We start from the raw sequence: 48,348 nt of genomic DNA on the forward strand, positions 1-48,348 counted from the left end.
TTAGTCATTAGTCATTAGTCATTAGTCATTAGTCATTAGTCATTAGTCATTAGTCATTAGTCATTAGTCATTAGTCAACAATTCCCCAGTCAACAGTCAACAGTCAACAGTCAACAGTCGTTAGTCCTTGGTAATGTGGAATTAATCTGACTCCTATCCTAACTTCTGATTTTTGACTTCAACATCAATCCGTTAAATCTGTTAAATCCCTTAATATAATCTGCTTCCGAACAGACAGCAGTTGCATCCGTTACACTCATCCGTTGCCGAACTTCCTATGCTAATTCCCTTAACCCGCGAAACCTTTCAAGAACTAATTCCCGCCGTCGCCACGGGAGCGCAATACAAATATATCTGGGGAAAACCGCCCGATTTTTTGAGGCGAATGTTAATCTCGGCAGTCAGCGTAGTTTTCCTCCTGGTAGTTTACAACTTCGTCGGTTCCGATGTCGGGCCGCTAGTTTTAATCACCGGATTGATAGCTGGTTTGTACTGGCTGTGGGGGCCGATTTTGTGGGCTAGTTTGCGAAATGCAGAATGCCGCAAATATCAATACTGCGGTTTTTGGCAAGGACGAGTTTTGGATATATATATTACAGATGAAGTCACAAGTCAAGAAGAAACAGTCAATCAAAAAGGACAACTCGTAATAGTTGACAACCTAGAACCGCGCATCAACTTAGAAGTGGGTGACAAAACCGGATTTACTACTACACTTCGAGCTCCCTTGCGGAAAGATCACCAAGGAATTGTCCCCGGCCAAGCTGCTTTAATGTTAATTATGTCAAATCAAGAAGATTTAGGCAGAATTGCCAAAGTTTCAGATATTTATATTCCCAGCCGTGACGTGTGGGTGAGCGACTATCCTTATTTACGCAGAGATTTGTTTGTCGAGATGAGCCAACAGATTAAAAAAGGTAGGAAAAAAGACCGCGATCGCACTAATCAAAGCAGAGATGTAAAAAGGCGATCGCCCGCTGATTATTAATATGGATAGTAGCGACAAATTTAAGAGCGATCGCAAGTTAAACTTATGACAAAATTCACAAGATAGCGGCTAATGCCTACGGTTTTTCAGGTTAGCCCCTACAGTTTCATCTTTTTTACTTCCGATCGAGGCGAACCCGCCCACATTCATGTTAAGCGCGATCGGCAACTTGCCAAATTTTGGATGAATCCTGTATCTCTAGAAAAAAATCGAGGCTTCAAAGAGCATGAATTATCCCAAATCCGGCTTTAATACCCCCTTTATTTTTTAGTCTCTTAGAGAGAGAGGCAAGGCAAGCCTAGGATCGGTTTCAACCACCGAGTCTTACACAGGGGGTTTTTAAACCGAATTTAGTATTAGTTCGATCTCTCAGATTCATCTGTGGAGTCACTCTAAAATCGACTGACTTATCGATCAACTGTTCCCCTCTTGGCCGTAAGCTTGCCAAGCCAAATCCACCAGCCCGTTAACAATAGCCACAGCCACCACCGCAGATCCCTTGCGGCCCTCAATCCGAATGTGAGGAATCATCGAATCATGCAGCCGCGACTTCGCCACGTCAACCCCCACAAACCCAGAAGGAGTCCCAATCACCAAAGCCGGCCGAATTTCCTCAGATTCAATCAAATCCACGATCGCCGACAAAGCAGTTTGAGCCTGGCCCACCACAAAAATCCCTTCAGGATAGCGTCTTGCCAAAGTTTCAATCCCCCAAGCCGCCCGCGTCCTTTCCCTTTGGGGGCGTGTCAAAGCCTCCATCGAACAGTAAACCGGATTCGCAAAGGTACTTTGGATCAAGGGGGTAATGCCCACCTGCACCATCGGCACATCTACCACGATCGTAGTCCGAGCAGCCAAAGCTGCCGCCCCAGCCTGCAAAGCCTGATCGGAAAAACTAATTAAAGACTTGTACTCAAAATCAGCAGTCGCATAAATCACGCGGCGGACTATTTCGTACTCCGCCGCTGAAAAACCGTGGTCGCCAATTTCGTTATCGATTAATCCCAGACTCTGGGCATCGCTTACGTGCCATTCCATTTGTTGGATAGCTGTCGCCTGTGAGTTGTCAGGTATCAGCTTACCAGCTTTTAGTCATTTGTTGACTGTTGACTGTTGACTGTTGACTGTTGACTGTTGACTGTTGGCTGTTGGCTGTTGTCACTTGGCTGACAACTGCCAACTAAGTTTCCGACGACGAAGAAGATTTGCCCAACACCGGAGTCAGGAATGCCACCAAAGCTCCGATCGCAAAACCGGACACATTCCGAACCACAGGCAACCAGTCAGAAGTCCGAGTCACCACCGGCCCCAGTCCGAAAGCAAAAAACAGAATGCCCCACAGCGGCGAAAAAATCAGCGCCCACTGCCAAGCCACAACCTGTCCCGGCTTCCGAGGCTGAGCCGCAAACCCGCAGATGACGCCGCCAACCACCGACGTAATTAACGTCAGAATCCACTGTTCCCTCGGCAAACCCGGAACCACGCGACAGCCGCCCTGACGCAAACAGCCTTCTATCGATTCCAAAGATTCAATAATCGCTCGATCTTCGCCATTGTCCCGCACAAAAAATTGATTACCGTAGCGGGTTTGCAGTTCCACCCAAAAAGTGCGCGGCAGCAGCGGATACAGCGAGTCGCCCACATTAAAATTAAGCAAATTGCCCCCTCGCGGGTCAGCAACTAATAACACACTCTTGTCATCTAGCCCCCAATAGCTTTTGACAGCCAAACCGGGCGTGCGATCGTACTGAGTCAGCACTCGCAGTTTCCAGCCGGTTTCGGCTTCAAATGCCTTTAAATTTTTTGCCAAAGTTTGTTCTTCAATATCCGTAAGGGCTTTAGCTAAGTCAATGATCGGCGTCTGAGTTGACGGCAACAAATCGGGATTATTGAAAGCGTGGGCCGCAGGTGCGATCGTCCACACCGACAAAGCCAGAAAAAATGCGGCAACAGAGGCTAGAAATTTTCGCGGGAAAAGCTGTGACATAGGAACTTATAATCCGGGTCTTAATTGTGAATGCTAGCTGGCGGTCTTAACCAGAGGATAAGAGAAAACTCATATTTCTTTACAATTATTTACTTTACAGGAAGCGGAAGGTTTCGGGCAAGGAAAGTTTTGAACAGTCAACCGTCAACCGTCAACAATCAAATGACTAAAACTGAGATTTAGACGCTACCCCGTCGCATAAACGCCGATCGCGATCGCTCACATTAGGATTAGTTCTCAGATAATCTCCCACCCAATCGCAGCCCCTCACGAGCAAATCGTCAAGATCCAAATTCCACAAAATCACCCGATTATCCCGGCCCGCAGAAGCCAGAACCTTCCCATCCGGGCTAAAACTCACACTCATCACACTATCCTTGTGACCCGTCAAAGTTTTCAGCAAAGTCCCGCTGCGACTCCAAAGCTTCACCTTATGATCGTAACTGCCCGAAGCAACCAACAAACCATCCGGGCTAAAACCCACGCTAGTCACGCTGTCGCTAGAACCCTTCAGCAGCGTCGCCACCAAAGTCCCGTCTACCTTCCACAGCTTCACCGAATTGTCGTAACCAGCCGAAGCCAGCATTTTGCCATCAGGGCTAAAAGCAACCCCCAACACAAAACTGTTGTGAGCTGCTTCAAAAGTTCTTAGCAAACGACCGTCCCGATTCCAGAGTTTGAGAGTACCATCATCGCTTGCAGAAGCCAGCATCGAGCCGTCGGGACTGAAAGTCACCCCAGTCACCCAGCCTGTGTGTCCCGTCAAAGTCTTAATCAACCTGCCGTTTCTAGTCCAGAGTTTCACAGTCTTATCCTTGCTCGCGGAAGCCAGAACCTCGCCGTCGGGGCTAAAACTCACGCTCATCACGCTGTCAGCGTGGCCGTCGAGAGTGAACAGCACAGAAGGCGAACACGGGAATAGCGGAGCCGAAGGACAAGGGAGAATATTATTCATGCCATCTTCTGTCAAACTCCACACCTTCACCGTTTTGTCGTAACTCCCAGAAGCAAGTAGCTGGCCGTCGGGGCTGAAACTGACGCTGGCGACTCTCTGAGTGTGTCCTTCCAAGGTTTCCAGCAAAACTCCCGTGCGGCTCCAGAGTTTGATAGTGTTGTCCGTAGAAGCAGAAGCCAGCCTTTGGCCGTCGGGGCTAAAAGTAACGCCTTGCACCCGGTTTTGGTGTCCGTCGAGGGTTTTGAGCGGCACGTCATCGAGTCGCCACAGCCTGATAGTTTTGTCAAAACTTGCCGAAGCCAAGGTTTTGCCTTCCGGGCTAAAACTCACCTGAGTAACTCGATCGGCGTGTCCCTCAAAAGTTCTCAGTAAGCGACTCTCTGGTTTAATGTTGCTAGCATCCGTTGGGCGTTTGTCGCCAACACCAGCAAGATTCCAGAGTTTGACAGTCCCGTCTGCACTTCCAGAAGCAAGGGTTTGACCGTCGGGGGAGAAACTGACACCAAATACCCACTTGCTGTGTCCCCGCAAAGTTGTTAGCAGTTCACCTTTTTTTGCTTGTGTTGAATTTTCTGTTGCTGGGTGTTTTAGTGCAGCGAGGCTCCAGATTTTCACCGTTTTATCTTCACCCGCACTGGCGATCGTTTCACCATCGGGGGAGAAACTGACGGTGTAAATTTTCGAGGGTTGTCTGTTTTCGCTGTGCCATAAATTAGCGATTAACCTGCCGTCCGAACTCCACAGTTTCACACTACCGTCATCGCTCGCCACAGCGATTATTTTGCCGTCGCGGCTGAAGCTTAGCCAATTTACGGGAGCAAATTGTTCGATCGTTCGCAGCAGCGTGCCGTCGGTTTTCCAAAGTTTGATAGTTTTATCAGTAGAGCCAGTGGCGATCGTTTGACCGTCAGAACTAAAAGCAACGCTGGTAACGCTATTAGTATGCCCTTTGAAAGTTGCCAGCAAATTGCCGTCAGTTTGCCAAATTTTGACAGTTTTATCTAAACTTGCCGAGGCTATGGTTTTGTTGTCGGGACTGAACGCCACACAGGAGACACTGTTAGTGTGGTCTTTTAAAGTTGCCAGCAAACTGCCGTCGCGCCGCCAAAGTTTGACGGTTTTATCTACACTGGAAGAAGCTATTGTTTCGCCGTCTGGACTGAAGCTAAGACCCCAAACTACATCGCCGTGTCCTTCCAAGCGGTTGCGTTCTTTGACTCCATAAACTGCCTGCTGGAGGGCGGCAGAAATCAGAATTTCGGTGTCTTTAAGAGTATACATTTTTTGGGAGTGTTCGATCTGTTTCCACTTTTTACCAGCTCTCAAACTTTCCATCATGGCGTCAAATTTGTTGTTTGAGAAATAAAGTGCTTCAGAAGCGGCTGTCAGGGTACTGATTTCGGCTCGCTGAGTTTGAGCGACAGCTAGCTGTTTTTGACCCACAGCCCGCCACCAAAAATTTACGGCGGCGATGGTGGAACTGGTGAGCAGCATGACGCCGATCACTGCTACTCCCAGCAGTTGTTTGAGAAAAGTATTGGCTCGGTAGAGCTGTGCTTGACTCATTTTTTTGTCTGCTTCTGCTTTGTGCAGTCTGGCTTCTAAGCCGAATCTTTGGCGGATCGGTCGCACTAAATAGTCGTGTACCAATTGATAGCGGTCTTCGGGCGCTTCCCGTAGCAGAAATAGCAAACCGTGACCAACTAAAATGTCTAAAATTAAGTCGAGGTTGTCGGTTTTATTTGGTCGGCTTTCAGGGTTTTTGGCGAACTGTCGCTGTAGGGAAATTCTGTTTCTGCCGATCGCCGATAATTCTTTTTCGCCCGCATCTGCTGACTGTTGGCCTGTCACTAACGAGAGTTCGTGTTTGGTTTTTATCAGCCGAACGCCTCTTTCATCTGTCAGGGAAAACAAGATTTTCCAAGCTGCGTCTTCGTTAACCAGGCCACAGTCTGAGATGACTCCTTCGAGCGATCTTTTCACCAATTCCGCTTTGGGATTGTCCCCCAATTGCTGGTATTGTGCTAGACTGGTAATACCTTCTTCTTGCAGTTGCGCTCCTACTACCTGCAATTCGATTGGTCGCACTTCTTGCAGTTCGTCTGCTAAATCTTCTACGAAGGCATCGATCAGTGCCGGCTCTAAATAAAATTCCGCCCGTTCTGTTAAGTGTCCGATAACAGCCCGCGCGTCTTTGATAGAAAAACTCCGCAGTTGGTAGCGGATACTTTTGTCGAGAATATTATTGTTAATAGCGTCAAGATTTGGGAAGCGATCGCAATCTAGTAAGTAGTGCAAATAATCTTCGCGCAAGCACAGAATGATCTTGACATAAGGCAAATTCAAGAACAACCGCAAAAAATTATAAAAAAGTTGTCTTTGTGCCACTGAAGTCGAAACAAAGAAGAACTCTTCAAATTGATCGAAAATCAGCACAGTCAACAAATTATTTGTGGCATTTTCGCGCAACTGATCTATAATAAAAGAAGAGACTTCCGAGCTGCGAGCCGGAATAAGCGAGCAACTTTTTTTGTGGATTTCCTGTAGTCCTTTCGAGATTAATTTACTTTCCTCTTCGGCTTGTTTGTCGTACAGTGCGCTGTTCAAAGCATTTTCTAACTCCACCAGCCAGTCGGTGTAAACTTTGACTAATACGGGCAATGTATCGCGCGCGCCCGGAGTAATATTTTTCAAAGCTGGTACTAAGCCGGCATTGACTAGAGAACTTTTCCCTACTCCGCTGGGCCCATGAATAATAGTTAATTTATGGTCGTCCCTGCTAATTCTTTCTAGCAAGCTATTGATATCTGTTTGGCGCGAGTAAGCTGTCATGGAGGCTGCGATCGCAGCTTGGTTTTGAGCTGAGGGGCCTGAAGGATTGACTGCTTGGCGCTGCTGCTGCAATTGGCTGGCTCCGATAAAAGCTCTAAATCCGTATTGATATTCGATCGAACGCTGGGTTTTTTTAATCCGAAACGCTTTAAGATACTCTCCCTGCTCGAAATAAACCGCTTGCAATTCCGTCAAAATATCGATGTAAAGTCGGGGGTCGTACTTCGGCTCGCTTTGAGATTGAGCCAACTCCAAAGAATGAACCGCCGCTTCCCACTGGCCTAGCTGTCGCAAACTGCGCGCTAAAAGTAAAAGATACGAACTCCTGTCGGATTTAGGATGTTGAATTTTAGATTTGGGTTCGTTACTTAACTCGTTAGGGCCCACAAATTCTGGATAATTTCCCTCAAACCCCAATCTCAAATCTTCAATCAGCAATCTCAAATCATGAGGCGTTTGATCCAAAATCGCCAAAGCCAACTCGGCTAGCTGGCGGGCTTGACTCCACCTCGACTCTTGCAGGGCAACTTCAGCCAAAAAGCCGTAATCTTGAGCTAGTTGGCTGGGAGTACCGTAAGTGAAGTGCAACTGCAAAGAATTTTCAGCTAATGCTTGCAACTCTCCCCACGCTTTCAGGCGCTGCAGCACTTCTCCGAGGTGTGCTGTCACCTCCGCAACCAATTCGGGGCGTGAGGCCAGGGAGAAAGCGTTTCTAGATTGTTCCAGGCTAATCCAAGCTTGTTCCCAGTGCTGGCGGTTGGCTACCGGGTTTCTGGCTGCTTGCAACCGATGACACAGGGCTATGTGAAACAGCACTATGCCTTCTCTCTCTAAAAATAAAATTTTGGGGACAGGATTCGACAAGGAGGAGAAGGTTTCTAGGTTTTCGGAATGTTCCAAGTTTTCCAGTTCCCAGTTGCCCGTTTTCTGCTGCCAAAATACTAAACTTTCTTGGTAGTGAATTAAGGCAGTTTCGGTTTGGTCGCTGACATAGTAATCTCGACCGAGAACGAATTGCAGGCTGGCTTTGAGGGCGGGTTCTAATTCTTCACCGCGATTTTGTAAATCTCTTAAAGCTAATTCTAGTTCTCGGCGTGGCAAAGAGCCGATCGCCAAATCGAAGGTATTGCCCGGACTCAACGGCGAATACGAGTGGACATCTGATTGTCCTCGGTTTTGGGGCCCTGAGTTAAAAGTTAGAAAGCGTTCTCCGGGGCTCATTTCGCGCTCCAGGCCGCGTTTTTCGCAGGGGGCTTCGCAGGTCTCACAATTAGCGATGGTGCTGACGTTGCTGCTGGCGAGTTCTGGATTGAGTTCGCCTATTTTAAATATAGTATCGGCCCGCCTAGCGAGGAAATTAATTAATTCCTCAACGCCCATTTCAAATTTAATTGTGGCAGCGGCCCAACTTTTGAAATCCGGGGCCAGACGAATCATTTTGGTCACGATGTCATCTGTTACCCACAAAATCACTGGGCAGGAAAAATTTTTGCGAAATTCGTCTCGTACTTGATTGGTAGAAGCCATCAGTTCGTCGATCGCTACTACTGTTTCTAAACCGAATACCATCAAAGCCGAGGCGGCACCCACAGGCGAGTACCCATCCTGGAAAGAGCTTGCCTGCAGGGTAGTGTAGAGGGTTTTAACTGAAGGTGGCAGGACGATATCTTGAATTGGAACTGGGGACACTTCTCGCAGCCGCTGCGCTATTTGCTGCCGCAACTGCTCGTAGTTGCAGCGCACCAAAATTAGCGAGAATTGGTGTTGAGACATTGTGATTGACCTGACCAGAGTTTTGAGCGATCGCTCGTTGTAGTTGGCAGTTTCTTGTACCTTAATTAGATCGGTCATGCGTGCACCCCTTTTGCATTAATCAATTACCTAACCCTCGCCAATCGTGACTGAAAGCGTCTCTACTTAGACATCCCCGTCTCTGTCTGACGCTTTATCTCTGTATAAATACGTAGTTTTCCGTACTTGTCCTATCAATACTTACATAGTTATTAGATCCAATGTAAAGATATCATACCTCTCAATCTCAGAGAATGCTAGACTTGCGAATAAAAATTTAATGTCACCTGATAATTTTTGATTCAGCTATATATAAAGGACTACAGATCGTAAATAGCCAACCGCTAAGTTTATCCTCATAGCGACGACTAGCTATTAGTAAACAACTCCGATATATCTGTAGCAGGCATTTAACACAACAGCCAAAACAATTGTCCTCCGGGATGGGATTATGTGAAATTAAGAGCAACCGGTAAAAACAGACCTAGGGGGTCTGACATTGCAGATATGAGAGTTGAAAGTGGGGAAAGTCCTTAGTGGCGGCAAAGTTTTACACGACAATAATATTCACCGCCTATAGCCAGCATTAAACAGAAATCAGCCAGTGGCAAAAACCGCTGACTAATTTCTGTATTGGATTGTAAGATTTCGGAGTTTTGAGAGATAAATTTTCAGTTAAATACTTTCTAAATCCCTCGTGGTTAAGGGTTCTTAGAGTCGCGAAGCCATCTCAAAAATCCCAACTATTTTGGCTCACTGCGCTGCAGCCACTCCTTATATTTTCTGGTTTCTGCTAGGGCTGGATTAATCCCAAACCAACGACCTTCTTGATCGCGGTATTCAAAGACAAACATACTTCGCAACAAGATTTGAGACTCTTCTTCGCCGGTTACACTTTGTCGGTTGACAACTTGAAACAGCAATTCCCATTCCATGTCATTGATGGCTCCCAAAAGGTCATCGCGATATTCTTGAATGACGCTTTCGAGGCATTCGCGAGAGAAGGGAGGGTCTTCGTGCTGCAAACAGCTATACAAAAGCATCAGTAGATTGCGAACGTGACCGCCACTAATCCGACAAAGCCGATCTAAAGTTTCGGGAGAGTCAAACACCTGGGAAATCAAATCAATGCGTTGATCGGGAGCAACTTTCGGGAAAGCTCTAGCTAATACTAGCTGCCGCAGCAGTGCCATTCCTTCGAGGTGGTCTTCGCCCGATCGCACTTGCACTGGTACCATCGGCATCACCTTGGGCTTGACTCCAAATCGACTGGCGAGGCGGCCGAAGTCGTTGGAAAAAATCAAAGTCAGGGGAATCGTGTAGACAACATGGCAATTAAGTTTTTTCAACTGTTCGCCTCGGTCTAAAAACAGATATTCTGGCTGGGTGCGTCCGCTGGGTTTGAGGGAGGCGTCGAGGCGATCGAGGTTGTCAACGATGACTGCGAGCCCTTTTTTCCCTTGCTGCTTGAGTTCGGCGTTAGCTTTGTTGAGGAGTTCTTCGTTGATGGACTGCAAGATGCTGTTGGTGCGGGGTTCGAGATATTGCCTGAGTTGCGATCGCAGTTTGGGAGAGTCTTTAGTTTTAGCAGTCACTCTAGCAATGCCTATAGATAACTCGGCTTCCGCTGACAAATCTATGGGAGTCTGCAAAAATTCTGCCACTTCTGCAAACAGATTTGTAAAATAGCTCGGTCTGAGTTTGATTTTAGCCGATTCCATAGTTTCGCTGACTTGGCGCGCAATGCTCAGCAAAATATCGCTGATATCTACATCACCCATGTCTAAGTCTTGGGAAGACTCAAAGTAAACAACGCAAAAACCCTCTTGCTCTAGCTCAGCTTTCAGTCGAAACAATTCCGTAGATTTGCCACAGCCGATATGTCCTGTAAATAGCTGACAGGTTGGCTCGTTGGGCGAGATGCGGGTAATGGTTCGCTGTAAAGATTCAATGATTTTGCCGCCACGCACGGAACCAAAATCAATGTAGTATTGATAATCCCCTGGGTCTCCCGCAACAAGGGTCTTGCTGGGGTTGCAGGCTTTATAGAATCTGTCTAATTCGAGTGCGATCACAATGGAAGCCGAATAAAAGTTAAAAAGTTAATCGAAAGTCTAAACTTTCTTTACTTGAGTTTAGTTTGATTTGTAACCTTTTGCACTGTGGGGTAATGCCCTAAATACCCAAAGAACCTTGCTCTGGTAAGGAGTTTTCCCGGCGCTGCAATTGGGAATTATTAATTAATAATTTTTTATTACTTAGCGGGATCAGTGATATTACTGATATTGGCCGGAGTCTGGGTAAATTTGCGGGGATCTGGTTAAATGGTAGGGGAAAACAGGGCTCAAGAGACAGAGATTAAACAGTTTGGAATTTGTGCTAATCCTTAATTACTATATTGTCAAGACGTAGATGGCTAGTTTTGGAGCGGTTTCTCAAACAGAGTTAGGGCGCAGGCGCCAAAAGTTGCGGCAGCAGAGGCGCGCTCGATTGACGGCTGTTGTGTGGCAAATGCTGGCAGCAAGCGCAATGGCTGGGGGTTTGCTTTGGTGGATTGGGCAGCCGGCTTGGTTGATTGCCCGATCGGAACAAGTGAAGGTGGAGGGCAATCAGTGGCTATCGGATAAGGCGGTGCGGTCTTTGGTGCCGCTGTCTTACCCGCAGTCGCTGTGGGGGATTCAACCGCAGGCGCTGGCCGAAAAGCTGGAGTCAACCGGGCCCATCGCTAAAGCGAAGGTGACTCGTAACTTGTTTCCGCCGAGTTTGACTATAGAAGTGGCAGAACGCCTGCCAGTGGCGGTGGCGCAGCCGAATACGGTGTTGAGATCGAACAGTGACAAGGAAAAAGTGGGGTGGCTGGACGCTCGCGGAGGTTGGATGCCGTCGGATAGTTATACTGCTGTACGATCGCACAATAGTTCGATCGGGCCCGGCAGCATTCCGGGAACGCAGCCTCAGCGTTCTTTGCCCACTTTAAAAGTCATCGGGCCTTTGGAACAGTATCGCGCCTCTTGGCCGAAGTTTTACCAAGGACTCAGCGGCTTGACGGTGAAAGTGTTTGAGATTAATTGGCAAAACCCGAACAACTTGATCTTGAAAACAGAAATCGGTACCGTACACTTAGGGCCGTACACTTCCAAGACTGCGGAGCAACTTAAGGTTTTAGACCGAATGCGACAATTGCCAAAACAGATAGATTCAAGCAAAATAGCCTACATTGACTTGAAAAATCCTGCTTCGCCGATCGTCCATTTGCCAGAACTACCCGGCAGTTTGGAGAGTTCAACTCCGGCACCCACTCGCGCCCGAAATTGATTCTCTGCCAACAAAAGGTAGAAGGTATCGATCGACAGGCAGAATTTTTGCCGATCGGGATCAATACGCAGGGCTTGCAATCAGCCGAGTTTTTGGATAGCGCCCCGCGTCAGGGGCTAGTATCCATTTTTTTTCCTTCTGCCTTGCTTACAACTGCCTTAATCCGGTCAAGTACCTGGATGGCGTCAAGCGAGGTCTGGGCTAGCAAGGTCGGCAAAATCCGAGATTGCTAACATTAAGCATCGATCAGTGTTAGTTTTTCGCGCAACTTAGCCTATAGTTGATTGTGAATTGGCGTTTAGTTAACAAGCTGTAATCTACTATCCCCGACTCTAATGAAGCTTAATAATAGACAGGGGTCTGACCAAGACAGTCCCCCTTCGGAAGAAGTAAAAAATTTTCCGGTGGCTGCAGATTCCGCCAATCCGTTTAGACGCAAGTCTGGTTATGTAAATGTAGATAGTATTGATATCGATCCTATGGTCAATCCCAAAGACATAATGCCCAGCAGCGCTGCCAAAATCAAAGTAATTGGCGTCGGCGGTGGTGGGGGCAACGCCGTTAACCGGATGATTGCTAGCGAGGTTTCTGGTGTCGAGTTTTGGTGTGTGAATACAGATTCCCAAGCTCTGGTTCTCTCAAATGCTCCGAAACGCTTGCAAGTAGGACAGAAGTTGACGCGCGGTTTGGGCGCGGGGGGCAATCCGGCGATCGGTCAAAAGGCTGCGGAGGAATCTCGCGACGAGGTTGCTAATGCTCTGAATCATGCGGATTTGGTATTTATCACAGCCGGCATGGGCGGCGGTACGGGCACGGGCGCGGCTCCGATAGTGGCTGAGGTGGCTAAGGAAATGGGCGCCTTGACTGTGGGCATAGTGACGCGGCCTTTTACGTTTGAGGGACGGCGGCGCACCAGCCAAGCTGAGGAAGGGATTGCGGCTTTGCAAACTCGGGTGGATACGCTGATCGTAATTCCTAACGACAAGCTGCTGTCTGTGATTTCGGAACAAATGCCGGTACAAGAGGCTTTTCGAGTTGCTGACGATATCCTGCGCCAAGGGGTTCAGGGTATTTCTGACATTATTACTATTCCCGGTTTGGTGAATGTTGACTTTGCTGACGTGCGGGCAGTAATGGCTGATGCGGGTTCGGCTTTGATGGGCATCGGCGTGGGTTCTGGCAAGTCGCGGGCTAGGGAGGCTGCGATGCAGGCTATTTCTTCGCCTCTGCTGGAAGCTTCCTCTATTGAGGGCGCTAGAGGTGTGGTGTTTAACATCACTGGCGGTACTGACATGACGCTGCACGAGGTGAATGCGGCGGCTGAGACGATTTACGAGGTTGTCGATCCGAATGCCAATATTATTTTTGGAGCGGTGATTGACGAGCGGCTTCAGGGCGAAATTAAGATTACTGTGATCGCTACTGGTTTTTCCGGGGAAGTTTCCCCGCCTCCGACTCCGGGGCGGACGCAAAATGTTAATGCTCCTTGGCGGGCTGCAACTGTGCCGGTGACTCCTGCTCAACAGACGCCCGATCCGAAAGCGAAACCGCCACAGGATTTGGGATTGGATATTCCTGAGTTTTTGCGTAACCGTCGCCCGCCAAGATGATTTTAGATTTTAGATTTTAGATTTTAGATTTGGAATTTGGGATTTGGGATTGAATCTCCAATCTCCAATCTAGAAAATCGAAAATCTCCAATCGAAAATCTAAAATCGAAAATCTAAAATTTCCAGGGTTTGGCCTGGTTCGGGTTCGAGGAGTTGGGTGGAGAGGCCGGATTTTGCGAGCAAATCGCGAAATTCGGGGATGCTGCCGATCGATCGCACTAACATTGGTAAAATGCCTGTGGCTCGGATGTCTCCCGCCGCTGTAGGCAGGAAAAACCGAGGTTTGAGTGTTTGGGCGAGGCTGAGGGCTTCCGAAGGGCCGATGATGACTTGTCCGAGAAATGGGAAGATTTGACCGATGACTGGGGCGATCGCTACGTCTACTGTGTCTATTTTCTGTTTGACTTTTTCTAATGGTGGTAAGTGCGGTTCGTAATAAAGTGTCTCACCGCTGCTTAAATCTTTGAGCAAGTAGCCGTTTTCTTCTTGTCCCGGCCCGATTTCGGCTCCGGGTACGGCAGTTATTTGTAACTTTTCTTTAAAATTTAACTCTTGCCAATTTGCTAAAGATGTGATATTAGTGTAGCCTAAACTTCTGAGGACTTTGGCGGCGGTGGGTGAGGCGATCGCGGGAATTGTGCGATCGAGCTGTTCGAGTGTTGGTCTGTGACAGTGGTCGTCTAATCCTTGGGAAATTAGGATCAGGTCGATCGGCGGTAAGGTGCTGGGAGTGAAGGCGACGGGGGTGTTGTGGTAGGCGGTGAACAGCCAGGGTTGACCGTAAAATACGAGCGGATCGACCAGCCAGGGATCGACGAGGATGGTTTGGCCACAGATATGGAAAATCCAAGAGTTGAGGTCGATTCGGGTGACTTTCACAGTTGTTTGCAATAATTCTTTACATTTGGTTTAATCATAGCTAATTTTGTTTGGGGAATTTAACCCCTTCGGAAGCACAGGCGGGACGCCCGTGCCACGGGGAAGCACAGGCGGGACGCCCGTGCCACGATGAACCCAGATATTATTGGAATGTGTCTGTGTTTATCTGCGGTTGAAAAAAGATGATTAAATCGAAGATTCCTGTGGCTTTGACTGTGGCTGGTTCTGATAGCGGTGGCGGGGCCGGAATTCAGGCGGATTTGCGGACTTTTGCGTTTCACTGCGTACACGGTACGAGTGCTTTGACTTGTGTGACGGCTCAAAATACTTTGGGGGTGATGCGAGTTGATGCTTTGTCTGCGGAGGCTGTGGCGGCTCAAATTGAGGCGGTGGTTGGGGATATTGGGGTGCACGCTGTGAAAACTGGGATGCTGCTGAATCGGGAAATTATGGCGGCGGTGGCTTCACAGGTGGAAGCTTTGGGAATAGGGAATTTGGTTGTCGATCCGGTGATGGTTTCACGATCGGGCGATCGATTGATTGATGAGGGGGCGATCGCCTTTTTGCGGGATGTTTTGATTCCAATGGCGGCTGTCGTGACTCCGAATCGGTTTGAGGCTCAGATTTTGAGCGGTTTGCAGATTAATTCTGTTGATGATATGCGGGTGGCGGCGCAGCAGATTTATCGTTTGGGCGCGAAAGCTGTTTTGGTGAAGGGCGGCGGGATGAAGGGGGATTTGCGGGGAATTGATGTTTGGTTTGACGGTACGCGGTTGGATGTGTTGAAGACTGAAAATGTTGATACTGGGAATACTCACGGGACTGGTTGTACTTTGAGTGCTGCGATCGCGGCTAATTTGGCTTTGGGGAAAGATTTGTTTACAGCGGTGACATTGGCTAAGGATTATGTGACTACTGCTCTCAAATATGCTTTGGATATTGGGGAAGGTCAAGGGCCCGTAGGTCATTTTTTCCCGCTTTTACTGAAATAAGAAGTCATTGGTTATTGGTTATTGGTTATTGGTTATTTATTTGTTGCTCGCTTGGGCCTGCTAACAACCAATAACAACTGTCAACTGTCAACTGTCAACTGTCAACTGTCAACAATCAGTTAATTTCTTAATTTTTCAGGCGATAAAGCGATCGCCACCAAGTCTTCGATTTTCTTAATATTCGGATCGCCGGCTAAATAACCAATCCCTCGGTGCAAGTGCAGGCGAAACTGTTTGGCTAGAGTTTCTTTTTCTGTGCCTAAATTGTCTTGGTGACACCGCTGCTTGAGGGCCATTATCAAGATATCCGCCATGTCGCCGCCGAAGACATCCCAGCTTAATTCGACGTTGCTGTCGCTGGGAATTGGTACTGGGGATGGGATGCTGGGCTCGGCGAGCGATCGGCAAAATCCCCACCTGCATAGAATATTCCACCGATCGATTTTGGTCGATCGTTTAAGTTTAGATAGTTGGTCTTTGGCTGTTTGGGAGAGGCAGATGCGATCAACTGGTGGTTCCATGAGTTTGAGATTGTTTGGTATATTGTAAAATGTGTTAATGTTGGGGAAGCAAAGCCTCTAGATAACCCGAAATAATTAACATTTTTTTACACGGCGCGACTTGATTAAATCCGTTTTTTTTGGTATTCTTATTTTAGTAGGATTTATCCTTAATAATTGGATGGTGGCAAAAATAAAATTTTCGCAACCATCCCATTATGCTATATATACTACCGCAACTCCCCAGCAAAGTCAAGGGGGTTGCGGCTATTTTTTAGCCTGAATTTTTATTCCCAGAAGTAACCTTTTTCGACGGTGGTTTGGTGTTTGGCGGAGTCATATTTGAGGAGGTAGCTGTGGGCGATCGCCTCTAATTCTTGGAGTTTTTCGTATTCTACTTTTCTAATTTCCGTGTCGGTAGAAAGCAGGATGACTTGGTGGCTGGCCGAGGGGAAATAGCGTTCGACTAGGTTGTTTCTGTGGGAGGAGTCGAGGCGGCCCAAGGGAGTGTCGATCGCCACTGGCAATTGTCTCCCGGATACTCTAGCCAATCCCCACAAAAAGGCGATCGCCAGCAATTGTTTTTCCCCGGCTGAAAGTCGGTGTTTGGGTACCGGTTTGCCTTCTGGATCGTAAATGGAGAGGCTAAATGTTTGAGTGTCGATCGCAACTCTGTGCACGAGGTCGGTTTTGTGCAACAGGTAGCGGAAACAGTCGGTAATTTCTATTTCGAGTTTGTTGAGTTTTTTGAGGGTGAGTTTTTCTTTAAATAGTTTCAGGGTGGCTTGGGCTTTGGCGATCGAAGCGATGACGTGTTGGCTGTTTCTGATGGTGATGTATTCGCTGCTGTAGTTTTCTAGTTCTTTTTGGTTTTTGGCTAATTCTCTCTCTAATTCATCGACGCGGCGGTTGGCTGATTCCAAGGCTGCGGCTGCGATAGCGACTGCTTTTTGGGCTTTCCTGACTTCTTCTTCTAGTTTTTCGTAGGCTTCGGGGGAAGCTGCGGCTGCGAGTTGTCTGTCTGTGAAGTCGATTTCTGCTTCGATGCTTTTGATTTCTTCTATTTGGTCGCGGGCTAGAATTTGCTGGGCTTTGATTTGGTAGCTAAGGAGGTTTTCTAGTTGCTGGATGCTGTTGTTGTCGGCGTTCATCCAGGGCGGGGCGTCTGTTCCGGCTTGCTGTTCGAGTTCTTGGTTTTCTTGGCGGATGAAGTCTTGAATTTTATCTATTTGTTGGGGATTTAAGGAGATTTCCGCGATATAGTTGAGAAGGCGATCGCTTCTTTGTTTGATAACATTTTGGGCAATCTTTGCTTGCTGCTGTGTGGCTTCTGTTTCTGCTTGAATTTTGGCTTCACTTAGCAAGGGCGAAATTAAGGCTAGTGGGAGCGTATTTGAGGCTACTTCCATCATGGCTTGACGGGTTTTTTCGGCCTGATTTCTGTAGTCGTTTAGCTGTCTGTCTAGTTGACTGCGATCGGCGGCAATTTTTCCCCCTTCATAAATAAACTTTTCTGATGCTTGTTGCTGATTTTTTTGAGCTTTATCTAACTCGTTTTTAAAGCTGGCTTGTTCTTGCTTAGCTAAGTCTATTTCATCAGTAATTTTCTTAAAACTTTCTTCGATTTTCTCTAAAGCAGCCAAGTCTTTTTTGCCAGCAATTTCTTTCCGCTTGCGGCCGGCTAATATTTCTAAATCGACGGCGAGGCGTTCTGCTAATTCTAAACCTAAAAGAGATTTAATTGCCCCGACGACAAACTCTGGCGGTGTTTCGAGTTCGGCGAGTTCTTTTACTTGTTCGCCGTCAAACAGAAATAGGTTGGATATTCCGACTGGCAAAAGGGTTTCGATGTATTCGTCCCAGGTGTTAGTAATTGCTTTGTCCGACCACCAATCGCTGACAATTTCGCTGTATATGAGAATGCTTAGGTTGTCTTTGATATCTAATTTTTTCCAGTATCTAACTATTTTGAATTGAGTTAATTTGTCGTCTTGGACTTGTTCAAATGTTAGTTCGACGCGGGTATCTTCTAATGGGGGTGTGTGGCGGTTGACGCATTGATTGAGAAAGTCGCTGTAGCTTAAATTGCCTCTGGTGGAACATTGGGCGCGGCCACCGTAGAGGGCGAGGCGAATGGCGTCCATGAGGGTGGTTTTGCCGCCGCCATTCATGCCGCCAAATAAAATGACTGGGCAGGGATTTCCGTCTTTTTCGGGGCGGAGATTGATGGTTTGGGTGCCTGCATAGGGGCCGAAGTTTTTGAGGACGAGTTCGAGGAATTGCATTGTAGATGTAGATGTGGTTGGTTGGTGGGGGGGCGGTTCGGCAGCGGATTTTGTAACGGATTTAACGGATGGATGGTTGGTGGGGGCGGCGGTTCGGCAGCGGATTTTGTAACGGATTTAACGGATGGGTGGTTGGTGGGGGGGCGGTTCGGCAGCGGATTTTGTAACGGATTTAACGGATGGGTTGCTGGTTGGTGGGAAAATATTAGGAAGGGATTTGATTTGATAATTAATCAGCCACTAATCATCCGTTACATCCGTTACAAAATCCGTTGCTAATCTTTCCCCCCCTTGGCTACCAATCAATCACATCGGTTGCATCTTCCTCCTGGTTCTGAGGTCTAATGCTGGGAGGTAAGGGGAGTTCCGCATCTGTTTCTTCATAGGTTCCTGAACTTCCTCTTGTCCAACCCCTGCCACTTGTTTTCGGGGTCCACAAGTATGGTTGAATGTGTTTCTGCCAACCTTGTACAGATTTTGGTGGGAGGATGCGGTGATATTCTAATTTGCTGCGTCCAAAGTTTATAAATAAACCTACTTGGGCTCCTGTAGCTGCTACGTAAGCTATTATTTGAGCTTTATCTTTATCGGTCATTGGATAATTTACGGCTTTATCCTCTACTACAATACCTTGATTCACCCAATGGTCTAGATAGAGGATTCCCATCCAAACTTCACCGTCGTAAATTTGTCTGGGATACTCCATTTCTGTTGTTAAACCGGATTCAATCATTTCTGCATCAAAGGCTCTTTGGTAATGTTTTTCTCTTAAACCTTTTTGCGTCCTTCGGTGTACTCTCATTGCACAGCCGATGATGCTGTATGTAATATCCTGATGGGGAATATTAGGATTAATCATGGTCGTAAAAATTTTGTAATTTAAACGATGAGGCTTGGGTAATAATGAGGTTAGTTGACAGCCTATTGTATCCGATCGCTCGGCGGGGTGGCTGTCAACAAGTTTGGGTTTAACCGCAGGCTAGCGCGTGCTAATCGCTAGGTTTTTCCTCTCCTGAATTGGGCGGTGAAAATTTAATATCCGCCCAAGATAGCTGTCTGCTTTGATTGCTGTTGCTTTCGAGTTCTTCTTTAAGTTTGGCAATATCAACGGTATCGTTTTTGGCGGAACTGTTGGTTTGGGCGATCGCATCTTTGAATTGCTGAATGTTTTCGGTCGGATTTGCTTTAATATCTTCCACCGCTTTTTTTAAATTGCGTTGATAGTGGGCGTTGCCAATCGCTTCTTCCTTCGATCGCGAACTGGTTTCAAAGCATTTGTCCAAATCGGCGTAAATGCCTGTACGGCGGGGTTTAGTGTAGTATTGGCGTTCTGTATCAAGGAGTTTTGCCATCAATTCGAGGTGCATTTTGTCCTCGCTGCAAATCTCTTCGATTACAGCCCATTCATCGCTACCGAGGAGTTTTCTTTCGGCGGCGGGACGGGAATCTTCAAAAGGTTCGCCTGTGACTTCTTCGTAAATCCGGGGCAAAGAGTCGTCAAATTCATGCTTTTCTTCCAGCCAAATTCGGCGGATTTCGCTAAGTTCTTCTGGGGTAATTAAGGTGATATCGCGCATTTCTAGGGGTGCGGTTTTGCGGATGTGGGTTTGTGCTTCCAAGACTCGTCTCAGCCAGTGTTCTCGCCAGAATTTGGTGTAGGGCCCTGGGATGGGTTCGACGGAGGTTGTGTCGTCGCCCATGTTGCGTTCAAACAGTTCTACTCTACCGTAGATGCGGCGGAAGTCTCTTTTATCGCGATCGTTTTTAATGTCTAATTCGTTGCGGATATCGAGGAGAGGTTGCATCCATTCTTTTTCTTCATCGTTTTGAATCATTGCCTCCATAGATTTATCTTGGCTTACCATTGTGCAAACCCAGCAGCCAAAGCGAGAACTGCCGCAGCTAGGGGTAGAAGTATCGACAACTAAAGGACATTCATTGTCGGCGGTTGCACCTCGATACATGGTAAATAAATCTTTGTTGCTATTTTGCCAAGGATTAGCCCACTGGTTTAGATAAATCCAGACTTCATCAGTTCGCCAATCTTCTATCGGACTATAAATTAGGGAATTAGGCAGACTAGGACTCTGATAAAGCAGAGATTTAATGGAACTAGAATTATTATTTAGACGGTCACTCATGCGACCTATTTCATGTTTTTCCATTGAAACCGCGCGTTTAATGCTTTCAGCTTTGCGAGTACCCAATATCAGAATCACTTCTCCATTGATTCTCACCATATCACGAACAAACCGATTAGAAGGAAGGATTTTCAGGCGTTCAGTACACCAGCGAAATCCATGTCTCGGTGCTGGGTAGCCTTTTCCCATCAAGTTTACCCAGAAAGTATCTTTGACGTCTGGATAAAGCATATAAGGTTCTATTGGTAGCTGTTGCTCTATAGCAGCAGACTTCATCTGTTTTAATGACTGACGTACCCAAGTAGAAACTATCGGGTTCTCTACAAGTGTATCTGTTGTGATTACATAGATTTTTTTCGTTCTTTTTTCAGGTGGTAATTCTGCTATCGCATACCAGATAAGCTGCACTACCGTAGTGCTGTCTTTTCCGCCGGAATATCCTAAAACCCAAGGTATGTCATCTAAGCAATATAACTCTTTAATTTCTTTACTTAATTTTTCGATTTCTGCCACTAACTCACTAACACTACGGGGTGGAAAGAGTGGTATTTTCATTGTTTCTGTCATGTCTTTAACCTCAGTTAGTTAATTAAGCTCTAAATACATTCAGCCGATGCCATTCTAGCGATTCAAGTCTTGGTAAATCTTGGTCTGAAGCCGGCAGGAGAATAGTTTCACTATGAAAATCTTTCATACATCTGGCATTGGGGGATTCCTCTTCTAAGTCATCAGCGACGATAATTCTGTAATTACCATCTATAGCAAACCAACCCTGGTCAAAAGCCCAATGATGATTTTTACACAATGATATCCCATTATTAATTTGATTATCATAAAACTTTGAAAACGGCTTAATGTGTGAGCCATCTACAATATTTTGAGTTATATTCCTCACGACTTTCAATCGACAAAATGCACACTTGTAATCATAGGTATGTACTACTGCTTTCCTGAAAAAAGCATTTCTAACAGCAGATTTGGTTAAATAAAATCTCGGTTGTCCGTCCAAAACTCCTGCTGAGTCTGATAGTTCTCTTTCTGTCTCAGCAACTTTTTCAAAGTCTTGATTAACTTGCAAAATATCTCCAAGATCGTCCCTATTTAATGAAAACCATGTCGCAATCAGTGTATCTATTAATTCCGCTCTAGAATTTTGGTCTTGAAGCAAATCGAATAATTCACTATCCCAACTAGCGTATTCTACAGCTTCTCTTAGCTTGTTAGTTGTTTTAGGCTTTGAACCATTAAATCCAGATTTTAATGTTTTATGCCAGAAACCATCGCCTTCCAAATGCCAAAATGGATAGTACAAACCACGATTGTGAGATTCTGAACCTAAGATATCCCAATATTTGTTAAATGTTTTAATCAAGTCGTCGGAAACATAAATTTTATTATCTCTAATTATTCCTTGAGCAATTAGATCGATGATTGACAATAGTAATATTGGCTTATGATTAGCTTTACCACGTTGGCGTGTATTACTTACATTAAGAGCGGCAAAACGTTGTCGATAGTACGCTAGGTTCTTATTTTCGGACTCTTCTCCTGTAGTCATTTCCTCCTCCCGCTATGATTAAATACAATCCCATCTAAAATTTTACACTCTTTTCCACAAAAAGTTAAGCACCGCAAGGCACAACCATAACGCAGAAACTAGACAATTTAAGCAGTGTCAGCAGACTAAAAAGTAATTTTATAGCCTAAACAGGAGATAATTATATCACTGTCCGCGTGCATCTGCGGTTTCCAAACCCAACCGCTTTTTCAAATAATCAGTCATCCAACTAACACTCGCCCTCGACTTAGAAATCCCCCCTTTCAACAAAATCCCTCCCTCCCAATCAGGATTAGAAATCGACCAATCAACCTGCTGCAAAAGGCTCAAACGTTCCTCCCAACTCTCAGGAAAAACCGATCGCAAAGCCGCCCCAACTTCCCCCAAACTCTCAAGCACAACACTGTGACAGTGCACGCAATCCCGGCGCATTTCCCCCGCCGCCACTTGCTTGTGCAGAACTAATTGCCAATCTGGAATAAAATTGCAAACCGCATTCCAATAACTAACCGCCAGTTGTATTTTTTGAGCGAGTTCTTCCTCTTTCTGTTCTTTTTTGGCGCGAGAACCAGAGGGTTTTGCCTGTTCGCTGCCGTGAATATTAGACAGCAAAGCCACGATCGCACGATCGATCGCACTCAGCGCAAACAACTTGTGCGATCGCCCGTTCAAACTCCCCCTCTCCATCTCAGTCAAACAGCGGAAAACCTCAACCTGCTTAACAACAGCCTTCACCACAAAAGCGCGATCGTCCCGGTGGTTGTAAAGTACACTTAGCGACGCCTCCAAAGGAACTTGAAAATTATTCAAATCAGCAAACATCTGCTGCGATTTTTCCAACCCAATATCGAGAAACAAAATCAGCGCCACCGTCTCATATCCCAACTGCGGATTTTCCCTCAAAGCCATCTCAAAAGCTGCCCGGCGATGCTGTCCGTCATTAATAGTAAACTTAGCATCCATCGGCACCCGCAAGCGACCGATTTTCCGTTCTTCGGCCTCATTTCCCACTGCTTCAAAAGTAATATCCGCATCAATCGAAGCAGCAATAGCCCCACAAGTATAATTTGTAGGATTCTTAACAAAATAATCAGCAATTTCGGGAATCCTAGCTTTGTTAAGCGCGCGTTTCGCCCGCATAGACGGCGGCAAATCTTCAGATTCAAAGGGAAACAATTTCGGCAAAAAACGCACCGGACACATCGACACGTAATATTCGCGGCCCGCTTGAATTCCCCGGATCACCGGCAAAATGTATTCAAAGGAAGGAGTAGACATATTTTAGAATGGGGCATTGGGAATGGGGAATGGGGCATGGGGCATGGGGCATGGGGCATGGGGCATGGGGCATGGGGCATGAAAATCAAGTATTAATACTTATTGACTTTTTGCTAACTTATGGCTAAAAGGTGGGCTATTAGGGGATAATTTAAGTATTTCACAATGTTTTTTTAAAAACAAGTGTTGACATAAACTTTAATGTATGATATTTTTTGAAAAAATAGCATACTTATATAAAAACCGCCGATGACAACCAACCCAGCGGATGACCTCGCTAGCAAAATTTTAGAAAAAGAAAATAGCGACAGACAGGAAATCGCACTTTTATTAGATAATTATTTAGGAAAGGACGATCGCATTTTCGTACAAAAAACCCAGATGGGAAACAGCGAAGCATACATCGGTTCAGTCACCCTAGAATGGTTAGACTCTCGCGTCCGTTTCGCCTCGCAAATGCCGCTTTTTCGCCAAAAATTCGACCTCCAAACCAACAATATCGTCCGCGACGACGAAACCATTGACGAAATTATCCAGCGTCCCTTAGATTGGTCGCGCCAAGCCGCCTTAACTCAATATTTAGCAGCCAGAAAATCGCACAAATTCCCCGCAGTCTTAGTAGTCGTCAGTCCCCCGTGGGTAGACAATCCTCTAGCCGAGGAATGGGATAAAAATGGCGTAGCAACCAAATCCGCCACTGAATTTACATCCTTTGATAAAAACGAGAATTTAGGGCTTTTGAATGTTTCTAAAGAACTCTCGATTTTTGCCTTAGACGGCCAGCATCGGCTGATGGGAGTTCAAGGTTTAATGAGTTTAATTAAAACCGGAATCCTGCAAAGATACAACAAAAATAAAAAACCTGTCGGCGCTGCCATTACTCTGGAAGATTTAGCAGAAGAGTATCAAATCGACCCCGAAACAGTGTATAAATTAGCTCACGAAAAAATCGGGATTGAGTTTATCCCGGCGGCGGTAGCGGGGGAAACGCGACAGCAAGCACAACGGCGCGTGCGATCGATCTTTGTGCACGTTAACCTAATGGCCGTAACGCTGAGTCAGGGACAGCTAGCATTATTGAACGAGGACAACGGATTTGCGATCGCGGCCCGAAAAATTGCCGTCACCCATCCCTTATTAAAAGAACAAGATGACAGAAACCCCCGCGTCAATTGGGACAGCGCCACAGTCGCAGCAAAATCAACTGTCTTAACCACATTGCAAGCGCTGCAAGATATGTCGGAACGGTATTTAGAATACAAATTCCCCCATTGGAAGCCGGAACGAAAAGGTTTAATTCCCATGCGTCCCGAAGATGAAGAACTAAAAGAGGGAATTGAAGAGTTTAAAAAATTGTTCGATCATTTAGCAACTTTGCCCAGCTATCAAAGAATTGAAAGCGGCGAAGAAACGGCGGAATTGCGCCGATTTAGTTTTGAAAAGCCAGGGGGCGAGGGAAATATTTTGTTCCGTCCAGTCGGTCAAATTGCTTTAGCTAATGCTTTGGGAATTCTAGTATTTAGAAAGAAACTTTCCCTGAAATCTATTTTCGACAAACTCCGCAGATTCGATGTGGATGAAGGATTTAGCCACATGGACAATCCTGAGTCTGCGTGGTACGGGATTTTGTACGATCCGAACAAAAAGCGAGTGCTAGTTTCTGGAAAGGATTTAGCGACGAAGTTAATTGTATATTTGGTGGGGGGAATTCAGGACGATATGGAGCGAGCTCATTTGCGGCAAGCGGTAGCGGAAGCGAGGACTTTTGAGGATAAAGCTATTAGTTTTAATGGCAGGTTTGTGCAGCCGCAAGAGGTAGGATTGCCACCAGTGCTGAGCTAAGTTTCTATGCTGATAGCGGCCGAAGTCAGGGATTGAAATCTACGAAAATTTTAAAGCGCGATCCCTAAAATTTGATCCTAGTTAACGTTATTTCTTGATTAGGATTGTTGCTGATTGCGGAAGCTATCGATAATGTCATTGATTTCTTCAAGGGCGACCGTTTCTTGGTCAGATTTGGCATAGATGATGAGCAAGATGAAACAAGTGGTTGATGTGACTTGATAAATAATGCGATAGCCTCCACTTTTTCCTTTACTGATGTCGCTGTTTTTGGCTCTTACTTTGAATACGGTGTAGCCCGTACCGGAAATGCGATCGCCTGGACATTCGCCTGCTTGCAACTGCTGTAGGAGAGGTTGCAAGTCGGTTTGAATTTGGCGATAGCGTTTGGCGAGGGTTCGGAGTTGGCGCTTGAATTGATCTGCAAACAGAACCTGGATGCTGGGTGGTTCAGACATCAATACCATCCCAAAGTTCTGCGATCGGGTGAACTTTGCCGTCTTCTACTTCCTGAAGCGCAATCCGGAGGCTGTTGAGGATCTCTTCTTTAGATAGCTCGTCTTCGTCTTCTTGAAATAGTTGACCCAGGGATTGCAAAATCAGGGTTTCGATCGGCAAGTTAAGTTGGCTAGCTTTCTGAAGAAGCTGCTGTTCTAAGTGATCGGGGATGGTGAGGGTAATTTGCATGGGGTTTGCCTCTGGCTTTTAATAGTATAGACCAATTCTCACAATCTGGCTTCCTTTAACAAAATAAGTTCTGCTCCTACAGGCAAATGATCGGACTCGGTTGCCTCCAAAACCGAACTCGATTTAGCACCCCAATGCTTTGAATACCAAATATAATCAATCCGGAAAACGGGATAATTTAATCTCCAATTCGACCTTTTTACCAAGAATTTAAGTTCCCAACCGTGAGGCCAGGTAAAACCAAACCCAAATCCAGCTTTTCGGAAAGAATCTTGCATGACTTTCTGCACCCTGTCATAGTCTTGGGTTTCGTCTGTCATATTAAAATCGCCCGCGACAATTACTGGCAGAGTTTCTCGCTCAACTCGCTGCACTAAGTCTTGAATTTCAGGCGATCGGTTGCCATATATGTAAACTGGAATTTTTAAAAAACGCCATTTTTTAGATATTTTCAACCACGGCCCGGTAGCTTGCATATTATAAATCACTACTTCTTGTTCGTTAAATTTAATAATGGCCCGCTGCTGCTTTTCTGGATGGCCTGCTAAATGCAGTATTTCGCTAGATACAATTGGATATTTACTGAAAATTCCTACAGAGTGAGTGCCAATTTGATACGGGTAGTCTGCTTTTAACCAAGGAAAAGCTCTTTGGGTAGGTGTTTGAACCATTTCTTGTAAAAAGATAATATCGGGTTTTTGCTGGTCAATCAGTTTAAATAAAGTAGGTGACTGAGTTTTATACCAACTGACGTTATGGGATAAAATTTTGATGCTGGGCTGCGAATTTGTGATGTTGATGGGTGCGGGAGAAAAGTATTTGACGTGCAGCCAACTTATTAGAAGAATGCACGCGATCGCCGAAATAATAGTGAACCATCTTTTTTTTATAATTAACAATCCGATGAGGGGAAGCAGGAAAGTAGGGAAGAAAATTAAGGGAATAAAAGTGGTAATTAAGGCAATAATCGACAGTCTATCCCAAAAGATTAGGTTGAGAATGAAATAGCAGATAATAAATGCTGAGTAACTGTAAGCAAGAAAATTTGCTGATTTATTTAAGCATCTCTTGATTATATCTTTTGGGATGTGCTTCATTGGGAACCTATTAAAATAAAAACTTGCTTAAATCGAATTCTTCATTTGACCGATGTTGGTTGTCTCTTTCAGAGATCAAAACCAACAAAAGGCGATCGGTATAATCCGCCGCACCCCGCAACTCTTCGCGCAAAATTTCCAGTCCACCATTAGCATATTCTTCAAAAATTTGCAAGCGTTCTGCTTCCAATTTTTCGTCGAGATGGGAGAGAATTTGAGGATTTTTGGTTTCGGCGATCGCAATTAACTTAATCGCCATATCGTAACCCCTCGATACAAAGATATCAACATCGATCGCACCCGGTTCTCGTTTAGAAATTTCCCCCAAAGGCGATCGTTTTTTCCGCTGATTTCCCAACGCTGCGGCAAACGCAATGACATCGGCGTAAGTCTGAAATGGCGCGGAGTTGTTATCCGATAAAGTTAATGATTTGACTAACTCGGCTTTATCTTTAGCAATTCTAATTTTGTTAGCACCCATTGGGATTAATATGTACTTTTTAACTGAGTAATTTGATTGATAGAGTAACCGCAGATTAGAGGCAGATAAACACAGATTAACGCAGATAATTTTCAGAATGTCCGCAATAACATAATTTTTTGTGCAAAACCTCCTCTTGCTTCCCGCCGCTTCATTTGTTCGGCCAAAAGTCGATCGCCCGAAATGCCAAAACTCGCCATCACCGCATCTATCACCTCATACAAATCCGCCAATTCCGCCACCAAATCTTCCTCATCAGCCGCCGCCGCTTCCCCCGCTTCTTCAATCAATTTCTGCCGCAAAGCTTGACGGTATTCTGCCTCAGACAAAATTACAACCTCGCATTCATTCCCACTTTGGCGAATAATTTCAGGAATGCGATCGCGCACCAATTTATGATACTCTTTTTCCACGTCAAACTCCCTTCAACCTTGACTAAAAGTTTGAATCAACCAGCGATTAATTTCCCCGTCATCTTCTGTTTGACTCCGGTTCAAAGCTTCCTCAACTAACCGGATTTCCAGCCCCGGTAAAACCCGCGACTCTTGAATTCTCCCGCTACCTCCGCCATTAATCGCAAAGGCAAAAACCTCCCGCGTGTTTGCACGTTCAACCCAATATTCACTTATTCCTGCATCTTCGTAAAGCAACCGCTTGCCGCCTAAATCATCATTAAAAGAAGACGCCCCAATTTCCACTATCAAATTAGGCGGATCGTATTGATTTAAATCAACAGCAGAATTGCTATCATCAGGAGGCACTCTTAAATCTGAACCAATGTAGTAAGCTAAATCAGGTTGAAACTCGCCGATACCTGCTTTGCGAAAACTGGTGTTAGTAAACTGAACTACTCGGATATTTCTCAATGTTGCAAACAGAATAACTACACAGGCCATAATTGAATTTTGACGCCCGTGCAATGGTCCTACTGGTGACATTTCTACCCTCATGTGTCCTTGATAATAATAAAACTTGCCCTTTTCCCATGCTGAATCCTCAGCAAAATTTAGAAACTCTTCCCACGTCGCCTTCACCCAAATATCCGTTTCCAAAACCTGCGTAATTGCCGAATTAGAAGCCATAATCCACCTCTACAATTTCTGTATATTCAAATTCATTTGGACTGCGCCTAACTAAAGGATAGCGCGTCCCGCCCAGTTCGATCGCATCTTCTTCGCAATCAGCTTTCGGAGAATTGTACACCAGCACGTATTCCCTCCCGGTGCAACTTTCCATCTCTTGAGCAACTTCTCCGCGCCACTGAGTTTTTGTTACCAAAACTACTAATTGATTCGCCAACTTCGGCAGCTTATTGGCGATTTGCTTGCGATAAATCTCGTCCAAACTGCCAAAGGGAGAATCCATTACAATTGGAAAGGTACTGCTATCCGGGCCCATCAAAGTATTTTTTTGACTCCACTCACGCACGCCCTCAATAATTCCGCCGATAAACGATAGACTGAGAATTTGATTTTCTCCTGTAGAAGCGGCAACTAAAGATTCTTGTCCCGCCGTATTTTCTACTAGCGTCAGTTCGTATTTATCGCTCAACTTGGGGATATAAGGAGTAAAAGAAATTTGACTGAAAATATCTTGCACCCGCTTTTCCAACTGAGAACAAAACTGTTTTTCTAAGCGCGATCGCACTTCAGTTAGGCGATCGATCGCATCCTGAGTCGCAGCAATCCGGCGCTGGGCTAATACTTGCCTTTGCTCGTTCAGTTGCTGCTTGTCGATTTGCTTGTCCAGATTCGCGATCGACGCCTTCAAACTCTCAATCTGCTGCTGGTTAGAGCCTGTTTCCCGGTGCAAATCGCCAATTTTGGCATCAATTTCATCCAAGCGCTTTTGCAAGCGGCTGACATCGCCGTCAGGAAAATTTCGCAGCTTGTTGTGAATATCGTCTAGCTGATTTTCCACCCGAGAAAGTTCGGTTCTGTCACGGCTGATATTGCCTTGCTGTCGGTCAATTTCCTCCCAAAAATCAGTCACTTGTCTATCAATTTCATTTACGCGATCGCTAATCCGAATAGTTGTTTCTTCCACATCCCCAACACCCGCCTTATCCATCCAACCGCTAACCTGTTGGCGAGATTCAGAACCCTCCACTAATTCCGCACCGCAAATACACCGCTGCTGCGCTAATAACTCTTCCAAAAATGGCCGCTGAATCCCCGAAAGCAACTCGCCTTTTTCCCGCAAACCTCCTACTATTACTTCAAATTCTGCCGCCGCATCTGACAGAAACACCGCGTAACCGCGCACAGAAATTGCTCGTTTTAGAGCCTCTGTAGCCTGGACAATTTGTTGCTTCAATAAATTTTTCTGCATTTCCAATTCGTCTCGCAACTTTTGCAAATCGGCAGCACCGCTCAGTTCCAACAAGTTACCATTAACGGCTTTTTTTAACTCCCCTTGGTTGGCTAATTCCCGCTCTATTTCTACTTGTCTGCTCGAAAGTTGCTCAGCTTCTTGCTCAATTTTTTGCTTATCTTTTAAAAGTTTCTTGGTTTCAGCATTACCAATTATATTTAAATCTGTCTCTAGAGATTTTTTTGCTTCTAGTAAATGCCGGATCGATCGATTCAAGACTTCCACCCCCAGCAACTCCTTAGTAGCTTCCGCAATTTCTGCCTTCTTGTCATAGCGGACAATTTGCTCGATTCGCTCCCCATCAAAAAAGAAATATTTATGTAAACTTTCCGGCAAAATCCGCCCGATAATATCATCAGGATGCTGATCCGGCTTCAGCCAGAGACCGTTATCTTTTGCTACATTCAGAAACAATTCAGCCTTGCCATGTTCTACAGTATTTTCACTTTTATAAGCACGACATATGCGTTTTGCTTGGTAGCGCGTGCTGTCGTGTTCAAACACAATTTCCGCCCAACAACCTACGGCTTTTCCCATTTCAGCCTCAGCCAGAGCGCGCTTGTTTACTAATTGTTCTTCCGCCGCAAAAGCCGCGCTAAATTGTCCGTAAAGTACCCACGTAAAGGCGTTCATCAAAGCCGTTTTTCCAGCGCCGTTATTACCGTGAATTACTGTAATATTTTGCCTACCCCAAGCTAGTTTAATTTCGGGGCTTTTGCCGTAAAATTGACGAAAGTTGCACAGAGTAATTGAGATTAACTTCATACAATTGCTTCCTTAATGATTTTTAAAATGTCATCGTTAATGTGGCGGGGAGCTCTCATGTACAACTTATCTTTTTCAATTTCCAATACGCGCTCAATAATTTGTCGCACTTCCGGCGGCGCGCTAGTAATTGGTTGCTGTACGTCGCTGAATTCCTGATGAGTTTGATAAGAAGAACGTTTTTCTGCTAAAATGCTTGTCGGTAAGGCTGCGATCGCACTATCTTCATATCTAAATGCCATAATCAGATTTTCATTCAGATTTTCAGTCATTTTTTTTTCAAATATTAAAAACTAGCAACTCAAACGGCGCTCAAATAATTCTCTATTCTCAAACATAAACCGAACCTTAATAAATGTCAAATGTCTAATAGCCCGTAACGCTTCTGAAGTTGCAGCAATTTCACTCTAGCTTCCCCAGCATTGTCAGCTAAATCGGCAAATTCCAAGAACCGCTTCAACTCTTTTCGCAGCAAATTGCGCTCGACTTCTAAGGTTTCCCGACCCAAATCTGGAGGCAAAACTATCATGTCAAATAAAGTTGCCCTTTCCTTCCCCGGATGCGGCCGCAAAATGCGTCCCCGGCGCTGAATAAACTGGCGCGGATTGCTGCTGCTTGCTAAAATTACAGCATTGCGAATGGCCGGAATATCCACGCCTTCATCCAAACACCGAATCGCTACCAAACCTTGCAATTCTCCACTCTCAAATTGCTGGCGCAAGCGTTCTCTTTCTGCTAAAGGAGTTGCCGCCGTATAAGTGTTAACTCGGTAGCCTAATTCTGAACCCAATAACTTAGCGGTTTCTGTTAGTTGGCGGTTGTTATTTCGGCGCGCACTTCCTTCGATAGCACCGTCGCCGCAGTAAAATAAAGTGTGGGCTGTATCGAGACGGTGAATCATTAATTCTCGCAACGCTGTTAATTTATTAGCCGCCGCTCCAATCAACCGAGCTCGCTGCATTAATAAAGTCGTTAAAGCATCGTTTTCTTCTACTTTTTCATCGCCCCAAAGCGCCCAGCCAATCTTTTGAGTTAAGCGGGAATACTTGCGGGTTTCGGCTTCGGTCAATTCTACTAAAATTGGATAGTATAAATAATGTACTAATGCTTTTTGGCGGATGGCGTCGGCTAAAGTGAGTTCCGGCTGCAAAACAGGGCCGAAATAATCTAAAATAGCTTCGGTTCCTTGTTCGTCGAAATGCCTTTCTGGGGTGGCGGAAAGGGCGAGTCGCAGTCCAATATTGCGCGGCAAACTTTCTCCTAAACGGGGCGCGCCTAAGTTGTGAACTTCGTCTCCAATAATCAGGGTTTTTTCTGGGAAATAGCGCAGTTGCGATCGCAAACTATCTCCCATTAAGGTAGCATTGGTAGTGATGATTGTGAGAAATGCTCGATCGCCAGATCGCACTTCATACAAACCCGCAGCCAGCTTATTCTGCCAACTGCGGGCGCTATCAAAAGCCAAAATAGGTTTTAAACCAAATTTCTCCGATTCGCGCGCCCACTGATTCACTAGGTGGCAGTAAGGGCAAATTACGAGCAGGACTTGCAGGTTAATTTTATTGTATAATTCAGTGGCGATCGCCAGTGCAGTAATCGTCTTGCCGCTACCCGTCGCCATCTTCAACGTACCGCGTCCCTGATTCGCAAACCAATTAGCAACCGCCAGTCGCTGATACTGTCGCAATTGCAGCGATGGCGGCATTTTCGGAAACCCAAATTGCGAATTATTAGCCGTTGAGCGATTCACCTTTAAATGTGGTTAGATGCAAAATTCCCTATACTCAACTGTAACTCACGGGCGATCGAAACTTAACAGCCCAAACAAATCCGCCGCCGACAGTTGCAAACCTGACAGCACATCGAGCACAGGTAAAATATCCTGATTCTCTTTCGCCTCTGGTTGCTGCTGCGGTTTAAAAACAAGAACTAATTTTTCTGCCGGGTCAATCAACCAACCCAGTTTAGCATTGTGATTTAAGCAAAACAAAATATTATTAATGACCCGAGTTGGATTTTGATCCGGCGATAAAATCTCAATTGTCCAATCCGGTACAATTTCAAACCTATTTGCAATTTCTCCGTCAGCATCTAGAGGAATGCGAGCCCACTCGAACACTGCTATGTCTGGAACAATAGAACGTCCCCCAAAAGTGCAGCGCAATTCTGGAAACGCATAAGCTAATTTCTGCGGCTTGCCAACTCGATTAATCACAGATAGAAACTCGGATTGTAATGTACTGTGTTTTCCTTGGGGCATAGCTTTTTGATAAATTTGACCGTCAACATACTCGCTAGCCGGCTTAGTCTCTGGCAATAGCAGAAACTCTTCCAGAGAAATCTTTGACGGAGACTGAATTGACGTTACCATAAGCCATTAACCCCTCAACAACTCAACTCCGCAATTAAAAATCTGCATCGCCGTCTGTTTCCCAATCAGCACAACTCTCCGATTCCACACCAGTAGGGTGCATCGCACAAACCAACAAATTTCCCCCGTAAACTTGACCGTGATAGTTGCGACAACCGCGACAAGCCGGCTGCTGCGTCGGCGAAGGGTCTACATAAGTAACCATCGACAAATCTATCTCATCAAATTGCGGGTCGAAGTCGCGGTAAATTTCAATTATCGGTTCGATAAATTCATTCAATAAACCGTCAAATTCATTGAAATAACCGTCAATGTCGTTAATCAGATTATTTTGTACTTGTTCTGTAAACTCTTCCGACATTTTTGCCAAAACGTCCAGCATTTCGACAAACTCTTCGCCCATTTCGCTGAAAAAATGCTCTACTTCAGAAACAGCATTTTCCATTGCTCCAAAAAAATCTTTAGACCAATCTTCCATGAATTTGACAGTTGGCTATTACAAAATATTTTACAGACAAGTGCAGCCAGCCTCATGTGAAGTGCTTGCACCTACTTTCAATTCTATTACCTATTGCCTGATATCCGGTCAAGTTTAACAGAGCAGATATTCAAAAAGGGAACTCAAGAGTATTATCCTGAGTTCCCTTCATGGTTTGCTGAGCGAGCTTTTTTGAGTTTAATCTCGCTTCAGCCGCCGCAATTCCTCTTGTAAATTCTGCACCTGTTCGCGGAGCTTGTCTACACCGCCTGTCTCTTTAGCATCTTTTGCCGAGACATCTTCTTCCTCAGAAATAATTTCAATCCGTCGAGGTTCAGCGGGTTTTTCGTTCCCAGCCGATGCTACGGGCTGCTGCTGCTGAGCCTGTTGCACCATGTCATCAACAAAGCGACGAGCTTCTTCCGTTGACATCTCGCCACGCTTGACTAATTCGTCTGCCAGCTTTTGGGCTTCAGTGCGTAATTCAGTTAACTTGCTGCCAGCTTTTTCACCAGCGTAGGAAGCTAGCCCGACACCAAGGTAAACTGCTTTTTGTAAAATATCTCCGAAACCAGGCATAGGAGCTACACCTCATAAAACTGGGTGAACCGGAGACCACGCCTATTACAAGCATCCCGTGTTGCTGCTACCTTCCGGTCCTGACAAGATTTGGGCGTTGGAATCGCGTGGGTCCAGTTCATAAATGAGTATAACACAGTTATTTATTCTTCAACCACACACCAGTGATAAATTTCATAAATAACGCAACCGTTCTTCACCAGCGGGTCTTCAGCGACGATCGCCTTTGCCTCATCCATCGAACCAGCCTCAAACAGCAACATACCGCCGCCCCGTCGCCCCCAGTAGCCAGTTTTCGCTCGGTGTCCTTTAGAAATCAACTCTCGGACATAAGCTCTGTGAGCTGGCACGTATTGGTCAAAGACAGGCTTTTCGACAATTCCTTGCTCAATTTTGACAAACCAAGGCATTTTTATTTGGGATTTTAGATTTTATATTTTAGATTGGGAATGGGCGATCGGCAATGGGATCTAGGGCAAATGCTCTATATTCCATTTTGCACCATCCTTTGTTAACTGCGATGTTATCCCATGAACCAGTCAAAACAGCGATTTTTTATTGCCCTAGTGCCGCCTCCCGATATTGAACAGCAGATTACTGAGATTCAACGGTATTTTGCGGAACACTACAACAGCCGCGGTGCTTTGAATTCGCCGCCGCACATCACGCTGCAACCTCCTTTTCACTCGTTAGCGGAGGATGTTCCCAAATTAGAGGAAAGTTTGAAAGAGTTTTCTGCAAATCGGCTGCCCATTCCCGTTACTCTATCCGGTTTTGCTGCTTTCGCGCCCCGCGTCATTTACGTTGATGTTGTCAAATCACCCGAATTGCTGGAGATTCACAAAGATTTGATGAGTTATATGGAGGCAAATTTGGGAATAGTCGATCGAGTTTCTCAAAGTCGCCCATTTGTACCGCACATGACAGTAGCCTTTCGCGATTTAACTAAAGAGAATTTTCAAACGGCTTGGTTGGAATTCTCCGGGCGATCGCTCCACTTTCAGTTTACCGCTTCGGCGTTAACCTTGCTGCTTCATAACGGCAGCCGATGGAACATCAGCAAACAGTTCCCGCTTTCGACCTAAACTCTCTCTCTTCTTTCTCTTTCTTCGCGTCCTTCGCGTCTTCGCGGTTCGTTTTCCCCAAAAAATATTATTAGCAAATCCTGATTAATATCCTGTACTCACTACAAACATTTTTAAACTTAAAGGCAGTCAAAGCTTACCGATCGCTCTTATTCGGAGTTGCCAGTGCCACAGTTCCATAAACCGAAATTCCCGAGTGTTCCAATATTTTAATTGCCGACTTAACCGTAGTACCGCTAGTGTAAATATCATCAACTAACAGCACTCGATCGCGCGGGAGGCGACGACGAAAATCTTTCCCCAAACTTAAAGCATTTTTCATTTCCGCTTGCCGCTGCTGTGGCGTCAGAGCGAATAAAGCTTGAGTATTTTTCACCCGCTCCAAACCGTGCCGCTGCAAAGGCAAACCAGTCAGCTCGCAAAAACTTTCAGCCAAAAGTTCCGCCTGGTTAAAACCGCGCTGCTTGAGCTTTTCTTTGTGCAGGGGAATCGGTACAACTGTTAAATTGTCTATAGCTAATTCGGGAAAACTCAGCCAAGCTTCTGCCAGCCAGCCGCCTAGAGGTTTGGCTAATTGCGGATTGCCGTCATATTTCAAAGCTGCGATCGCCCGTTTGAGAGCCCCGCCATACTCACCCCACACAAAAACACGCTGCTCTGAATGCCAAAATCGACCGGGATCGCTTAACTGACATCGCTGAAGTTGCTTGTCACAGTACGGACAAAACTCTTCGGCGGCTGGCCGCTGACAAAGAGGACAGTTAGACTTAAGAAATAGATTGAGAAAAGATTTGACTAATCCCGTCCATTGTCGCTTGTTCATCCTAAAATTGTCGTAAGTGATTAATGGGAAAAACTTTCAACTTCAATCAGTTTCCACCGACAGGCTCGCAGCGTGAAAAACCTCTACTGGTTAGACAAAATTCAACCTTCAGACAGAGATGCAGTGGGAGAAAAAGCATTTTACTTGAGCTGTTTGCTCCAGAAAAATCATCCCGTTGTACCGGGTTTTGTCGTACCGGCTACCACATTCTGGCAGTTTTTAGAGTCGATCGAGTGCCTAGAACCGCTGTTTGCTGACTGGCCACACTCTTCCCTGCACTTGAATGTCGATGAACCCAGACAACTGCAATCGATCGCCCGCAGCATCCGCCACCAAATCCTCGCCGGCAAACTGCCAGATTCACTGCTCTCCACCCTAGAGTCTGCTGTTTCTCAACTCAACTCACAGTCAAACTTAAACTCCCCAGCCTTAATTTTTCGCCCTTCCCTGACTTCCTGGAACCCGAAAACAGTTGGCATTTTGGAATCTCAGGCAGTACGCGCAGAACCCGAAGCCATTGGGGTCGGACTCAAACGAGCTTGGGCAGAAATGTTCAGAGCCCGAAGTCTATTTTACTGGCAGCGGTGCGGCCTGCGGGTACAGCAAATCAATCCCGCAGTTTTGGTGCAGCCACTTCAAGAAGCGATCGCCGCAGGCGAGGTGAAAGCAAAGGCTGGTGCACAGTGGGAAATCCAAGCCACCAGCGGTTTGGGATTGTCCCTCGCTAGGGGAGAAACCATCCCCGATTACTATCAAGTGCAGCCAGAAACAAGCGCGGTTAAATTCCAGCGGATCGGTTACAAAACATTAGCCTACAATCTCAAAGTCGGCGATGGTGAACCGAAAAAAAAACTGCTGCTGGGCAAGTTTGCTGCTTTCCCAATTTCAGATGCTCCATTTATAATTCCTGATTTTGCTGATTGTTGCGTGCAAGTTTTAGCGCTGGGAGAGGAAGCACAAACAGAATACGTTTTAGAGGAATCGCAACTGCAAGAAATCATTGAATTGAGTAAAAAAGCGCTGGCAGAATTTGACTCAGATTTAATTTTAGAGTGGACGCTAAACCAGACAGCAAACAGCGGCGAACAGCAGTTTTATTTCACTCAAGTTCGTCTTGTGAAAGCGGAAAAAGTCGCGCCGGTAGAGGAAAATCCGAGATCCCTCCCGCAGCCAAACTCGATCGCCCCAGCCCGAAGTCCTGCCATACTCAGAGGTGTGGCAGCAGCATCAGGAAAAGCCGAAGCAATTGCCCAAGTTATGACTAATTCCCACCCAGAAAACGCGGAATTCTTAGCCGGAGGCATTCTAGTAGCCCGGACAATCGAGCCGAATTGGCTGCCTTGGCTGAAGGTTGCTGCTGGGGTGGTTGCCGAACAAGGAGGCATGACAGGCCACGGCGCCATTTTAGCGAGAGAATTGGGAATTCCCGCCGTTGTGGGAGTGGCTGGGGCCACACGGGCGATCGCCTCGGGCGATTCCGTTTTGGTAGACGGCGATAGCGGAGAAGTTTTTGCCCTCGCCCAACAGGATGCGATCGAGACAGGAGACAGCAGCCGAGTTCGGGACACAGCAAAAAAGGCAAATATATACAGTACAGCAGCGAAAATGTCAATAGCCAAGCACCAATCTTCTACCTCCGATCGATCGTCCAATTGGGCGCCTAAATCTCGACAATCTGAGTCTACTCAATATGTTTGGGGCCCACCAACGGCGACTCAACTGCTAGTTAATGTCAGCCAAACAAGTTCGATTGACCGCCTCAAAAATCTGCCAATAGACGGCATCGGATTGCTGCGATCGGAATTAATGGCATTAGAAGCTTTGGACTGTCAAAACCCCAAAGTGTGGCTGCAAGACGGCCGCCAATCGGAATTTGTCGATCGCATGGCGGATTGCCTCAGCTTATTTGCTGCTGCTGTTTCGCCGCGGCCGATATTTTATCGATCGCTCGATTTGCGCGAGTCAGGCGCCGACGGCAGTTTCAGTTATACCTTTGAACCGGAATTATTTGATTGGGAACTCGGCGTACTTCAAAAAGTCTGCGAGTCAGGCTATACAAATGTTAATTTAATTTTGCCTTTCGTGCGCTCAGTTGACGAGTTTATCTACTGCCGCCAGCGCTTAGAAACAGTTTGGAAAAACCGATCAGACGACTTTAAACTGTGGATTATGGCGGAAGTTCCTTCGGTGTTATTTTTATTGCCAGATTACGTAAAAGCAGGAGTTCAAGGAATTTCCATCGGCACCAACGATTTAACCCAATTGCTGTTAGGCATTCACCGCCACTCCGACCAGGTAGCAGGTGCTTTCAACGGGCGCGATCGAGCAGTGATGAGGGCGATCGAACAATTAATCAAACAGGCCCGGGCCGCCGGCATTCCTTGCTCGATCTGCGGCGACGCTCCAGCATTGTATCCCGACACAGTTGAATCCTTCGTGCGGTGGGGGATTTCGTCTATTTCGGTCAATGTCGATGCTGTAGAACAAACTTGTAGGGCGATCGTCCGCGCCGAACAGCGCCTCCTGCTAGAAGCCGCTCGATCGATAATTAACAATTAACAACTCCCGGACGCACTTGACCTCAGAAATCCCGTTTCTACTCTAAATCATAGCTTTGGCAAGCAGCCACCCGCTCAGAAATCGGATTTCTAAACAACCCCTGCGTCCAGGACTATTAACAACTACAGAAATCCGGTTTCTAATTATATAGCAACCGCCCAGATAGTGAGGACGTTTTTAATTGGTGAAGCCCTTGCTTTTATTGCTTTTACTGCTTCTTCCTTCTTCCTTCTATCCTTTACATCCGTTACATCCGTTACATCCGTTAAATAATCCGTTGCCGAACTTCCTTCTATCCTTTACATCCGTTACATCCGTTAAATAATCCGTTGCCGAACTTCCTTCCACTAACATCCGATTTTAAAGCTAGGATAGAAATATCACCAACCCTTTACCCGGAGGTAAAAACCGTGAAATCAAAAATTATTGCAACCGCAGCAATACTTGCCGCCCTGGCTTTTCTGCATCCTCACCCAGCATTATCTCAACCTGCAACTGACGGTGGCCAAAAACCCGGATTCTGGCAACCTCAAGCGCAGGTTGACAATACTCGCAACATAACCCTCAGACTGTTAAATGAAACTGGATTAAACCTAGAATACGGTCAATCAGGTGCCAACTTGTCATCCTTGCCCGTCGGAACCAGCAAAAACATCATTGTTCGTATCAGCAATCGCACCGGCGACATTGCCAATATTCCGATTAATGCCACAGGAGGAAGCGCAACTTTGAAATACGACTATAATGTTGACTCGCAGACAAACATTGTGACGATTCGCATCACCAGATCAGATCCCCGCACTAGGCAAGACCGATCAGTTTATATTGATGAAAAAGGGCGAATTTACTCTTTCTAAGACTAACGCTAATCAACCCGGTTTCTCCTGATAAATTTTGCTTTTAGCAGCGAGGTATCGGAAGCATCCCGGTTTGGTAAAAAGCGTTTTTTTAGGAGTGCGAGCATCCTGCAAAGCTTTGCCTATATATCTCGCTTGGAACACCCTGCAAAGCTTTGCCTATATATATCTCGCTTAGATATCTCACAGCGAACACTCCGATGTAAAAGTGCGTAAATTATGTTTCAAAAAGTATGAATCAAGTGCAGCCCCTTTCCATCGCAGGCATTTACGAAGTGTGTATTGGCGTAGCCGATGCGATTCCACAACTGCAATATTGGGAGCAATTTGGATATCGGATCGGTAAAATAGGAGAATTCTCGGCATCCGAAGCTGGCGAATTATATGGAGTTAGTTCAAAAGTGCGATCGATTCGACTCTATCACCAAGATGCGGATCACGGATTAATTCGCTTGATGATTTGGGAAAAACCTACAAACGATGGTTTGCAAATGTCGTCAATGAAGGTGAAAGGCAACCGTTGGGCAACTACTTTAACTGCTGATTTGTTGAATGTCCTCAACCATGCCGAAGATGCTGAATCTGCCAATTTGTCGGTCAAATATACATCCCCGCACTGGGAGATTATTTACAACAAAGAGCGAAAACCGCGTCCTTTTGTCGAGGCGGCTGTCGGAGTGCGTGAGATGATGCTTTTGCAGCCTTTGAGTCGGCAAGTTTTTTTTCAAAGATTCAATTATGCTTTGCCTAATTACGGGAAAATCAATCCAAATGCTTTTTTTAAAACCAGTCAAATTACCCACATGGGAATGGTAATTCAAGATGACAGCAAAGAAACGCTGCTATTTTATGAAGAAGTTCTGGGGTTGATTCGGGCGCGCGACGATGTAGAAACTACCTTTGAGTCTTCCCTCGCCGGAAGGGAGATTTTTGAGCTTCAGTCTGGGGAAGGATTTGTGGTGACAGCTTTTGATGACCCCCGATCGTCGAAAACAGATTTTCAGGCCGCGCGATCGGGTAGACTGTATATTCTGAGGTTCCCGAGTTCGATCGCACTAAGCGATGGATTTGATCGCGCCAATCCCGGATGTTTGGGAATGTCGCTGTACACATATCGAGTGTCTAGTATTGCAGAATATTTTGAGCGAGTCAAAGCCAGCAAGGCACAAAAAATCACAGAAATAGTCGCTAATGAATTTGGGGAACAAAGTTTTTCCTTCATTGCACCTGACGGATATTTTTGGACATTGATAGAATCAGGTTTGTAGTGAAGAATGCAAGTCTTAATAAAAATCACAAGACTTGCATTCTTCACTACAAATTAATTTGACTGATATCAGTTCCGGTTACACTCCTTATGATATAGAGGAGACTGCACGTGCCGCTTCCCTACGCCAGATTAATTGTAGGGGCACGGCAGTGCCGTGTCCTGGCTGTAAGTAATATTAATTCCGATGCTACCGGATTTGATATGATGCGGTAATGTCCTGGTGCGCGCACCCTACATTGACAGTTCGCGATCGCACTCCGACTGCTCGAAACCGGGGAAAGATGGACGAAAAGACGCGTTTGGGCCTGCAGATTCAGTAAAAAACCCGGTTTCGCATGGGCCGCCATGCGATCGCGAACTGATTGAGGGCATTCATCTATTATGAGCTTATGCTTCCGGTGCTGGCAGAGGGAATCTTTCTCCCGCGAGATAAGCATCAAAGTTCTGTTGAAAATAAATCCAAGAAGTCATATCTTCCACATCTAATTGCGATTTCGGCGCATCTTTATACAACGGAATGCGAGTTTTAATTTCATCTTGCAGCAATTGAGGTAATTCTGTCCAACTCTTGAGTTTGGAACCCGTGGCACTGTAAATCATGTTACCGGGTCGATTTCCCATTTTCATCCATGCCAGCCACGGCCCGATTCTATCCCAACTCAGAATTACTTGAGAAACTGAGACAAGTTCGGGATTTAATAATTCTGCTGTGGGCACTGTCAGCTTAAATAATTCCGCTGCTTGATAGATGGGATTTGGACTGTAATCAACAAATCTGGCATCCTCAGCTAAAGGATTAGGATAGTTGGGAAATAAGTCAAAGACAAAAGTCGTAATTTCAGACTCTACTTTAGCCGGGAAAATTCCTTTAAAATTACCTTGGACGGGGTTGTTAGCAACGTGAGCAACCGTTAGGGTTTCTCCTGTCCAAGGGTTATCCCATTTGTGGAGAATTTTTCCGCTGTTGGGGTCGAGATAGTAAGTTAGTTCTCGCGAGGTGAATTTCCAGCCGCCCTCGCCGTCAGCAATACACCTGCTTGCACTCATCCCAAGTATTTTGAACAAGCGCTTTTTCGGTTCGTTGGGAACAAAAGAGTAAATATAACCGTTCCAGGTGAGAAATGTTGCTTCACCGTCTAGGGAACTGCGCGTTTTCACCCATTCTTTGGCATCAAATTCTTGTAATAAAACCATACCGCAGGCTCCTGTAAATAATCGATGTTTTTATGCAGCGGATTTGACATTTCATCCCCAAAATCAACTGCTGCTTGCAATTGGGCGCTAGTGGCGCACTGGTGCATCAGGTGGGTTTCGAGAGGGTGTCAACCGCCGCATCGCAGACTAATATCCGTCGTTTCTCTTGATTCCTGCGCCTCGATTTCCCTCTTCTTTCGGTTTAGCTTTGTTCACTCGCAAGGGGCGCCCCATCCACTCTGCACCGTCTAATTCGGCAATTGCAGCGTCTTCTTGGGCATCCTCCATCATCTCAACAAATGCAAAACCGCGCATCCGACCGGTTTCCCTGTCGGTAGGCAAGACAACTCGCTTGACTGTGCCGTGTTCTGCAAATACTGCTTTCAGGTCTTCTTCGGTGGCGCGGTAAGACAGATTTCCAATGTAGATAGTCATGTCGATCGAACTGAACTTGTTGTGCTATACATAATAACCTTTTAATTTAACTGTCAAGTGCTATCTAGCATACAACTGGGCGATCGACTCTCACTAAAAGGGTTTGGCACACTGACAAACTCTTGGTACTGGCTGCAATAGTTAGCTCGATCAAAACTCATCTCCTCACTCACCTTGAGAGTGAGGAGATGAGTTTTGGCGCGGCGAGGAATCCCACCCCTAAACAATACTTGATTTTAATCAAATCAGTGATGGGTGGGCGACCCATCGCCAAGCATCTTCGGAAATAAAGCGAGTAACAAGGTATAATATATTAAGTTGCTCTCAGGTACGATCGTTGATATAGCAGTTCTCAACTTTCGTGAGGTACTTGGCAGCTAATTACCAATTCCCCACTTCTTCCATTCTTTAATCTAAAATTTAAATCTGTACCTCATTCACTTGAGAAATGCTATACACATCTAGACAGCCATTTGAGGAAACATACTTGACATCTCCCCACCCCTTTCCTAAACGGGGAGATGTCACCTTCAATCCTTGGGCAAACTTGGGAATTGCAAATTGGAAATGAGGAATGGGATAAATTTTCTCTCCATCTCTTTAATCCCCAGTTTAGGATATTATTTTTCTCATTTAAACTAAGGATGTGAGATTTAAAGCAGCTTTGTTAAGTGTTTGAGTACCAATTCGACTTTGGGTAATACCGCTGGCTGTTTCCGTTGCTCCTTTATTCACAACATTCATCGCCTCTACCACTTGCTCAATAGCGATCGCCTGCTGTTTGGTATTGAGATAAATTTGCTGACTGCTCACAACAACACTGTTAATAGCATTAGCAACATTGTTAAAATTATCCGCCGTACCTTCAGTCAATTTTAGGCTATTATCTAAAGTTTTCTTGCCCTCATCTGTTACCATCACTGTTTTATTAATGGAATTCTTAATACCGTTTATCAAATCACTAATCTGATCCGACGATTTTTTGCTTTGATCGGCGAGTCGGCGAATTTCCGTCGCCACCACCCCAAACCCCTTTCCTTGTTCTCCGCTGCGTACTGCTTCCACTGTAGCGTTAATTGCCAGCATATTAGTTTCATTTGCCAAATCGCTGACTAAATTGGTAATATTAGCAATCTGATTGGTTTGCTGGCTCAAATGTAAAACTTGATCGGCGATCGCTCCGACTTTTTCCGTCAAACTCAACATTCCCTGCTGGGTTTTATTCACCACTTTACTGCCTTCTGCTGCCATATTTAAGACATTACTGGCATTGTCAAGGGCTGATTCGGCTTGCATAGCTGATTGCCTCGATGATGCGCCCAATTCATCCATTGTGGTAGTTGTTTGATTAACAGAAGCAGCTTGTTGTACAGCAATACGTTCCTGTTGCTCAATTGTAGCAGCGATCTCGGTAGAAGAACTGACAATCATATTAATAATACCTTTCAGCGCTTTATCTAAAGGTTTGGCGATCGCTATGCTTAAAGCTATGCCTAAAATAATCGCTATTAGCGGCCCAACTGTCATCCCCAAAAATACAGCTCCTTGAGTCTTTCTACTATCATTTTGGGCCGTGTCATAAGCTTTATCTGCTTGCTTTCTATTGGAGTCAACTACTGCTAAAGTGGCTTTTTCTGAATTTATAAATTTAAGGCTAATTACCTTAGATTGCTGACTAAGTTTATTCAAGAGGTTACTAGCTGTCTTGGCTCTTGCCATTTCGGGCGACTTACTTTTACCCTGATTAATTAGGCTTAGCTGCAAACCCAAAGGATTCAAAATTCCCAGTTTCTCAAATTCTTGATTAATTCGCAGGAGTTCTTGATCTTCCTGCTGCCACTCCTGCCAATACTTAAGCATTTGTTGATAGAGTGCATCTTCCTCTGAGATACGTGGAATGACTTCGTATGCTTTAAACCCATCTTTAATCTGCTGCCAAGCCTTGTCCATTCTATTTAATGCCTCTTGCCTTTCTGCTTGACTGAGTGCCGGATTAATTAGCGATCTCTCGGATGACTCTATTTGGGTTTGTCCCTCCTTAATTTTCAATAAAGCTTCAATGCTCGGTAAGTTATTTTTACCAAGAGTCTCTATGTGTTGACTGAGATTAGATGTTGAGTTCCATCCTACCCAGGCAACGAAAAATACTAACACTCCCATCATCAAGAATGCACTGATCAGTCTGGTTTGTAAATTCATTTTTCTCAACATACTATTTCTGTTTCCTTCTCCTACAGTTATCCTCGCTGCACTCATGAACAAATATTATAGCTTTTCTCAGGTAGCTCAAGTACCTATTAAAATTTGACATTTGAGATTTTACATTTTCAAAATATTAATTAATTGATGAGTAACTCCTGAGCCTGAAAGTCGCTATCGATTTTGGGTGACGAGGCAGTTACGGTAGCTTTTTGGTTGTCATGATCCTGAATTCATTTTTATAAACCCCTTTAGTCTACAGGTTAAAACCTGGCGTTACACAAACCAGGCCGGCCCACGCCAACTATAAACAGTGGTAGGATTATAATTAAGTTCGGAGTGCACAGATATAGGCTTTGTCACACAGATGAGGTATCATATTGCTGAGGTATTCATAACGGTAAAATATACAATATAAGATAAATGAACTCTAATTCGCTCAAGAGTCACAGCCTCACCAGAAGTGGAGGGGAGCCCACATCCATTGACATCACTTTTGTTCACCAAGCATCGAAAACATCATACATTATTAGCACGGAAAGCTTATTATCTTGATTTTAGACCAGAAATGATGGAGGTTGATTATTCCCGAAGCAATCTCACAAAAATCCATAGCTGACTGTTTGTTGGGAGTTTTCAGTTTTGTCAAAAAAAATACTTCAACAGGCTCCTCAAACCCAAAATATTGCTCAGCCAGCTAATTTATGCGGCCATGCAAAATTAAGGCAGAACAACTGCTAATTTTAGCGCCGAGGGCAAATAAAAAGAATTCAACTATTGAATAAGTTCATTATTAAGTATCTAAATAAAAATTTTGATGGGGAAAAATAAAACGAACCAACCTGTAAAAATATTTTTTACAACCACTTTATATAACGATAAATAAAGTTATAATATAAGTTAGTTTAAGAGGTAAAAGGATACAATTACATTTGAGGCTATTATGCTCCTGCAACCTACCAAAACTAGGAAAAAATGCTTTGGTAGCGAGGGATAAGGGTTAGAGAAATAGACAAAATAAGTAAAGAAATTAATCAAGAAAAAGGGCGAAAGTAATATACTTGTCGCCCCCTTCGCCCGATTTATCACAAACCTGAGAATTTCTGGTCAAAACTTAAATATATTTTCAGTTTTATCAACACAACAAATTATCAATAATTAGGAAAGGCGATAGAGTTTGCATTCTGTCAACTTTCTAAGGTCAACTTTCTCAGCAAGATATTTGGAACTGGTTTACACACTGCTGTTATTGTACTTCCTCTATCTGAGAAAGGCTATACGGGAATCGAAAGTGTCTGTGCAGATTTTCTAGCGGGGAGTGAGCAATTCAGTCTAGCCAAGTGTGGAAATCTCGTAAGGGAAAAACGCGAAAAGCCAAACTGTGAAGTTTGGAAGCCCACGCCATAACTGTAATCAGTTTGGCGTTGGGAGGATGTTACTGCTTTTCCTTAGTCGATCGAGATTGACTGAGGTCCCGTGCTTTTACCGTTGGTGGGTTCGGCTGGGGGAGTAGTGTAGGAAGTTGAACCAGCTTGCTCGTCGATCCAGCTTTTAACGGGATCTTCGTGAAGGTTGAGTCGAAGCAGGCCAGATAAAAATCCGCCCGCGAAGGCGATCGGCTGTTCGATCAATTCTTTCGCCATTGGGATGAGTTCGTCGAGGAACATTCAAGAGTCTCCTTGTGCTGCAGGGGTTCTACCTTAACTGTATCGTTTGTAATGCGATGCTGGCAGCGGGCTACAAAAAACCTTCCAGCGCTGAAGATGCGCGATCCTCTTCGAGGGCTTCGCTAACGGGCAATTTTTCGGCTAATGACTTACAATGCTAATCACATTGCTGCAAAAATTTTATGTGCCGTTTGCTTGGCTACCTCGGGGAGCCGATTTTACTTGATGCTATTCTGTACAAGCCGGAACATTCCCTAATTGTGCAGAGTTACGATCCCCGCGAAATGACTTCTGGCCTACTCAATGCTGACGGTTTTGGTCTTGGTTGGTATCACCCGCACTTAGATACTGACCCGTTTACATATAAAAATGTACAGCCAATTTGGAGCGACATTAACCTTCCGAGTATCAGTCGATATGTTGAATCTGGATGCGCGATCGGATATGTTCGCAGTGCAACTTCAGGACAAGCTGTAGATTTGAGCAACTGTCAGCCGTTTCAGAACGATCGCCTGCTGTTCGTACACAACGGCTTCGTGAAGAATTTTCGGCAAACTCTTTACAGACCAATTCGCGATCGACTCAGCGATACGCTTTATCAATCAATTAACGGTACTACAGATTCTGAGCATATCTTCGGCTTGTTTGTCAATGAATTGACCGCCGGAAATCTGACCATACAAGCTGCTTTGCAAAACACGCTGAAAATTTTGGCAGAGCTAGCAAACTTTCACCAAGTAGAATTTTCAGCTAATATAATTATCAGCGACGGACACCAACTCGTTGCCTCTCGCTTTGCTTCCCAAAAAACCCCTCCTTCCCTCTATTGGCTGCGAGACGATTTAAATTTCCCAAATTCTGTCATCATTGCTTCTGAACCTTTATTTGCTGGCAATTGGCACGAGTGTCCAGTCCAGAGCATTATCAGTACCGGAGTAGAGCGTGATATCGAAATCTATCCAATCTTGTAGAGAGGCAATTTATCGCGATTTGCAGCAGTGTCGCAGCGGCACTTTCAAGCTATTTGCAGACATCGATTATGATACTTTTTGCCGTCAAGCTCATCCTGATTTCAGTCCAGTTGGCTGGCACTTAGGTCACATTGCTTATACTGAGGATTTGTGGCTGTTGCAGCGGTGTGCTGGGTTGAAGCCAGTCTTTCCTCAGTATCACCAACTGTTTGCTGCGGATATTTTGCCGAAAAAACAACGGGTTTTTCTGCCCGCGTTACCTGATGTTGAATTATATCTGGACGCGGTGAGAAAAAAGGTGTTAGATTATTTGGAAGTCGCGCCGATCGACGAGCAAGAACGTCTCTGGCGGTTTATTATTCAGCACGAAAGCCAGCACTGCGAAACTGTTGCTTTCGTGTTGCAAATGCAAAGGAAGAAGGAAGGAAGGCACGACACGGATTTGGACACGGATACACGGATTAATTCTCTACAACAGCGAGGAATAAAGCAGCAGAAATTCCCAATGCCCAATGCCCAATTCCCAATTCCCAATGCCCCATGCCCAATGCCCCATGCCCCATGCCCAATTACCGATTCCCCGGCGATTGAAATTCCGGGCGGGGAATTTTACATGGGAAGCGATGCTGCTGAGGCTTTAGATAATGAGCGATCGCGCCACCTGTGTTATTTAGAAGCATACTCGATCGATCGCTATCCCGTCACTTGCCGTCAATACCGAGATTTCATGGAATGCGGCGGCTATCAAAACCCTGATTGGTGGTCAGCAGACGGCTGGAAATGGCTGCAAGGCGAAGCCGTCTCTCAACCGCTTTACTGGTCAGAAAATTCAGCTTTCAACAACCATCCAGTTTGCGGTGTCAGTTGGTACGAAGCCGAAGCTTACTGCAACTTTATCGGCAAGCGTTTGCCATCGGAAGCCGAATGGGAAAAAGCTGCGAGTTGGGATGCCACAAATCAAACATATCGCATCTATCCTTGGGGAGAAGAACCGCCAAACGGCAGCCTGTGCAATCACGGCAATAATATTGCCAATACCTCGCCAGTCGATGCCTTTCCCAAAGGAGCAAGCGCGATCGGCTGCTATGATATGTTGGGGAATGTTTGGGAGTGGACTGCTTCCACCTTTGAGGCCTATCCGGGATTTGAAAGTTATCCTTACAGGGGCTATTCTCAAGTTTATTTTGATGGAGAACACCGGGTTTTGAAAGGGGGGAGTTGGGCGACTTTTCCGCAGGCACTGCGATCGAGTTTTCGGAATTGGTACTATCCGGGCGTGCGGCAAATTATTGCTGGTTTTCGCTGCGCTAAGTAGTTGGCTAGGTAATTATAATTACCATCAAATTTGTTCATAGTGAGGAATTTATTCATCGGACTTTTCACGGTTCTACCGAACCTAGTATGTAAAACTAACTAGCAAAATGCCTATGTAAGAAGCTCCTCAGAATAAAGTTGTCAAAATTTCTAAACCCATAGGCTTTTCTTTTGATTAGCTTTAATTTGT

Annotated in this window: 45 protein-coding genes and 1 other RNA gene; 14 read left to right on the top strand and 32 right to left on the bottom strand. The window is 45.5% G+C overall.

Annotated elements, in window-relative coordinates; genetic code table 11:
* Positions 1-277 precede the first annotated feature (277 nt).
* Complete coding sequence (locus QUB06_RS24120) at positions 278-988, top strand: phosphate ABC transporter permease (RefSeq protein ID WP_333147166.1); 711 nt, start codon at positions 278-280, stop codon at positions 986-988.
* 72 nt (positions 989-1,060) lie between these two features.
* On the top strand, positions 1,061-1,240 hold the full coding sequence (locus QUB06_RS24125; protein ID WP_333437429.1) for a DUF4160 domain-containing protein: 180 nt from the start codon (positions 1,061-1,063) through the stop codon (positions 1,238-1,240).
* Positions 1,241-1,402: 162 nt separating this feature from the next.
* On the opposite strand, the gene QUB06_RS24130 is transcribed toward QUB06_RS24125, so the two are convergent.
* From QUB06_RS24130 to QUB06_RS24145, 4 genes are all read right to left on the bottom strand, one after another.
* Complete coding sequence (locus tag QUB06_RS24130) at positions 1,403-2,026, bottom strand: precorrin-8X methylmutase (RefSeq protein WP_333058319.1); 624 nt, start codon at positions 2,024-2,026, stop codon at positions 1,403-1,405.
* Positions 2,027-2,168: 142 nt separating this feature from the next.
* Complete coding sequence (locus QUB06_RS24135; protein ID WP_333437430.1) at positions 2,169-2,975, bottom strand: TPM domain-containing protein; 807 nt, start codon at positions 2,973-2,975, stop codon at positions 2,169-2,171.
* Positions 2,976-3,141: 166 nt separating this feature from the next.
* Positions 3,142-8,613 (bottom strand): WD40 domain-containing protein, encoded by a 5,472-nt coding sequence (locus tag QUB06_RS24140; protein WP_333437431.1) that lies wholly within the window; start codon positions 8,611-8,613, stop codon positions 3,142-3,144.
* 683 nt (positions 8,614-9,296) lie between these two features.
* On the bottom strand, positions 9,297-10,628 hold the full coding sequence (locus QUB06_RS24145; RefSeq protein ID WP_333437432.1) for a P-loop NTPase fold protein: 1,332 nt from the start codon (positions 10,626-10,628) through the stop codon (positions 9,297-9,299).
* 337 nt (positions 10,629-10,965) lie between these two features.
* On the opposite strand from QUB06_RS24145, the gene QUB06_RS24150 reads away from it, so the two are divergent.
* Positions 10,966-11,868 (top strand): FtsQ-type POTRA domain-containing protein, encoded by a 903-nt coding sequence (locus QUB06_RS24150; protein ID WP_333437433.1) that lies wholly within the window; start codon positions 10,966-10,968, stop codon positions 11,866-11,868.
* Positions 11,869-12,203: 335 nt separating this feature from the next.
* Positions 12,204-13,478, top strand: coding sequence for a cell division protein FtsZ (gene ftsZ / locus QUB06_RS24155; protein ID WP_333082420.1), 1,275 nt, complete (start codon positions 12,204-12,206; stop codon positions 13,476-13,478).
* A 99-nt stretch (positions 13,479-13,577) separates the two neighbouring features.
* Here the strand turns inward: ftsZ and QUB06_RS24160 are convergent, their stop codons facing one another.
* A complete protein-coding gene (locus QUB06_RS24160; protein ID WP_333437434.1) occupies positions 13,578-14,357 on the bottom strand; it encodes an MBL fold metallo-hydrolase in 780 nt (259 codons plus the stop codon).
* A 182-nt stretch (positions 14,358-14,539) separates the two neighbouring features.
* On the opposite strand from QUB06_RS24160, the gene thiD reads away from it, so the two are divergent.
* Positions 14,540-15,349 (top strand): bifunctional hydroxymethylpyrimidine kinase/phosphomethylpyrimidine kinase, encoded by an 810-nt coding sequence (gene thiD, locus QUB06_RS24165; protein WP_333437435.1) that lies wholly within the window; start codon positions 14,540-14,542, stop codon positions 15,347-15,349.
* Between the two features lie 119 nt (positions 15,350-15,468).
* Here thiD and dndE read toward each other — a convergent pair whose 3' ends face one another.
* Together dndE and dndD are read right to left on the bottom strand one after the other, a co-directional pair.
* On the bottom strand, positions 15,469-15,870 hold the full coding sequence (gene dndE, locus QUB06_RS24170) for a DNA sulfur modification protein DndE (RefSeq protein ID WP_333437436.1): 402 nt from the start codon (positions 15,868-15,870) through the stop codon (positions 15,469-15,471).
* 266 nt (positions 15,871-16,136) lie between these two features.
* Positions 16,137-18,134, bottom strand: coding sequence for a DNA sulfur modification protein DndD (dndD, locus tag QUB06_RS24175; RefSeq protein WP_333437437.1), 1,998 nt, complete (start codon positions 18,132-18,134; stop codon positions 16,137-16,139).
* A 72-nt stretch (positions 18,135-18,206) separates the two neighbouring features.
* On the opposite strand from dndD, the gene QUB06_RS24180 reads away from it, so the two are divergent.
* The gene (locus QUB06_RS24180) at positions 18,207-18,413 is read left to right on the top strand and encodes a hypothetical protein (protein ID WP_333437438.1); all 207 of its coding nucleotides are present in this window, start codon (positions 18,207-18,209) and stop codon (positions 18,411-18,413) included.
* 16 nt (positions 18,414-18,429) lie between these two features.
* On the opposite strand, the gene QUB06_RS24185 is transcribed toward QUB06_RS24180, so the two are convergent.
* The 4 genes from QUB06_RS24185 to dndB all read right to left on the bottom strand — a co-directional run bounded on the left by QUB06_RS24185 (position 18,430) and on the right by dndB (position 23,111).
* A complete protein-coding gene (locus QUB06_RS24185) occupies positions 18,430-18,993 on the bottom strand; it encodes a GxxExxY protein (protein ID WP_333437439.1) in 564 nt (187 codons plus the stop codon).
* Between the two features lie 130 nt (positions 18,994-19,123).
* Positions 19,124-20,842: a DNA phosphorothioation system sulfurtransferase DndC gene (gene dndC / locus QUB06_RS24190; protein WP_333437440.1), complete on the bottom strand. Its 1,719-nt coding sequence runs from the start codon at positions 20,840-20,842 to the stop codon at positions 19,124-19,126.
* Positions 20,843-20,864: 22 nt separating this feature from the next.
* Positions 20,865-21,833: an HNH endonuclease gene (locus QUB06_RS24195; protein WP_333437441.1), complete on the bottom strand. Its 969-nt coding sequence runs from the start codon at positions 21,831-21,833 to the stop codon at positions 20,865-20,867.
* A 165-nt stretch (positions 21,834-21,998) separates the two neighbouring features.
* The gene (gene dndB, locus QUB06_RS24200) at positions 21,999-23,111 is read right to left on the bottom strand and encodes a DNA sulfur modification protein DndB (RefSeq protein ID WP_333437442.1); all 1,113 of its coding nucleotides are present in this window, start codon (positions 23,109-23,111) and stop codon (positions 21,999-22,001) included.
* A 249-nt stretch (positions 23,112-23,360) separates the two neighbouring features.
* On the opposite strand from dndB, the gene QUB06_RS24205 reads away from it, so the two are divergent.
* The gene (locus tag QUB06_RS24205; RefSeq protein WP_333437443.1) at positions 23,361-24,953 is read left to right on the top strand and encodes a DGQHR domain-containing protein; all 1,593 of its coding nucleotides are present in this window, start codon (positions 23,361-23,363) and stop codon (positions 24,951-24,953) included.
* 98 nt (positions 24,954-25,051) lie between these two features.
* On the opposite strand, the gene QUB06_RS24210 is transcribed toward QUB06_RS24205, so the two are convergent.
* The 14 genes from QUB06_RS24210 to QUB06_RS24275 all read right to left on the bottom strand — a co-directional run bounded on the left by QUB06_RS24210 (position 25,052) and on the right by QUB06_RS24275 (position 34,194).
* Positions 25,052-25,411: a type II toxin-antitoxin system RelE/ParE family toxin gene (locus tag QUB06_RS24210; protein WP_333437444.1), complete on the bottom strand. Its 360-nt coding sequence runs from the start codon at positions 25,409-25,411 to the stop codon at positions 25,052-25,054.
* Entirely contained in the window at positions 25,404-25,640 is a 237-nt protein-coding gene (locus QUB06_RS24215) for a hypothetical protein (RefSeq protein ID WP_333437445.1), read from the bottom strand. The genes QUB06_RS24210 and QUB06_RS24215 overlap by 8 nt, the downstream gene beginning before the upstream one ends.
* Positions 25,641-25,678: 38 nt before the next feature.
* Positions 25,679-26,737 (bottom strand): endonuclease/exonuclease/phosphatase family protein, encoded by a 1,059-nt coding sequence (locus tag QUB06_RS24220; protein WP_333437446.1) that lies wholly within the window; start codon positions 26,735-26,737, stop codon positions 25,679-25,681.
* A gap of 10 nt (positions 26,738-26,747) precedes the next feature.
* Positions 26,748-27,218, bottom strand: coding sequence for a DNA phosphorothioation-associated protein 4 (locus QUB06_RS24225; RefSeq protein ID WP_333040698.1), 471 nt, complete (start codon positions 27,216-27,218; stop codon positions 26,748-26,750).
* Positions 27,219-27,310: 92 nt separating this feature from the next.
* Positions 27,311-27,631, bottom strand: a complete 321-nt coding sequence (locus tag QUB06_RS24230) for a nucleoside triphosphate pyrophosphohydrolase (protein ID WP_333437447.1) — start codon at positions 27,629-27,631, stop codon at positions 27,311-27,313.
* A 12-nt stretch (positions 27,632-27,643) separates the two neighbouring features.
* Entirely contained in the window at positions 27,644-28,300 is a 657-nt protein-coding gene (locus tag QUB06_RS24235) for a Uma2 family endonuclease (protein WP_333437448.1), read from the bottom strand.
* Positions 28,290-30,356 carry an AAA family ATPase gene (locus QUB06_RS24240; protein WP_333437449.1) on the bottom strand — a complete coding sequence of 689 codons (2,067 nt, stop codon included), beginning with the start codon at positions 30,354-30,356 and terminating at the stop codon, positions 28,290-28,292. Before QUB06_RS24240 ends, QUB06_RS24235 begins: the two co-directional genes overlap by 11 nt.
* Complete coding sequence (locus QUB06_RS24245; protein ID WP_333040705.1) at positions 30,353-30,628, bottom strand: hypothetical protein; 276 nt, start codon at positions 30,626-30,628, stop codon at positions 30,353-30,355. Before QUB06_RS24245 ends, QUB06_RS24240 begins: the two co-directional genes overlap by 4 nt.
* Positions 30,629-30,714: 86 nt before the next feature.
* The gene (locus tag QUB06_RS24250; protein WP_333437464.1) at positions 30,715-32,061 is read right to left on the bottom strand and encodes a DNA phosphorothioation system restriction enzyme; all 1,347 of its coding nucleotides are present in this window, start codon (positions 32,059-32,061) and stop codon (positions 30,715-30,717) included.
* A gap of 90 nt (positions 32,062-32,151) precedes the next feature.
* A complete protein-coding gene (locus tag QUB06_RS24255; protein WP_333437450.1) occupies positions 32,152-32,727 on the bottom strand; it encodes a Uma2 family endonuclease in 576 nt (191 codons plus the stop codon).
* A gap of 34 nt (positions 32,728-32,761) precedes the next feature.
* Complete coding sequence (locus QUB06_RS24260) at positions 32,762-33,205, bottom strand: hypothetical protein (protein ID WP_333437451.1); 444 nt, start codon at positions 33,203-33,205, stop codon at positions 32,762-32,764.
* Between the two features lie 198 nt (positions 33,206-33,403).
* The gene (locus QUB06_RS24265) at positions 33,404-33,784 is read right to left on the bottom strand and encodes a phasin-related domain-containing protein (RefSeq protein WP_333437452.1); all 381 of its coding nucleotides are present in this window, start codon (positions 33,782-33,784) and stop codon (positions 33,404-33,406) included.
* Between the two features lie 23 nt (positions 33,785-33,807).
* Positions 33,808-33,904: signal recognition particle sRNA small type (gene ffs / locus QUB06_RS24270), an RNA gene on the bottom strand.
* Between the two features lie 23 nt (positions 33,905-33,927).
* Complete coding sequence (locus QUB06_RS24275) at positions 33,928-34,194, bottom strand: YciI family protein (RefSeq protein WP_006632991.1); 267 nt, start codon at positions 34,192-34,194, stop codon at positions 33,928-33,930.
* Positions 34,195-34,314: 120 nt separating this feature from the next.
* Here QUB06_RS24275 and QUB06_RS24280 point away from each other — a divergent pair, with 120 nt between their 5' ends.
* Positions 34,315-34,869 carry a 2'-5' RNA ligase family protein gene (locus QUB06_RS24280; protein WP_333437453.1) on the top strand — a complete coding sequence of 185 codons (555 nt, stop codon included), beginning with the start codon at positions 34,315-34,317 and terminating at the stop codon, positions 34,867-34,869.
* Positions 34,870-35,005: 136 nt separating this feature from the next.
* Here QUB06_RS24280 and QUB06_RS24285 read toward each other — a convergent pair whose 3' ends face one another.
* Positions 35,006-35,692: a ComF family protein gene (locus tag QUB06_RS24285; protein ID WP_333437454.1), complete on the bottom strand. Its 687-nt coding sequence runs from the start codon at positions 35,690-35,692 to the stop codon at positions 35,006-35,008.
* 72 nt (positions 35,693-35,764) lie between these two features.
* Between QUB06_RS24285 and QUB06_RS24290 the strand changes: the two genes are divergently transcribed.
* Positions 35,765-38,251 (top strand): putative PEP-binding protein, encoded by a 2,487-nt coding sequence (locus QUB06_RS24290; protein ID WP_333437455.1) that lies wholly within the window; start codon positions 35,765-35,767, stop codon positions 38,249-38,251.
* A 231-nt stretch (positions 38,252-38,482) separates the two neighbouring features.
* Here QUB06_RS24290 and QUB06_RS24295 read toward each other — a convergent pair whose 3' ends face one another.
* The gene (locus QUB06_RS24295; RefSeq protein WP_333437456.1) at positions 38,483-38,605 is read right to left on the bottom strand and encodes a hypothetical protein; all 123 of its coding nucleotides are present in this window, start codon (positions 38,603-38,605) and stop codon (positions 38,483-38,485) included.
* Between the two features lie 56 nt (positions 38,606-38,661).
* On the opposite strand from QUB06_RS24295, the gene QUB06_RS24300 reads away from it, so the two are divergent.
* Positions 38,662-39,108: a hypothetical protein gene (locus QUB06_RS24300; RefSeq protein WP_333437457.1), complete on the top strand. Its 447-nt coding sequence runs from the start codon at positions 38,662-38,664 to the stop codon at positions 39,106-39,108.
* Positions 39,109-39,341: 233 nt separating this feature from the next.
* The gene (locus tag QUB06_RS24305) at positions 39,342-40,376 is read left to right on the top strand and encodes a VOC family protein (protein WP_333437458.1); all 1,035 of its coding nucleotides are present in this window, start codon (positions 39,342-39,344) and stop codon (positions 40,374-40,376) included.
* Between the two features lie 389 nt (positions 40,377-40,765).
* On the opposite strand, the gene QUB06_RS24310 is transcribed toward QUB06_RS24305, so the two are convergent.
* Both QUB06_RS24310 and QUB06_RS24315 read right to left on the bottom strand, forming a co-directional pair.
* A complete protein-coding gene (locus tag QUB06_RS24310; RefSeq protein ID WP_333437459.1) occupies positions 40,766-41,572 on the bottom strand; it encodes a DUF1838 domain-containing protein in 807 nt (268 codons plus the stop codon).
* Between the two features lie 147 nt (positions 41,573-41,719).
* Entirely contained in the window at positions 41,720-42,007 is a 288-nt protein-coding gene (locus tag QUB06_RS24315; protein WP_333109618.1) for an RNA-binding protein, read from the bottom strand.
* 448 nt (positions 42,008-42,455) lie between these two features.
* Between QUB06_RS24315 and QUB06_RS24320 the strand changes: the two genes are divergently transcribed.
* Entirely contained in the window at positions 42,456-42,578 is a 123-nt protein-coding gene (locus QUB06_RS24320) for a hypothetical protein (protein ID WP_333437460.1), read from the top strand.
* A gap of 62 nt (positions 42,579-42,640) precedes the next feature.
* Here QUB06_RS24320 and QUB06_RS24325 read toward each other — a convergent pair whose 3' ends face one another.
* Both QUB06_RS24325 and QUB06_RS24330 read right to left on the bottom strand, forming a co-directional pair.
* A complete protein-coding gene (locus QUB06_RS24325) occupies positions 42,641-44,206 on the bottom strand; it encodes a methyl-accepting chemotaxis protein (protein ID WP_333437461.1) in 1,566 nt (521 codons plus the stop codon).
* Positions 44,207-45,654: 1,448 nt separating this feature from the next.
* Positions 45,655-45,873, bottom strand: a complete 219-nt coding sequence (locus tag QUB06_RS24330; RefSeq protein ID WP_190736419.1) for a hypothetical protein — start codon at positions 45,871-45,873, stop codon at positions 45,655-45,657.
* Between the two features lie 182 nt (positions 45,874-46,055).
* Between QUB06_RS24330 and egtC the strand changes: the two genes are divergently transcribed.
* Complete coding sequence (gene egtC, locus QUB06_RS24335; RefSeq protein WP_333437462.1) at positions 46,056-46,844, top strand: ergothioneine biosynthesis protein EgtC; 789 nt, start codon at positions 46,056-46,058, stop codon at positions 46,842-46,844.
* Positions 46,816-48,159, top strand: a complete 1,344-nt coding sequence (locus QUB06_RS24340; RefSeq protein ID WP_333437463.1) for an ergothioneine biosynthesis protein EgtB — start codon at positions 46,816-46,818, stop codon at positions 48,157-48,159. Before egtC ends, QUB06_RS24340 begins: the two co-directional genes overlap by 29 nt.
* A 94-nt stretch (positions 48,160-48,253) precedes the next feature.
* Here QUB06_RS24340 and QUB06_RS24345 read toward each other — a convergent pair.
* Positions 48,254-48,348: transposase (locus QUB06_RS24345; protein ID WP_333437465.1), on the bottom strand; the 95-nt coding region annotated here is incomplete at its 5' end.

The sequence above is a fragment of the Microcoleus sp. D2_18a_D3 genome (assembly GCF_036702455.1).
GTDB lineage: Bacteria > Cyanobacteriota > Cyanobacteriia > Cyanobacteriales > Microcoleaceae > Microcoleus.

Coding starts and splice junctions, on each gene's coding strand:
- QUB06_RS24320 (WP_333437460.1), top strand. CDS start 42,456: ATGCTATACACATCTAGACAGCCATTTGAGGAAACATACTTGACATCT.
- QUB06_RS24280 (WP_333437453.1), top strand. CDS start 34,315: ATGAACCAGTCAAAACAGCGATTTTTTATTGCCCTAGTGCCGCCTCCC.
- QUB06_RS24275 (WP_006632991.1), bottom strand. CDS start 34,194: ATGCCTTGGTTTGTCAAAATTGAGCAAGGAATTGTCGAAAAGCCTGTC.
- QUB06_RS24150 (WP_333437433.1), top strand. CDS start 10,966: ATGGCTAGTTTTGGAGCGGTTTCTCAAACAGAGTTAGGGCGCAGGCGC.
- QUB06_RS24180 (WP_333437438.1), top strand. CDS start 18,207: ATGGTTGGTGGGGGCGGCGGTTCGGCAGCGGATTTTGTAACGGATTTA.
- ftsZ (WP_333082420.1), top strand. CDS start 12,204: ATGAAGCTTAATAATAGACAGGGGTCTGACCAAGACAGTCCCCCTTCG.
- QUB06_RS24255 (WP_333437450.1), bottom strand. CDS start 32,727: ATGGTAACGTCAATTCAGTCTCCGTCAAAGATTTCTCTGGAAGAGTTT.
- QUB06_RS24135 (WP_333437430.1), bottom strand. CDS start 2,975: ATGTCACAGCTTTTCCCGCGAAAATTTCTAGCCTCTGTTGCCGCATTT.
- QUB06_RS24245 (WP_333040705.1), bottom strand. CDS start 30,628: ATGACTGAAAATCTGAATGAAAATCTGATTATGGCATTTAGATATGAA.
- QUB06_RS24295 (WP_333437456.1), bottom strand. CDS start 38,605: ATGTTAGTGGAAGGAAGTTCGGCAACGGATTATTTAACGGATGTAACG.
- QUB06_RS24225 (WP_333040698.1), bottom strand. CDS start 27,218: ATGGGTGCTAACAAAATTAGAATTGCTAAAGATAAAGCCGAGTTAGTC.
- egtC (WP_333437462.1), top strand. CDS start 46,056: ATGTGCCGTTTGCTTGGCTACCTCGGGGAGCCGATTTTACTTGATGCT.
- QUB06_RS24260 (WP_333437451.1), bottom strand. CDS start 33,205: ATGGAAGATTGGTCTAAAGATTTTTTTGGAGCAATGGAAAATGCTGTT.
- QUB06_RS24185 (WP_333437439.1), bottom strand. CDS start 18,993: ATGATTAATCCTAATATTCCCCATCAGGATATTACATACAGCATCATC.
- QUB06_RS24125 (WP_333437429.1), top strand. CDS start 1,061: ATGCCTACGGTTTTTCAGGTTAGCCCCTACAGTTTCATCTTTTTTACT.
- dndD (WP_333437437.1), bottom strand. CDS start 18,134: ATGCAATTCCTCGAACTCGTCCTCAAAAACTTCGGCCCCTATGCAGGC.
- QUB06_RS24330 (WP_190736419.1), bottom strand. CDS start 45,873: ATGTTCCTCGACGAACTCATCCCAATGGCGAAAGAATTGATCGAACAG.
- dndE (WP_333437436.1), bottom strand. CDS start 15,870: ATGGAACCACCAGTTGATCGCATCTGCCTCTCCCAAACAGCCAAAGAC.
- QUB06_RS24265 (WP_333437452.1), bottom strand. CDS start 33,784: ATGCCTGGTTTCGGAGATATTTTACAAAAAGCAGTTTACCTTGGTGTC.
- QUB06_RS24205 (WP_333437443.1), top strand. CDS start 23,361: ATGACAACCAACCCAGCGGATGACCTCGCTAGCAAAATTTTAGAAAAA.
- QUB06_RS24305 (WP_333437458.1), top strand. CDS start 39,342: ATGAATCAAGTGCAGCCCCTTTCCATCGCAGGCATTTACGAAGTGTGT.
- thiD (WP_333437435.1), top strand. CDS start 14,540: ATGATTAAATCGAAGATTCCTGTGGCTTTGACTGTGGCTGGTTCTGAT.
- QUB06_RS24220 (WP_333437446.1), bottom strand. CDS start 26,737: ATGAAGCACATCCCAAAAGATATAATCAAGAGATGCTTAAATAAATCA.
- QUB06_RS24235 (WP_333437448.1), bottom strand. CDS start 28,300: ATGGCTTCTAATTCGGCAATTACGCAGGTTTTGGAAACGGATATTTGG.
- QUB06_RS24315 (WP_333109618.1), bottom strand. CDS start 42,007: ATGACTATCTACATTGGAAATCTGTCTTACCGCGCCACCGAAGAAGAC.
- QUB06_RS24195 (WP_333437441.1), bottom strand. CDS start 21,833: ATGACTACAGGAGAAGAGTCCGAAAATAAGAACCTAGCGTACTATCGA.
- dndB (WP_333437442.1), bottom strand. CDS start 23,111: ATGTCTACTCCTTCCTTTGAATACATTTTGCCGGTGATCCGGGGAATT.
- QUB06_RS24140 (WP_333437431.1), bottom strand. CDS start 8,613: ATGACCGATCTAATTAAGGTACAAGAAACTGCCAACTACAACGAGCGA.
- QUB06_RS24240 (WP_333437449.1), bottom strand. CDS start 30,356: ATGAAGTTAATCTCAATTACTCTGTGCAACTTTCGTCAATTTTACGGC.
- QUB06_RS24120 (WP_333147166.1), top strand. CDS start 278: ATGCTAATTCCCTTAACCCGCGAAACCTTTCAAGAACTAATTCCCGCC.
- QUB06_RS24285 (WP_333437454.1), bottom strand. CDS start 35,692: ATGAACAAGCGACAATGGACGGGATTAGTCAAATCTTTTCTCAATCTA.
- QUB06_RS24215 (WP_333437445.1), bottom strand. CDS start 25,640: ATGCAAATTACCCTCACCATCCCCGATCACTTAGAACAGCAGCTTCTT.
- QUB06_RS24325 (WP_333437461.1), bottom strand. CDS start 44,206: ATGAATTTACAAACCAGACTGATCAGTGCATTCTTGATGATGGGAGTG.
- QUB06_RS24130 (WP_333058319.1), bottom strand. CDS start 2,026: ATGGAATGGCACGTAAGCGATGCCCAGAGTCTGGGATTAATCGATAAC.
- QUB06_RS24310 (WP_333437459.1), bottom strand. CDS start 41,572: ATGGTTTTATTACAAGAATTTGATGCCAAAGAATGGGTGAAAACGCGC.
- QUB06_RS24210 (WP_333437444.1), bottom strand. CDS start 25,411: ATGTCTGAACCACCCAGCATCCAGGTTCTGTTTGCAGATCAATTCAAG.
- dndC (WP_333437440.1), bottom strand. CDS start 20,842: ATGACAGAAACAATGAAAATACCACTCTTTCCACCCCGTAGTGTTAGT.
- QUB06_RS24250 (WP_333437464.1), bottom strand. CDS start 32,061: ATGCCGCCATCGCTGCAATTGCGACAGTATCAGCGACTGGCGGTTGCT.